Source organism: Peptococcus simiae, assembly GCF_046097595.1.
Lineage (GTDB): Bacteria > Bacillota > Peptococcia > Peptococcales > Peptococcaceae > Peptococcus > Peptococcus simiae.
This window is the reverse complement of the sequence record NZ_JBJUVG010000006.1, coordinates 1-56837: the sequence shown is the minus strand read 5'-3', so window position 1 is coordinate 56837 and position 56837 is coordinate 1. Positions and strand designations below refer to the sequence as shown.

54 protein-coding genes, 1 tRNA gene, 1 other RNA gene and 1 other annotated feature (1 of these 57 running past the window's edge) are annotated in these 56837 nt (G+C 53.6%); of the genes, 40 read left to right on the top strand and 16 right to left on the bottom strand.

Annotation, left to right across the window (positions count from 1 at the left end; all coding sequences use genetic code 11):
• The 8 genes in view from xseB to recN are tightly spaced (at most 25 nt apart) and all read left to right on the top strand, a layout consistent with a single transcriptional unit that may run on beyond the window.
• Nucleotides 1-9, top strand: the 3' portion of a protein-coding gene (gene xseB / locus ACKQTC_RS05410; protein ID WP_408977412.1) for an exodeoxyribonuclease VII small subunit. Its footprint begins 237 nt before the window's first position; the window shows 9 of its 246 coding nt (coding positions 238-246); its start codon lies beyond the left edge, outside the window; it ends in the stop codon at nt 7-9.
• Nucleotides 2-880: a polyprenyl synthetase family protein gene (locus ACKQTC_RS05405; protein WP_408977411.1), complete on the top strand. Its 879-nt coding sequence runs from the start codon at nt 2-4 to the stop codon at nt 878-880. The genes xseB and ACKQTC_RS05405 overlap by 8 nt, the downstream gene beginning before the upstream one ends.
• A gap of 10 nt (nt 881-890) precedes the next feature.
• Nucleotides 891-2774: a 1-deoxy-D-xylulose-5-phosphate synthase gene (dxs, locus tag ACKQTC_RS05400; protein ID WP_408977410.1), complete on the top strand. Its 1884-nt coding sequence runs from the start codon at nt 891-893 to the stop codon at nt 2772-2774.
• Nucleotides 2767-3564, top strand: a complete 798-nt coding sequence (locus ACKQTC_RS05395; protein ID WP_408977409.1) for a TlyA family RNA methyltransferase — start codon at nt 2767-2769, stop codon at nt 3562-3564. Before dxs ends, ACKQTC_RS05395 begins: the two co-directional genes overlap by 8 nt.
• Nucleotides 3561-4067 (top strand): hypothetical protein, encoded by a 507-nt coding sequence (locus ACKQTC_RS05390; protein WP_408977408.1) that lies wholly within the window; start codon nt 3561-3563, stop codon nt 4065-4067. Before ACKQTC_RS05395 ends, ACKQTC_RS05390 begins: the two co-directional genes overlap by 4 nt.
• A gap of 10 nt (nt 4068-4077) precedes the next feature.
• A complete protein-coding gene (locus ACKQTC_RS05385; RefSeq protein WP_408977407.1) occupies nt 4078-4962 on the top strand; it encodes an NAD(+)/NADH kinase in 885 nt (294 codons plus the stop codon).
• The gene (gene argR / locus ACKQTC_RS05380) at nt 4955-5401 is read left to right on the top strand and encodes an arginine repressor (RefSeq protein WP_408977406.1); all 447 of its coding nucleotides are present in this window, start codon (nt 4955-4957) and stop codon (nt 5399-5401) included. The genes ACKQTC_RS05385 and argR overlap by 8 nt, the downstream gene beginning before the upstream one ends.
• Nucleotides 5402-5426: 25 nt before the next feature.
• A complete protein-coding gene (gene recN, locus ACKQTC_RS05375) occupies nt 5427-7088 on the top strand; it encodes a DNA repair protein RecN (RefSeq protein ID WP_408977405.1) in 1662 nt (553 codons plus the stop codon).
• 34 nt (nt 7089-7122) lie between these two features.
• Here recN and hslO read toward each other — a convergent pair whose 3' ends face one another.
• Complete coding sequence (gene hslO / locus ACKQTC_RS05370) at nt 7123-8028, bottom strand: Hsp33 family molecular chaperone HslO (protein ID WP_408977404.1); 906 nt, start codon at nt 8026-8028, stop codon at nt 7123-7125.
• A 62-nt stretch (nt 8029-8090) separates the two neighbouring features.
• Here hslO and ymfI point away from each other — a divergent pair, with 62 nt between their 5' ends.
• Nucleotides 8091-8828 carry an elongation factor P 5-aminopentanone reductase gene (ymfI, locus tag ACKQTC_RS05365; protein WP_408977403.1) on the top strand — a complete coding sequence of 246 codons (738 nt, stop codon included), beginning with the start codon at nt 8091-8093 and terminating at the stop codon, nt 8826-8828.
• 64 nt (nt 8829-8892) lie between these two features.
• Here the strand turns inward: ymfI and tyrS are convergent, their stop codons facing one another.
• The 3 genes from tyrS to ACKQTC_RS05350 are packed head-to-tail and all read right to left on the bottom strand — an operon-like array spanning nt 8893 to nt 11963.
• On the bottom strand, nt 8893-10131 hold the full coding sequence (tyrS, locus tag ACKQTC_RS05360) for a tyrosine--tRNA ligase (RefSeq protein ID WP_408977402.1): 1239 nt from the start codon (nt 10129-10131) through the stop codon (nt 8893-8895).
• 28 nt (nt 10132-10159) lie between these two features.
• Nucleotides 10160-10729 carry a methylated-DNA--[protein]-cysteine S-methyltransferase gene (locus ACKQTC_RS05355; protein WP_408977401.1) on the bottom strand — a complete coding sequence of 190 codons (570 nt, stop codon included), beginning with the start codon at nt 10727-10729 and terminating at the stop codon, nt 10160-10162.
• A gap of 49 nt (nt 10730-10778) precedes the next feature.
• Nucleotides 10779-11963 carry an FprA family A-type flavoprotein gene (locus ACKQTC_RS05350; protein WP_408977400.1) on the bottom strand — a complete coding sequence of 395 codons (1185 nt, stop codon included), beginning with the start codon at nt 11961-11963 and terminating at the stop codon, nt 10779-10781.
• A gap of 347 nt (nt 11964-12310) precedes the next feature.
• Between ACKQTC_RS05350 and ACKQTC_RS05345 the strand changes: the two genes are divergently transcribed.
• The 18 genes from ACKQTC_RS05345 (at nt 12311) to thrC (ending at nt 33708) form a co-directional block, all read left to right on the top strand.
• Nucleotides 12311-12967 carry a redox-sensing transcriptional repressor Rex gene (locus tag ACKQTC_RS05345; RefSeq protein ID WP_408977399.1) on the top strand — a complete coding sequence of 219 codons (657 nt, stop codon included), beginning with the start codon at nt 12311-12313 and terminating at the stop codon, nt 12965-12967.
• On the top strand, nt 12964-13548 hold the full coding sequence (locus ACKQTC_RS05340) for a Maf family protein (protein WP_408977398.1): 585 nt from the start codon (nt 12964-12966) through the stop codon (nt 13546-13548). The genes ACKQTC_RS05345 and ACKQTC_RS05340 overlap by 4 nt, the downstream gene beginning before the upstream one ends.
• Nucleotides 13541-14245, top strand: a complete 705-nt coding sequence (gene radC, locus ACKQTC_RS05335) for a RadC family protein (RefSeq protein ID WP_408977397.1) — start codon at nt 13541-13543, stop codon at nt 14243-14245. The genes ACKQTC_RS05340 and radC overlap by 8 nt, the downstream gene beginning before the upstream one ends.
• Before the next feature lie 17 nt (nt 14246-14262).
• Nucleotides 14263-14928, top strand: a complete 666-nt coding sequence (locus tag ACKQTC_RS05330) for a response regulator transcription factor (protein ID WP_408977396.1) — start codon at nt 14263-14265, stop codon at nt 14926-14928.
• Nucleotides 14928-16376 (top strand): sensor histidine kinase, encoded by a 1449-nt coding sequence (locus ACKQTC_RS05325; protein WP_408977395.1) that lies wholly within the window; start codon nt 14928-14930, stop codon nt 16374-16376. The genes ACKQTC_RS05330 and ACKQTC_RS05325 overlap by 1 nt, the downstream gene beginning before the upstream one ends.
• Nucleotides 16377-16524: 148 nt before the next feature.
• Nucleotides 16525-19959, top strand: coding sequence for a pyruvate carboxylase (locus tag ACKQTC_RS05320; protein ID WP_408977394.1), 3435 nt, complete (start codon nt 16525-16527; stop codon nt 19957-19959).
• A gap of 121 nt (nt 19960-20080) precedes the next feature.
• A complete protein-coding gene (locus tag ACKQTC_RS05315; RefSeq protein WP_408977393.1) occupies nt 20081-20392 on the top strand; it encodes a hypothetical protein in 312 nt (103 codons plus the stop codon).
• A gap of 26 nt (nt 20393-20418) precedes the next feature.
• Nucleotides 20419-23973 carry a single-stranded-DNA-specific exonuclease RecJ gene (gene recJ, locus ACKQTC_RS05310; RefSeq protein WP_408977392.1) on the top strand — a complete coding sequence of 1185 codons (3555 nt, stop codon included), beginning with the start codon at nt 20419-20421 and terminating at the stop codon, nt 23971-23973.
• Nucleotides 23966-26185 carry a RelA/SpoT family protein gene (locus ACKQTC_RS05305; RefSeq protein WP_408977391.1) on the top strand — a complete coding sequence of 740 codons (2220 nt, stop codon included), beginning with the start codon at nt 23966-23968 and terminating at the stop codon, nt 26183-26185. Before recJ ends, ACKQTC_RS05305 begins: the two co-directional genes overlap by 8 nt.
• 1 nt (nt 26186) lies before the next feature.
• Entirely contained in the window at nt 26187-26654 is a 468-nt protein-coding gene (gene dtd / locus ACKQTC_RS05300; RefSeq protein WP_408977390.1) for a D-aminoacyl-tRNA deacylase, read from the top strand.
• A complete protein-coding gene (locus tag ACKQTC_RS05295) occupies nt 26651-27274 on the top strand; it encodes an MBL fold metallo-hydrolase (protein WP_408977389.1) in 624 nt (207 codons plus the stop codon). Before dtd ends, ACKQTC_RS05295 begins: the two co-directional genes overlap by 4 nt.
• Nucleotides 27275-27396: 122 nt before the next feature.
• Nucleotides 27397-28686, top strand: coding sequence for a histidine--tRNA ligase (gene hisS, locus ACKQTC_RS05290; protein ID WP_408977388.1), 1290 nt, complete (start codon nt 27397-27399; stop codon nt 28684-28686).
• Nucleotides 28661-30454 carry an aspartate--tRNA ligase gene (aspS, locus tag ACKQTC_RS05285; protein ID WP_408977387.1) on the top strand — a complete coding sequence of 598 codons (1794 nt, stop codon included), beginning with the start codon at nt 28661-28663 and terminating at the stop codon, nt 30452-30454. The genes hisS and aspS overlap by 26 nt, the downstream gene beginning before the upstream one ends.
• 42 nt (nt 30455-30496) lie before the next feature.
• Nucleotides 30497-30672, top strand: a non-coding RNA gene (gene ssrS / locus ACKQTC_RS05280) — 6S RNA.
• 56 nt (nt 30673-30728) lie between these two features.
• On the top strand, nt 30729-31283 hold the full coding sequence (locus tag ACKQTC_RS05275; RefSeq protein ID WP_408977386.1) for a chromate transporter: 555 nt from the start codon (nt 30729-30731) through the stop codon (nt 31281-31283).
• The gene (locus tag ACKQTC_RS05270; RefSeq protein WP_408977385.1) at nt 31280-31831 is read left to right on the top strand and encodes a chromate transporter; all 552 of its coding nucleotides are present in this window, start codon (nt 31280-31282) and stop codon (nt 31829-31831) included. Before ACKQTC_RS05275 ends, ACKQTC_RS05270 begins: the two co-directional genes overlap by 4 nt.
• A gap of 71 nt (nt 31832-31902) precedes the next feature.
• On the top strand, nt 31903-32214 hold the full coding sequence (locus ACKQTC_RS05265) for a YerC/YecD family TrpR-related protein (protein WP_408977384.1): 312 nt from the start codon (nt 31903-31905) through the stop codon (nt 32212-32214).
• Nucleotides 32215-32226: 12 nt separating this feature from the next.
• Nucleotides 32227-33708 carry a threonine synthase gene (thrC, locus tag ACKQTC_RS05260; protein ID WP_408977383.1) on the top strand — a complete coding sequence of 494 codons (1482 nt, stop codon included), beginning with the start codon at nt 32227-32229 and terminating at the stop codon, nt 33706-33708.
• A gap of 81 nt (nt 33709-33789) precedes the next feature.
• Here thrC and ACKQTC_RS05255 read toward each other — a convergent pair whose 3' ends face one another.
• Genes ACKQTC_RS05255 through nadA form a run of 4 tightly spaced genes read right to left on the bottom strand, consistent with a single transcriptional unit; the run spans nt 33790 to nt 36890 of the window.
• On the bottom strand, nt 33790-34593 hold the full coding sequence (locus tag ACKQTC_RS05255; protein ID WP_408977382.1) for an aspartate dehydrogenase domain-containing protein: 804 nt from the start codon (nt 34591-34593) through the stop codon (nt 33790-33792).
• 16 nt (nt 34594-34609) lie between these two features.
• Nucleotides 34610-35125 carry a transcription repressor NadR gene (locus tag ACKQTC_RS05250; protein ID WP_408977381.1) on the bottom strand — a complete coding sequence of 172 codons (516 nt, stop codon included), beginning with the start codon at nt 35123-35125 and terminating at the stop codon, nt 34610-34612.
• Nucleotides 35112-35969, bottom strand: coding sequence for a carboxylating nicotinate-nucleotide diphosphorylase (gene nadC / locus ACKQTC_RS05245; RefSeq protein WP_408977380.1), 858 nt, complete (start codon nt 35967-35969; stop codon nt 35112-35114). The genes ACKQTC_RS05250 and nadC overlap by 14 nt, the downstream gene beginning before the upstream one ends.
• Nucleotides 35970-35993: 24 nt before the next feature.
• Nucleotides 35994-36890: a quinolinate synthase NadA gene (gene nadA, locus ACKQTC_RS05240; RefSeq protein ID WP_408977379.1), complete on the bottom strand. Its 897-nt coding sequence runs from the start codon at nt 36888-36890 to the stop codon at nt 35994-35996.
• Between the two features lie 324 nt (nt 36891-37214).
• On the opposite strand from nadA, the gene ACKQTC_RS05235 reads away from it, so the two are divergent.
• Nucleotides 37215-37287: transfer RNA gene (locus ACKQTC_RS05235), tRNA-Ala, on the top strand.
• 190 nt (nt 37288-37477) lie between these two features.
• Here the strand turns inward: ACKQTC_RS05235 and ACKQTC_RS05230 are convergent.
• Nucleotides 37478-37768, bottom strand: coding sequence for a site-specific integrase (locus ACKQTC_RS05230; RefSeq protein ID WP_408977378.1), 291 nt, complete (start codon nt 37766-37768; stop codon nt 37478-37480).
• A gap of 108 nt (nt 37769-37876) precedes the next feature.
• A complete protein-coding gene (locus tag ACKQTC_RS05225; protein ID WP_408977377.1) occupies nt 37877-38050 on the bottom strand; it encodes a LexA family protein in 174 nt (57 codons plus the stop codon).
• 218 nt (nt 38051-38268) lie between these two features.
• On the opposite strand from ACKQTC_RS05225, the gene relB reads away from it, so the two are divergent.
• From relB to ACKQTC_RS05195, 6 genes are all read left to right on the top strand, one after another.
• Entirely contained in the window at nt 38269-38496 is a 228-nt protein-coding gene (gene relB, locus ACKQTC_RS05220; RefSeq protein ID WP_408977376.1) for a type II toxin-antitoxin system RelB family antitoxin, read from the top strand.
• Nucleotides 38486-38755: a type II toxin-antitoxin system RelE family toxin gene (locus tag ACKQTC_RS05215; RefSeq protein WP_408977375.1), complete on the top strand. Its 270-nt coding sequence runs from the start codon at nt 38486-38488 to the stop codon at nt 38753-38755. Before relB ends, ACKQTC_RS05215 begins: the two co-directional genes overlap by 11 nt.
• Before the next feature lie 183 nt (nt 38756-38938).
• On the top strand, nt 38939-39787 hold the full coding sequence (locus ACKQTC_RS05210; protein WP_408977374.1) for a phage minor capsid protein: 849 nt from the start codon (nt 38939-38941) through the stop codon (nt 39785-39787).
• The gene (locus tag ACKQTC_RS05205; protein WP_408977373.1) at nt 39774-40061 is read left to right on the top strand and encodes a hypothetical protein; all 288 of its coding nucleotides are present in this window, start codon (nt 39774-39776) and stop codon (nt 40059-40061) included. Before ACKQTC_RS05210 ends, ACKQTC_RS05205 begins: the two co-directional genes overlap by 14 nt.
• Before the next feature lie 6 nt (nt 40062-40067).
• Nucleotides 40068-40382 (top strand): YjcQ family protein, encoded by a 315-nt coding sequence (locus ACKQTC_RS05200; RefSeq protein WP_408977372.1) that lies wholly within the window; start codon nt 40068-40070, stop codon nt 40380-40382.
• Nucleotides 40383-40617: 235 nt separating this feature from the next.
• On the top strand, nt 40618-40947 hold the full coding sequence (locus tag ACKQTC_RS05195) for a hypothetical protein (RefSeq protein WP_408977371.1): 330 nt from the start codon (nt 40618-40620) through the stop codon (nt 40945-40947).
• A 112-nt stretch (nt 40948-41059) separates the two neighbouring features.
• Here ACKQTC_RS05195 and leuB read toward each other — a convergent pair whose 3' ends face one another.
• The 4 genes from leuB to ACKQTC_RS05175 are packed head-to-tail and all read right to left on the bottom strand — an operon-like array spanning nt 41060 to nt 45474.
• Nucleotides 41060-42130 carry a 3-isopropylmalate dehydrogenase gene (leuB, locus tag ACKQTC_RS05190; RefSeq protein WP_408977370.1) on the bottom strand — a complete coding sequence of 357 codons (1071 nt, stop codon included), beginning with the start codon at nt 42128-42130 and terminating at the stop codon, nt 41060-41062.
• Nucleotides 42131-42141: 11 nt separating this feature from the next.
• Nucleotides 42142-42633: a 3-isopropylmalate dehydratase small subunit gene (gene leuD / locus ACKQTC_RS05185; RefSeq protein ID WP_408977369.1), complete on the bottom strand. Its 492-nt coding sequence runs from the start codon at nt 42631-42633 to the stop codon at nt 42142-42144.
• Between the two features lie 13 nt (nt 42634-42646).
• On the bottom strand, nt 42647-43924 hold the full coding sequence (leuC, locus tag ACKQTC_RS05180) for a 3-isopropylmalate dehydratase large subunit (protein WP_408977368.1): 1278 nt from the start codon (nt 43922-43924) through the stop codon (nt 42647-42649).
• Between the two features lie 20 nt (nt 43925-43944).
• Nucleotides 43945-45474, bottom strand: a complete 1530-nt coding sequence (locus tag ACKQTC_RS05175) for a 2-isopropylmalate synthase (RefSeq protein ID WP_408977367.1) — start codon at nt 45472-45474, stop codon at nt 43945-43947.
• 91 nt (nt 45475-45565) lie between these two features.
• Nucleotides 45566-45809: a binding site (T-box leader), on the bottom strand.
• 237 nt (nt 45810-46046) lie between these two features.
• On the opposite strand from ACKQTC_RS05175, the gene ACKQTC_RS05170 reads away from it, so the two are divergent.
• The 3 genes from ACKQTC_RS05170 to coaD are packed head-to-tail and all read left to right on the top strand — an operon-like array spanning nt 46047 to nt 50559.
• Nucleotides 46047-49538, top strand: a complete 3492-nt coding sequence (locus ACKQTC_RS05170; protein WP_408977366.1) for a DNA polymerase III subunit alpha — start codon at nt 46047-46049, stop codon at nt 49536-49538.
• On the top strand, nt 49538-50020 hold the full coding sequence (locus ACKQTC_RS05165; RefSeq protein WP_408977365.1) for a phosphatidylglycerophosphatase A family protein: 483 nt from the start codon (nt 49538-49540) through the stop codon (nt 50018-50020). The genes ACKQTC_RS05170 and ACKQTC_RS05165 overlap by 1 nt, the downstream gene beginning before the upstream one ends.
• An 8-nt stretch (nt 50021-50028) precedes the next feature.
• Complete coding sequence (gene coaD, locus ACKQTC_RS05160; protein WP_408977364.1) at nt 50029-50559, top strand: pantetheine-phosphate adenylyltransferase; 531 nt, start codon at nt 50029-50031, stop codon at nt 50557-50559.
• 139 nt (nt 50560-50698) lie between these two features.
• Here coaD and hpf read toward each other — a convergent pair whose 3' ends face one another.
• Nucleotides 50699-51271, bottom strand: coding sequence for a ribosome hibernation-promoting factor, HPF/YfiA family (gene hpf, locus ACKQTC_RS05155; RefSeq protein ID WP_408977363.1), 573 nt, complete (start codon nt 51269-51271; stop codon nt 50699-50701).
• A gap of 110 nt (nt 51272-51381) precedes the next feature.
• Nucleotides 51382-51723, bottom strand: coding sequence for an ArsR/SmtB family transcription factor (locus tag ACKQTC_RS05150; RefSeq protein ID WP_408977362.1), 342 nt, complete (start codon nt 51721-51723; stop codon nt 51382-51384).
• Nucleotides 51724-51997: 274 nt separating this feature from the next.
• On the opposite strand from ACKQTC_RS05150, the gene secA reads away from it, so the two are divergent.
• From secA to ACKQTC_RS05135, 3 genes are all read left to right on the top strand, one after another.
• Nucleotides 51998-54532, top strand: coding sequence for a preprotein translocase subunit SecA (gene secA / locus ACKQTC_RS05145; protein WP_408977361.1), 2535 nt, complete (start codon nt 51998-52000; stop codon nt 54530-54532).
• Between the two features lie 48 nt (nt 54533-54580).
• A protein-coding gene (prfB, locus tag ACKQTC_RS05140; protein ID WP_408977360.1) for a peptide chain release factor 2 occupies nt 54581-55706 on the top strand; the annotation gives its coding sequence in 2 pieces (ribosomal slippage) (nt 54581-54649 and nt 54651-55706; 1125 coding nt in all).
• Between the two features lie 589 nt (nt 55707-56295).
• Complete coding sequence (locus ACKQTC_RS05135) at nt 56296-56802, top strand: hypothetical protein (protein WP_408977359.1); 507 nt, start codon at nt 56296-56298, stop codon at nt 56800-56802.
• The last annotated feature ends 35 nt before the right edge of the window (nt 56803-56837 follow it).

The window sequence follows — 56837 nt, the reverse complement described above, 5'->3', positions numbered from 1 at the left end:
CATGAGTAAAGCAGCCTTGGCCGAAAAAACGGCCCTCATTAGCAATCATTTAGAAGGTTTATTTCAGCCGACAGATGCCTTCAATGACCGCCTGTATGAGGCTATGCGCTACAGCCTCCTGGCCGGCGGCAAACGCCTGCGGCCGGTCCTGGTCCTGGCGGCCTGCGAGGCCGTCGGCGGGCACCTTGACGAAAAAGCCCTGGACGTTGCAGCAGCCATTGAATGCATCCATACCTATTCCCTCATCCATGATGACCTACCGGGGATGGATGATGACGACCTGCGCCGGGGCAAGCCGACCAACCACGTGGTTTATGGTGTGGGCATGGCCATCTTGGCTGGGGACGGCTTACTGACTGAAGCCTTTTCCCTTATTGCCAAAGCCTGCGGGGATACTCCCCTCGCTGCAGCGGTGATGCGGGAGCTGGCTGAAGGGGCCGGCATTCGCGGGATGGTTGCCGGCCAGGGCCAAGACTTGCTCAGTGAAGGCAAGCGGATTGACCTGGACCACATGCAGTGGATCCACCGGCATAAAACCGGGGCCCTTATCTTGGCGGCCTGCCGGATGGGCGGCCTTTTAGGCGGGGCTGACGAGAAGAGTATGGCAGCCCTTACCGGCTATGGCCAGGCCCTGGGCTTGGCCTTCCAAATCACCGATGACATTTTAGATGTCGTTGGCGATGAGGCCCTGATGGGGAAACATACCGGGTCTGATGCCAAAAGCGAAAAGGCCACCTACCCGACCCTCTTGGGCCTAGACCAAAGTCGCGCCCTGGCGGAAGAGGCCGTTAACGATGCCCTGGCTGCCCTTGGCGATTTACAAGGCGATGGGAGCCTACTCATGTATATTGCTTCCAGAATTTTAGCACGACAGAGTTAGGAGGGGTGTAATGCTCTTAGATTCTATTCAGGAACCGAAGGATTTACGCAAGCTGTCGGCCGACCAGCTGAACCAGCTTGCCGGTGAAATTCGTGAACGGATTATCCGGGTGACTTCGGTGAATGGGGGGCATCTGGCACCGAACCTGGGTGCAGTAGAGCTGACACTGGCCTTGCACAGCACCTTCCATGCGCCGGATGATAAAATTATTTGGGACGTTGGCCACCAGGCCTACATCCATAAGTTACTCACAGGCCGTAACGATGCCTTTTTTGATACCCTGCGGACCTACCAGGGGATGAGCGGCTTTCCCAAACGGACCGAAAGCCCCTATGATGTTTTCGGCACCGGCCATGCCTCCACTTCGATTTCCGCTGCCACCGGCTTTGCCCTGGCCCGGGACCTGCGGCAGGAAAATAACGAAGTGGTGGCGGTCATCGGGGACGGGGCCCTTACCGGGGGAGAAGTCTTTGAGGCCATGAACTATGCTGGCCACATGAACTTGAATATGAAAGTCATTTTAAATGACAATGATATGTCGATTGATGCCAATGTCGGCGGTTTGTCCGACTACTTGACCCGGCTCCGGTCAGACCCGGGCTACCAGCGGGCCAAGGAAGACCTGGATGCCCTCCTGAAAAAGATTCCCACCGTCGGTCCCCGGATGGCCGACCTCGCCGACCGGCTCAAGGACGGGATGAAGTCCATGCTGGTGGCTGGGAGCTTTTTTGAAGAATTGGGTTTTAAGTACTTTGGCCCCATCAATGGTCACGATATCCAGGCCATGCGTCAGGTCTTTGAAAATGCTAAGGGCCTTCACCGGCCGGTCCTGATTCACGTGATTACCAAGAAGGGGAAGGGCTACCTGCCTGCTGAGTTAAACCCGGATAAATTCCACGGGACCGGCCCCTTTGATGTTGAAACCGGTCAGGCCAAGAAAGGCAAAAAAGCGGCCAGCTATACGGATGTCTTTGCTAAAACCCTCATCAAGTTAGGGAAAGAAAACGATAAAATCTGCGCCATTACGGCCGCCATGGGGTCAGGGACCGGGGTGGCCAAGTTTAAGGCGGCCTTTCCAAACCGGGCCTTTGATGTGGGGATTGCAGAAGGGCATGCTACCACCATGGCTACCGCCCTGGCCCTGGATGGGATGCAGCCGGTCCTGGCCCTTTACTCCAGCTTTATGCAGCGGGGCTTTGACCAGCTCATCCATGACTGTGCTCTCCAGGAAGCGCCGGTGGTCTTTGCCCTGGACCGGGCCGGTCTGGTCGGCGAGGATGGGCCCACCCACCATGGGGCTTTTGACCTGTCCTACCTGCGGCTGGTGCCTAATATGACCGTTATGGCCCCCAAGGATGAACGGGAACTCCAGAATATGCTCTATTCAGCCCTGGCCTACCAAAAACCGACGGCTATCCGTTACCCCCGGGGTCAGGGGGTTGGCGTAGAAACCCTGGATACCTTTGATTATATCGCGCCGGGCACCGGGGAAGTTCTGGCCCAGGGTAAGGACGCCTGCCTGGTGGCCATCGGCAGCATGGTTTATCCGGCAGCCCAGGCAGCAGAAGCGCTCCGGGAACGGGGTTATGACATCGGGCTGGTGAATGCCCGCTTTGCCAAGCCTCTAGATGAGGCCCTCTTGGCCCAGGTCTTTGCCGAGACCGACCTGGTCGTGACCCTGGAAGAAAATGCTTTGACCGGCGGCTTCGGGGCGGCTGTAGCAGAATGGGCGGCCGATACCGGACTGACCAACCCCCTCTTGCGAATCGGCCTGCCGGACCATTTTGTAGAAGCCGGTAATGTCAGCCAGCTGAAAAAGGACCTCCAGCTAGACCCGGACGGGATTTTTGACCAGGTGGCCACCACCCTAAAAGGACGGCAGGCCCATGGCTAAAAAAGAAAGACTGGACCTGGTCCTGGTCCAGCAGGGCTTTTTTGACAGCCGCCAGGCCGCTCAAAAGCGGATTATGGCCGGGGAAGTCCTGGTGGATGAGCAAAAAATTGACAAGGCCGGGACCCAGGTGTCTCCGACAGCTAAAATTCGCCTCCTGGGCAAGGACCTCCCCTATGTCAGCCGGGGGGGCTTGAAATTAAAAAAAGCCATTGATGTTTTCAACCTGGACTTCCAGGACCGGGTGGTCTGTGACCTGGGGGCCTCGACCGGCGGCTTTGTGGACTGCGCCCTGCAAAGCGGCGCCCGGAAGGTCTATGCTATTGATGTCGGCACCAACCAACTGGCCTGGTCCTTGCGGACCCACCCCCAAGTGGACTGCCGGGAGCAGACCAATGCCCGCTACCTGACGGCGGAGGACTTTCCGGAGCAGATGGATTGGGTCACGACAGATGTGTCCTTTATTTCCCTCTCCAAAATATTTCCGGCGGCAGCGGCCATCTTAAAAGATGAGGGGGAAATGGTGGCCCTCATTAAGCCCCAGTTCGAGGCCGGGCGGGACCATGTCGGCAAGCACGGGGTTGTCAAAGACCCGGCCGTCCACCGGATGGTTATCGGCGAGGTTATTGCCGCCGCTGAAGGGGTTGGCCTCTATCCCCGGGCCCTGACCCCCTCGCCCGTCCGTGGCCCGGCCGGCAACGTGGAGTATCTGCTCTGGCTCAGCAAAAACCAAACCCTGGCCCAGGACCTGGACATTCCGGCGGCAGTTGAAGCAGGTATGGCCATCCAATGATGACCGAAATGGACTGGGTCCTTCTGGCCCTCCTCTGCAGCCTCGGGGTCTTTATCCTCGGCTACCGGGCCTGGCAGCGTTTTCAAGGCAAACGCCGACGGGCCCGGGGAAAAAAGAAGGAAATCCAGGCAGAAAAGCTCCTCAAAGAGGCCGGTTACCGGATCCTTTCCCGGCAAAAGAAGGGCCATGTGGCCTATTATATTGACGGCCAACGGAAGGAACAGGTGGTTCATGCCGACTACTGGGTGGGCAAGGGCTGGCACCATTATGTTGTCGAAGTGAAAAGCGGCCGCCAGGCCAACCCCCAGCTGGCAGCGGTCCGCCGGCAATTACTAGAATACAAGGCCGTTTTTCGTCCCCATGGCATTCTCTTTGTAGACATGGAGAAAAAGAAGATTCGGCGTGTTGATTTTGAAGGCCAAGCGAGAAGCTTCATTCCCTGGCTTGCCGGCAGCCTTTTAGGGGTCATCGTGGCCTTGGCGATACAGTTAATCATAAGGTAGGTGATGGGCTTTGAGTATTACAAATGTGGGCTTATATGCCAATTTTGAACGGGAAGGCGTAGAAGACCTTTGCGATGAGATCATAGCTGAATTGGTCCGGCGGAATGTCCGGGTGTATGCGACCACGGACAGTGCCTTTGCCAATCCGGACCTGGAGCTTTTATCCCGCCGTAGCTTACTGAAAACCATTGAACTCATGCTGGTTATCGGTGGGGATGGGACCTTTTTGAGGGCAGCGACAGACCTGGACGGGGCCCCTATCCCCATGTTGGGGATCAATAAGGGCCACCTGGGCTTTTTATCCGAGCTGGAAGTGGAAGACTTCTTCCCTATGTTGGACCGGATTCTGGCCGGCGACTTTTCTATTGAGCACCGGATGAAGATTGCGGCCACCCTTATCCGGGAGGGGGAAATCCTGGCGGAAATCACCGGTCTCAATGACGTCGTTATCAACCGGAACCCCCTGGACAATACCATTGCCCTGGATGTCTACATGGGCGATGCCATGGTGGACCACTACCGGGGAGATGGGCTAATCGTTGCCACGCCCACAGGGTCAACGGGCTATTCCTTTTCTGCAGGCGGCCCCCTGATTTACCCAGGGACAGACTGCTTAATTGTGAACCCTATTTGTGCCCACCTGATGGGGGTTCGGTCTATCATTATCCCTGCCGATGAATCCATTGATATCTTCCTGGGCCGGGGGCGGTCCGGGGCCTACCTAGTGGCCGATGGGGTTAACCCCATGCTCATGGAATTGGGCGACCATCTCCATGTCGAGCGGGCCCCGGGAACAGTCCAGTTGGTCCACCTGCGCGAGCACCCCTTCTTCCAAGCCGTACATACAAAGATGTTGAATACCAGTGAACGGAGGTCTAGAGACCAGTATGAATAAAAGGCAGCGGCGGATCTTAGAATTAGTCCTGGAAAAGCAAATTTCCACCCAAAAAGAGCTGGCCGAACTCCTCCGGGAGGAAGGCTACCAAATTACCCAGGCCACCGTCTCCCGGGATATTAAGGAACTGCAACTGGTCAAGGTCCCCATTGGCGGGGACCAGTACAAGTATGGCCGGTCTCAGGACAGTGTCCCCGGGGAATCCAAGTTGCGGATGCTCTTCCGGGAATTTGTCTTGTCTTACGACAGCAGCGAGAACCTGGTGATTATCAACACTCCACCAGGCAATGCCAATACCATTGCCTATTTTATTGACCGGCTGGGCTGGCCCGAGGTCATCGGGACCATCGCCGGTGACGATACCATTATGCTTATTTGCAAGCCGAAAGAGGCGGTGCCCGTCGTTATTGGCTATATCGAGCACTATATTAATAATTAAGTGAATGACTGAAAGGAGGCCTATGATGCTGGAGGAGTTGACCGTACAGAACTTTGCCTTATTAAAAGAGCTACAGTTGACCTTTGATCATGGGCTGAATGTGCTCACCGGTGAAACCGGGGCAGGGAAGTCTATTGTTGTAGATGCCATGGGCCTTCTTTTAGGGGAAAGGGCAAACTTGCGGGATATTCGCTATGGCTGTGACAGTGCCCTGGTTGAAGGGGTTTTCTCTGTTCAGCCGGAGAGCCGGACAGCAGCCTTGGCGGAAGACCAGGGCTTTACCACAAGCCCCCTGATCCTTTCCCGGGAGGTCCGGCAAAATGGCCATAATACCTGCCGAATCAATGGCCGGCAGGTCACCCTGACCCAGTACCGGGCCCTGGCCCATGGTCTGGTGAGTATCTACGGTCAGCATGACTACCTCTATTGGTTGGCCCCGGACCACCAGTTGATCCTGTTGGATTCCCTGGGGGACCAGGCCCACCAGGCCCTCCTGGCAGACGTGGCCAGGGCCCATCAGGGGACCCGTCAGGCAGCCCGGAACTTAAAAAAAGCCATGAAGGACCGGGAGGCCGACGAAAAGGCCCGCCAGCAGGCCAGGGAAAACCTGGAAGACCTCCGGCCTCTGAAACTGAAGGTCGGGGAAGAAGCAGAGGTTAGCGCCAGGCATGGGCAATTGGCCAAGCGGATGGAAATCCAGACCGTCCTGGAGGAGGCCTATGCCATGCTCTACGGCGATGATACCAGTGCCCAGTCTCTCTTAACGCTGGCCTTGGACCGGTTGACAGAGGCAGCCCGGTTGGATACCGGGCTAGTCGAGACGGTTAAAGACCTGAAGAGTGCCCTGATTTCTGTTCGAGAAGGGGCCCAAACAGTGGCTGATGAAATCAGCCGGGGGGGGTCGCCGGCAGAGCTTGAAGCCCTATCCGACCGCCTGGCCACCTACTACCGCTTACGCCAGCAGTATGGCCTGGATCCCGATGACCTCATCAATCAGATGAAGGCCTGGGAGGCCCTGCTGGACCGGGAAGCCGACGATGAAGCCGATTTTGAAGACCTGCAGGCAGCTTATGCCGCGGCCCGGAGCCACTACATCCAGTTGGCTAAGGCCCTGAGCGAGAGTCGCCACCAGGTGGCCGGGCTTTTGAAAGACCACCTGGAAAAGGAGCTGGCAGACCTGGCCATGCCCCATGCCCGCTTTGAAGTGGCCTTCAGTCAGGGGCGGGCCGGCAGCAGCGGTACGGACCAGGTTTTATTTATGCTCCAGGCCAATCCGGGCTCGCCAGCCCTTCCCCTGCACGAAACCGCATCCGGTGGGGAAATGAGCCGGCTTATGCTGGCCTTTAAGACCCTCTTGACCAGTCAGGAGGATACAGAGACCCTGATTTTTGACGAGATTGATACAGGTATCGGCGGCCTGACCCTGGCCGAAGTGGCTAAAAAATTAGCAACGGTTTCCCGGCAGGCCCAAGTCATTTGCGTCACCCATGCCCCGGCGATTGCCGCCTATGCAGACGGCCACCACCTCATTGAAAAGCATACGGATGGGACCAGTACCCATACCACCGTCCACACCCTCAGCGAGGGGGAGACGGTGGAAGAAATCGCCCGGATGCTCGGTGGGCAGGCCGACTGGCAACTGGCACATGCCAGCGAAATGCGGGCGGCCGCAAAAAAACGCCACTAACCGGTTCGGTTGGTGGCGTTGGCTTTTTGTTTTTTTACGCTTGGTCGCTAGGGGTTTCCAGGCGCTGGATGAGGGCCTGTAAGTCCTCAGCTGAAAAATGATAGCTTTCGGTGCAGAAGTGGCATTTGACATCGGCCTTGCCATCTTCGACGAGAATTTCTTCTAAGTCTTTAGGCCCTAAGGAAATCAGGGCTTTTTCCGTTTTGTCCCGGCTGCAATGGCAGACCCAGCTCAAGGGGGTCTTGTCTAAAATCTGGTAGCCGACTTGGCCGAAAAGCTGGTCAGCAATATCTTCCGGTGTATTGCCTGCTTCCAGGGCATCTGTCATAGCCCCTAGGGCCTGGAGCTGGTCTTCCAGGTAGCTGATGGTGGCCTCAGAGGCATTGGGCAGGAGCTGGATGATGAGGCCGCCGGATTGGCGGATACTGTAGTCTACATCGACCAGGACCCCCAGGGCGACAGCGGAAGGGATTTGTTCCGACTGGGCGAAGTAGTAGGTGAAGTCTTCGGCGATTTCCCCGCTGCGCAAGGCCACGGTGCTGTTGTAGGGTTCACCGGCACCCATGTCCTTGCTGACCGTCAGGCGCCCCTGGCCGATGATGCCGCCGACATTGAGCTTACCATCCGGCCGTTTGGGCATATCGGCCTGGGGGTTGCCAACGTACCCCTTGACATGGCCATGACGGTCAGCGGTGGCAATGAGGCCACCGGCCGGCCCATCGGCCCGGATGCTGGCCGTAATCATGTCCTTGTCATCCTTGAGCATGGTTCCCATCATGACGGTAGCCGTCATGAGTCGGCCCAGGGCGGCACTCATGACCGGGCTGGTTTGATGGATCCGGGCGGCCTGGTTGACGGTATGCCGGCTCGTGGCAATAAAGGCCCGGAGTTGGCCGTCGGCAGCGGTGATCCGGAGCTGGTAGTCCTGTTGTGGAGTCATTATTCCAATCCTTTCATAAACCGCAGGCCTGGCCTGGCGGTAGGTTTAAATCGGGAGGTTGTATGCAGAATAAAAAATCAGTGGTAGTCAGTGGGGCCACCGGTGGCATTGGAGCGGCCATTGTTCGTGACTTGGCCCAGGCAGGCTGGCAGGTCTTTGCCGGTTACCGGCAAAACCTGGCCAAGGCCCAGGCCCTGGCCGCAGCGTTTCCGGACCAGGTCATCCCCATTCAAGTCGATGTCCGCCAGGAGGCATCCGTGGACCGGCTCTTTCAGGTCATTGATGAGGTCCTGGCCCACGAGCCCCTAGAGGCCCTGGTCAATGCAGCCGGCATCGACCACTATGGCCTGCTCCAGGACCTGGACATGGCCCATTGGGAAGATATCCTGGCGACCAATGTAACCGGCAGCTTTCTCATGGCCCGGGCGGCCCTGCCCCAGCTGATCCAGGCCAAGCATGGGAGCATCTTAAATATTTCCTCTATTTGGGGGGCCCGGGGGGCAGCCTGTGAGGTGGCCTATTCGACCTCCAAGGGGGCCGTAGACGCCTTTACCAAGGCCCTGGCCCAGGAGCTGGCCCCGAGCCAAATCCGGGTCAATGCCCTGGCGCCCGGGGTGGTGGCTACAGCCATGTTTGACCACTTGAGCCCGGACGACCAGGCCTTTACCCTGGCGGAAATCCCCTTCGGCCGACCGGCCACTGCCGATGAAATTGCCAAGTATGCCCGCTTCTTACTCTCAGATGAGGCCGCCTATATGACGGGGCAGGTCATCACTGTAGCCGGTGGTTTTGTCATCTAGGGCCCCGGCTTTCTAGGCAAAAAAACCGGCCCTCCGGCATATCAAACCGGAGCGCCGGGGCGATTTAGTCTTCCAACTGAATCAGGTGGTAGGTCTTTTTCCCTTTTCGGATTTTCAGGCGGCCATCAGCATCAAAATCATTTTCCGTCACCTGGTACTTGCTATCGGTGACTTTTTCGTCTTGGAGGCTAATACCCCCCTGGTCGACCAGACGTCGGCCCTGGCTGACAGAATCAACAAGGTCGGTATCCTTTAATAACTGTAAGAGCCCGTAGCCTTCTACAAAGGCTGACCGGGCCATTTTTGTTTCCGGCAGGGCACCGGCCTGGGCGCCACCTGCAAAGAGGGCCTTGGCAGCGGTCTGAGCCTCTTGAGCATCGGCTTCGCTGTGGACCAGCTTGGTGATCTCATAGGCCAGGCGGTCTTTGGCAGCATTCATCTCTGCCCCTTCAACGGCGGTGATTTGGTCGATCTCTTCAATGGGCAGGAAGGTCAGGAGCCGGAAGCACTTGTTGACATCGGCATCATCGACATTCCGCCAATACTGGTAAAAGTCATAGGGGGACATTTTATCCCGGTCCAGCCAGACAGCGCCGCCGGCGGTTTTACCCATCTTGGTGCCATCACTTTTGGTCAAGAGGTTCATGGTGAGCCCGTAGACGCTTTCCCCTTCAGACCGGCGGACCAATTCAACCCCACCGATGATATTGGACCATTGGTCATTGCCGCCAAGCTGGAGCCGGCAGCCATAGGTGCGGAATTGGTGTAAAAAGTCATAGCTCTGCATGACCATGTAGTTTAATTCGGTGAAGGTAAGCCCTTCTTCCAGCCGGGTCTTGTAACATTCGGCGGAGAGCATCCGGTTAATGGAAAAGTGGTAGCCAACATCCCGCAGGAATTCAATATAGTTTAATTCGCGGAGCCAGTGGGCGTTGTTGAGGCAGAGGCCCTTGTCACCGTCAAAGTCGATGAACTTTTCCGCTTGTTTCTTGAAATTGGCGCAGTTTTGGTCAATTTCCTCAATGGTCATGACCCGGCGCATATCGCTCCGGCCGGAGGGGTCCCCAACCATACCGGTGCCGCCCCCGAGGAGAACAATGGGCCGGTGGCCCAAGAGCTGCAAGTGGCGCATAACCATAAACATAATAAAGTGGCCGACATGAAGGCTGGACGCCGTCGGATCGAAGCCACAATAATAAGTCACCCGCTCTTTATCAAATAGCTCGCGCAGCTCGACGGGATGGGTGGCTTGCGCAATGTAACCGCGCTCCTGCAATACATCATATGCATTTCTTTTGTCCATATTTTCCTCCTATGTCGTTTGATGGTGATTAGGCTTTATCATACCCTTTTTCAGAGGGCTTTGCAAGAGACCCCTCCAGCCCGGCCTGCTCCAAGTCCAGTAAATATTTTTTTTGCGCCAGGCCGCCACCGTACCCGCCCAGACTTCCATCTGCCCGGATAACCCGGTGACAGGGGATGATAATAGACAGGGGGTTGTGGTGGTTGGCCCCGCCAATAGCCCGGCAGGCTTGGGGCCGGCCGATGGCCCGGGCAATGGCCTGGTAGCTGGCTGTCTGCCCATAGGGAATTTCCCTTAGGGCCTGCCAGACCAGGCGCTGAAAGGGGGTGCCTAAGGCCTGAATAGGGAGGGAAAAGTCTTTTGTCTGGCCGGTAAAATAAGCCGCCAGTGCCCGGCTGAGCGGGGCGGCCAGGGGCCCTTCACCCGGTTGCAGGGCTAGATGATGGCGGCTTGCAAAGGTCCGGGCATCTTCCACCCGATAGCCCAGGTAGTAAATCACCCGGTCGGAGGCGAGGGCAGGGAGGTCCCCCAGGGGGGTCTTCACCTTGAAAAAATATACCTGGATAGGCATTTTGCAGCCATCCTTTCTTTGACACATCTTTGTACATAAAAGCGCCTCCTGCTGAGAGCATGAGGCGCTTTTTATATTAAGCTAAGGCAGCGGCAAGGTCATCTGCCAGGCGGTCTAATTCTTTGTAGGTATCATCTGTCGGGGTGAAGCGGTGCTTGACGCTTTCACCGGCCTGTTTCATCTTTATCCCGGTTAAGCGGTCATTTAATTGGTCACAGGCTTCCCCGGTCCAGCCATAGTCCCCGATGGTGGCAAAGGGTTTGCCCTTGGCATTGACTGCATCAATGGAAGAAATCAGGTCCCATACCGGCTTTAAGGCAGCCCGGTTGATGGTTGGAGACCCGAAGACGAGGGCATCGGCGGATAAGTGGGGGAGGAGGGCGGCTTCATCGTGCTTGATGATGTCTGCAATGAAGACATCCAGGCCCTTTTCTTCCAACTTTTTAGCCAGGTAGTCGCTCATTTGGCGGGTGAAGCCATAGGCGGATACATAGAAAATGGATACGGATTTTTTGCGGTCCGCCTTGGGTTCAGCACTCCATTCGCGGTACTTGTCCTTGGCTTCGGTTAAGTAGGGTTCGCTGAAAGTGGGCCCGTGGGAGGGGCAAACCACATCAACGTCCAGACTGTCGACATAGGCCAGGGCATTCCGGACAGCAGCCGGGAAGGGGCCCATAATGCTCCAGTAGTAGTTGGCGAATTCAATGTCATAGAGTTCTTTCTTCCGGCAGGTTTCCAGCCGCTCCGTCGGTTCACAGAAGTGGGCCCCTAAAAAGTCGCAGGGGAAGAGGGCCTTCAGTTCCGGGCAGTAGGTGATCATGGTATCCGGCCAGTGAACGTTGGGGCTGGTTTTGAAAACTAAGGACCGGCCACCTAAATCCAGGCTATCTTCACCCTTGACCACCTGGGACTGGAAGTCCTTATTGGTGATGGCCTTCAGGTTATTGATGGCTGCCACACTACCGATAACGGTTACGTTCGGATTTTTTTCTAAAAAGGCAGCTACAGCAAAGGAGTGGTCCGGCTCTGTATGGTTAATGACCAGGTAATCAATAGAATCCAGCGGGGTGACTTCTTCGATGTTGTTGAACCAAATTTCTTCGAAACCACTGTGAGAGCCTTCAATGAGGGCCTTCTTGTCGTCACCCATCACCAAATAGGAACCATAGGTCGTCCCATACTTGGTGGCCATAATAATGTCAAAAACGCGCAGGGTCGGGTTTTGCACCCCAACGGAGTAGAGATGCTCTTTTATTTTCATCAATATCTTACCTTTCTTCGTGAAATCTTGAACGGGTAGTTAGCTGGTTGTATCATCTTTTGCCTAAGCGTATATACCCAAGCGGTTCCTTTTTAAACAAGGGTAACCGCCCACCGCCTAAATTATAGCGGTAAAAAGTTACCTTTACAAGGAAGATAGCCTATTATATAGGATAAAATTCCTCTATGCTCTGTAAGGCCCCGGTTTTTGCGGCCCTGGCTGGTTAGCCCTCTACCGGCCGGCTAAAGGTAAAAAGTCAACAAAGAGGTCGAGAAATATTGCACAATCTATTTTTATTGGGTATTATTGATGTAAGAGGAAGCTGTATGGTGAAAGAAGGTGCAAACTTGAAAACGCAAAAAATACCAGAGGCGACGATTACCCGCTTATCGGTGTATTCGCGCTTCCTATCCGTCGTGGAGGCTTCAGGTATCAACAGCATTTCTTCAGGGGAAATTGCTGAAGGCACGGGGGGAACACCGGCTCAGGTCAGGAAGGACCTGGCTTATTTTGGCGACTTTGGGACCCGGGGCGTCGGCTACAATGTGCCCAGCCTCAATGAGGCCATTAAAGAAATCCTGGGGGTAGACAAGCCCTGGCGGATGGTGCTGGTGGGAGCGGGTAACCTGGGCTCGGCCCTGGCCCATTATTCAGGCTTTCGCAACCGGGGCTTTGAGATTATGGCGGCCTTTGATAATGATATCCGCAAAGTCGGGATGACTCTGTCCGGTCTCCCTATTTTACCCATCGGTGACATGGCGGCCTACATTGCCGAGCATGACATTCAAATTGCGATTATTACGGTCCCCGGGCCGGCTGCGCAAGATATTGGCGATGAATTAGCGGATACAGGCATATCCGGTATTTTGAACTTTTCGCCGACCACCCTCAGCATGCCTGACCGGGTGTCGGTGCGCAATATTGACCTGACCGTCAACCTGGAAGTCTTAAGTTTTATTATTACCAATCGGGACTTCTTGGCCGGTGGCGATTTAGTCGAATGAGCGCCCTGGTCCTGGTGTCCACGTCAGCCCAAAGGCGGGCCCTCCTTGCGCAATTGGGCTTGTCTTTTACGGTGGCAGCGCCTAAACTGGAAGAAGAAACCCTCAAGGCTGAGTGGGGCCTGGATGAGGCCCTGGCGGACCTGGCCCTGCGGAAGGCCCAGACGGTCCGGGTAGACTATCCTGACGCCCTCCTCCTTGGCTGTGATACGATGGTGGTGGCCGATGGGCAGCCCCTCGGTAAGTCGGCCGATTTGCCGGCTGCCCGGCAGATGCTGCAGGCCCTTTCCGGCCGGGTCCACCAGGTCAAGAGTGGCCTGGCCCTCCTTTTACCGGATGGTCGGTCTTTTCAAGAGACCGTCACCACCCAGGTCCAGATGAAAAATTTAACGGAAGGCCTTATTGAGGCCTATTTGGCGACCCATGAAAGCAAAAACCGGGCTGGCAGCTATGCCATCCAGGGGCGGGGGGTTGCCTTAACAGCAGGTATCCAGGGGTCTTATACGAATGTCGTCGGCATGCCCCTGGAAGTGCTCTGCCAGTGGCTGGCTGAAATTGGAGAGGAGCCGTTCGGTTATGAGTGATGAACGTTTAGGCGTCAAGTCTTTACCGCCGGAGCTGCGGCCCCGGGAGCGGCTGCAGCGGTATGGGGCCCGGGCCCTATCGGATGCGGAGCTCCTGGCTATTCTCCTGGGCAGTGGGACGACCAAGCACAATGTCATCGACCTGGCCCAGCTGATCCTGCAGCATGCCGGCGGCCTGGGCCAGCTCACCCAGCTCAGCTATGAACAAATCACCCAGCTGGATGGGATTGGCCCCAGCCGGGCCTGTACCGTCTTGAGCCTTAGTGAACTGGCCCGGAGGCTGAGCCTTTTACAGGCCGGGGGTCTGGTCGAAAAAATTGGCGGCAGTGCAGATGCCGGCCGCTACTTTAATGACCTGGCCTCCAGGCGGGGGCAGGAATGCTTTATGGTCCTCTACCTGGACAGCAAGCACCGGGTCTTGGAGAAGAAGGTGGTCTCGGTCGGGACCCTAAATGAGGCCCCGGTCCATCCTCGTGATGTTTTTCACTATGCAGTCCACCACAACGCCTGCTGCATCATCTGTGGTCACAACCACCCGAGCAATGACCTCACACCCAGCCGGGCTGATGACCGGTTAACGGAACGGCTACAGGCTGCAGCGGACTTGCTGGGCATTGATTTATTAGATCATATTATTGTGGGCCATGAAGGGTTGGCCTATTATTCTTATCGGGAACACGGACGGATTATTCAATAAAAGTGAGGAGGGGGACCATGGCACGGATTACTGTCGTAGAAGATGAAACCGCTATTCGTGAACTCATTCGCCTGAACCTGGAACTGGCCGGCTATGAGGTCCAAGAAGCCAAAGATGGGCTGGAGGCCCTGAATCTAATCCGCAATGACAGGCCGGACCTCGTCTTGTTAGATATTATGATGCCGAAAATGGACGGCTACACCCTCTTGGAAGAACTGAAAAAAGACCAGGTGGCGGTGATTTGCCTCACAGCCAAGGATTCGGTCCAGGACAAGGTCAAGGGCCTTGAAATGGGGGCTGATGACTATATCACCAAGCCCTTTGACAGCATGGAACTCCTGGCCCGGGTCAAGGCGGTCCTCCGACGGACCGGGACCGAAGATGACCAGCTGGTGGCTAAGTCCGTCAGCTACCGGGATATCATCCTGGACCCTGAGCAACATCGGGTATCCAAGAATGGGGAAGAGGTCCCCCTGACTTTAAAGGAGTTTGAGCTCCTGGCCTATCTCATTGAACACAAGGGGAATGTCTTAACCCGGGAGCAACTCCTGAGCCAAATTTGGGGCTATGACTATGAAGGCAATACCCGGACGGTAGACATGCACGTCCAGCGGCTCCGGACCAAGCTCGACCTGGATACCATCAAGACGGTCTATAAAGTCGGCTACAGACTGGAGGAATAATGCGCTTTTCAGTCAAACTGGTGCTTATATGCGAGGGCATTTTTATTGCCCTGACTATCCTCATTGCAGCGACCATTGGGACCATGGCCTATGAAGAAACCCGTCAAGGGGTCATTGAAGGCTATATCTATGAGGCCGGGAATATCCTGAATAATATCAACCTCTACCTGTCTGAGCAAAAGCCGGTGGTGGATGTCGCTGCCAGTGTTGTGGATATCTTCAGCAAGGACGGTCTGGCCATTGAAGTCTATGATAAGGACCTCAACCGCTTGGCCGGGAATACGGATGGGCTCCAAAAAATGCACCGGCCCGAATTATCTGCTGCTCTCACCAATAGCGGGCGGCAGACCTTTGTATCCCGCCATGACGACCAAGGCCGCTACCTGGCTTTTTTTACGCAAAAATTAGACCGGGGCGATGACAGTTTGCTGGTGGCCATTGTTAAAGATATCTCCGACCTGGATGCCCAGCGGCGGGCCACCTATCTCGTCGCTGCCCAGGCCCTGGTGGTGGGCTGTATTATTGTCGCCATCCTTATCTGGCTGGTGACCAGTTACCTGACCCGGCCCATCCGGAACCTAAACCGGGCCTCCCGGCGGATTGCCCTGGGCGACTACCGGGAGCGGGTACCGGTGACCACCCAAGATGAATTCGGTGAACTGGCCCAGAGCTTTAATATGATGGCGGCCGCCGTCGAGGATAATATCGCCGAGCTGGAAGAGCGGAATGAAGCCCAAACTCGGATGATGGACAACCTGACCCATGAGCTCCGGACCCCTCTGACCTCTATTATCGGCTATGCAGACCTCCTCCAGCGGATGCCCTATGATGAAGCGACCCTGGCCAAGGGCCTCGGCTATATTTACAGCGAAGGCCAGCGGATGCTCAACTTAAATAAAACCCTAGTTGATTTGACCTATACCCGGCATGAACCCATCGACTTTGAACGGGCCGACTGGTTGCCGGTGGCCAAGGATGTCTGCGGGCTCATTAATCTCCGGGCCAAGGAAAAGGGGGTTGCGGTCTTTGTCTGCGAAGAATCCCTTGAACTGGATATGGCGCCGGACCTGATGCGGAGCCTTCTGACCAACCTCCTGGACAACGCTCTGAAGGCCACCCCTGCCGGCGGCCGGATCAGCCTCTATGCCAGGGAAGAAGCCGGTTGGGTTCATATCGTCGTGGCCGATACCGGTAAGGGGATGACCGCTGACCAGCTCAGCAAGATTACAGAACCCTTCTACCAGGTGGAAAGGTCCCGGAACCGGGGGGATGATCCCTTTGCCGGCCTGGGCCTAGGCCTGGCCATTGTGAAGCAAATTGTCGATAAACACCAAGGGCATATCAACTTTTCCAGTATACCCGGGCAGGGCACCGAGGCCTGCGTGGTCCTGCCACAAGTCCAGGCAGCTGGGGAAGGGGCCGGCGAATCCTCTGAACCGGCCGGCTGAAAAGACACTTGTGCCCCATAAAGAGATAAATAATGGTAATAAGAGGGTAAATGCAGAAAAATGTACTGCAAAATTGTCGAAAGAGTGCTATTATTAAACCAGTCTATAAAGTTTTTTATAAGCTTATAAATTGGAGGAGGGAGTGCGAATGAAAAATATTAAATCCGTATTAGTCGCCAACCGCGGCGAAATAGCGATTCGCGTTTTCCGAGCTTGTAAGGAGCTTGGCATTCGGTCGATTGCCATTTACTCTGAAGAAGATAAAAATTCACTTTATCGTACCCTGGCAGATGAGTCCTATCAAATTGGTAAGGGCAAGCTGCCGGTAGATGCTTACTTGGATATTGCAGAAATCATCGCCCTGGCTAAGGCCAAGGGGGTTGATGCCATCCATCCGGGTTATGGCTTTTTAGCTGAAAATGCCGAGTTCGCCGAATACTGCGAACGGTCCGGGATTATCTTTATCGGGCCGACCCATGAGATGCTCAATGCCCTCGGGGATAAGATTCAATCTAAAATTGTTGCCAAGTCGGTGAATGTGCCCACTATTCCCGGTGTTGAAAAACCGGCCCTTAATCTGGAAGAAGCCCGGGAATACGCAGATGTTTGCGGATACCCGGTCATCTTAAAGGCAGCTGCCGGCGGCGGCGGCCGCGGGATGCGGGTGGTTTATAAAGAAGCCGACCTGGAAAATGAATACCTGAGCGCCTGTAACGAAGCCAAAAAAGCCTTCGGTATTGGCGATGTCTTCGTGGAAAAATTCATCGCTGAACCCAAGCACATCGAAGTCCAGGTCTTAGGGGACAACTATGGCAACCTGGTCCACCTTTATGAGCGGGACTGCTCCATCCAGCGGCGCCACCAGAAGGTCATCGAATTTGCCCCGTCCCTGGTCCTGACCGATGCTCAGCGCGAGGCCATCTGCCAAGATGCCCTGAAGATTGCCGGCGCGGTCAACTACCGTAATGCCGGGACGGTGGAGTTCTTAGTCGACCATACCGGTCAGCACTATTTCATTGAAATGAACCCCCGGATCCAGGTTGAACACTGCGTCACGGAAATCATTACCGGGGTCGATATCGTCCAAGCCCAAATCCGGGTGGCAGACGGCTACCGGTTGGATTCTGAAGAAGTCGGCATCCCCAACCAGGAAAGCATCCAGGTTCGGGGCCACGCCATCCAGTGCCGGGTGACCACAGAAGACCCCATCAACCACTTTGCCCCGGACACCGGGACCATCAGCGTCTACCGGTCCAGCTCCGGTAACGGGATCCGCCTGGACAGCGGGAACGCTTATGCAGGGGCCTATATCAGCCCCTTCTACGATAGCCTCCTGGTTAAGGTCATTGCCTACAGCAATACCTTTGGCAGTACCATCGACAAGGCCATCCGGTGTTTGCGGGAAATGAAGATTAAGGGCGTTAAAACCAATATCGCCTTCTTGATCAACGTCTTAAATACAGAAGAATTTAGAAAAGGCCAGTGTGATACGGGCTTTATCGCTCGGACGCCGGAACTCTTTGATATCAGAAAGAGCAACGACAAGGAATTAAAAGTCCTGACCTATCTGGCCAATAAGGTGGTCAACGAAACCAAGGGGAGCAAGCCTTCCTTTGATGTACCGGTTGTACCCAAGTTCGAAAAACCGGAAAACCCCCTGTACGGGACCAAGCAGCTCTTAGATGAAAAAGGGCCAGAAGGTTTGTGCAAGTGGGTCTTAGATCAAAAGAAACTCCTCATTACCGATACCACCATGCGGGATGCCCACCAGAGCCTGGTGGCCACCCGGATGCGGACGACGGATATGCTGAACATTGCCCCGGCCCTGTCTGTCCTGGGTAAGGACCTCTTCAGTCTGGAAATGTGGGGCGGGGCCACCTTTGACACCGCTTACCGCTTCTTAAAAGAAGATCCCTGGGACCGGTTGACCAAGCTCCGGGAAGCCATCCCGAATATCTTATTCCAAATGCTTTTCCGCGGGGCCAATGCCGTTGGCTACAAGAGCTACCCGGATAATGTTATCCGTCAGTTTGTCCAGGAATGTGCCAAGGGCGGCATCGATGTATTCCGGATTTTTGACTCCTTAAACTGGGTCGAAAGCATGAAGGTTTCCATTGACGAAGCCCTGAAAACCGACCGCCTGGTTGAAGGTTGCCTCTGCTACACCGGGGACATTATGGATAAGTCCCGGACAAAGTATGACCTGGACTACTTTGTCACCAAGGCCAAGGAATTAGAAGGCCTGGGCTGCCACATGATCGGCATTAAAGACATGAGTGCTCTCTTGAAGCCGCAAGCGGCCTTTGAACTGGTCACCGCCTTAAAAGAAAACGTTAAAATTCCTGTTCACCTCCACACCCACGATACCACCGGTAACGGGGTAGCGAGCCTCCTGATGGCCGCCCAGGCCGGGGTGGATATTGTCGACTGCGCCTTTAACGCCATGGCGGGCCTTACCAGCCAACCGGCCCTCAACTCCCTGGCTGCAGCCCTCATCAATACCGAACGGGACACCGGCTTAGATACGGATGACATGCAAAAAATCTCCGACTACTGGCAGGATGTCCGCCCGGTATATGCCCAGTTTGAATCCGGTTTAAAGGCCGGGTCCGCTGAAATTTACAAGTATGAAATCCCCGGCGGCCAATACTCCAACTTAAAAGCCCAGGTCGAAAGCTTCGGTCTCGGCCACCAGTTGGAAGAAGTGAAGGACATGTATGCGGAAGTCAACCAGATGCTGGGTGATATCGTCAAGGTAACGCCTTCATCCAAAGCCGTTGGCGACATGGCCATCTTCATGGTCCAAAATGGCCTGGATGCGGAAAATATCTATGAAAAAGGGAAAAACCTGGACTTCCCGGATTCCATTGTTTCTTACTTTGAAGGGATGATGGGGCAGCCGGAAGGGGGCTTCCCGCCGAAACTGCAAAAGATTGTCTTAAAAGACCGGGAACCGATTACCTGCCGGCCCGGTGAGCTCCTAGAGCCGGAAGACTTTGAAGCAGATAAGGCCCATATTAAGGAAGAACTGGGCATTGAGGCAGACATGCGTCAAGCCGTCAGCTATGCCCTTTATCCTAAAGTGTATGAAGACTACTGGAAGAGCCTGGAAAAGGATGGGGACCTCTCCTATGTATCCAGCGATATCTTCTTCCATGGCCTGGTAGAAGGCGAGAGTGGGGACGTGGCCCTTGAAGAAGGGAAGGTCCTGGCTGTCAAGCTCATTGAGGTGAAAGACCCGGATGAAGAAGGGAACTCCCATGTGACCTTTGAGGTCAACGGGGCCCGCCGGGTGGTTAGCGTCCTCAATGAAGTGGCCACCAAGAGCCTGGAAATTGTCCGCAAACCAATTGCCGACCAGGATAACCCCTCCCATGTCGGCGCTAATATCCCCGGGACAGTCATTAAGATTAATGTCAAAGAAGGGGACGAAATCAAGGAAAACCAGCCGCTGATGGTTTTGGAAGCCATGAAAATGGAAACGAATGTCTTGGCACCGCGCGACGGGGTCATCCATCGGATCTTTGTTCAGGAAGGCAACCAAGTTGAGGCAGGGGAACTCATTGCCGAGCTGGAAGATTAAGCAAATAAAAGACGTCGGATGGCAATCCGGCGTCTTTTTTATTATAGATGACTTATCAAGTGATGTTGCCTGTGGTAAAATAGATACAATATGGGTAATATTAGGCAAAGGAGGTCTGCAAATGCCTAAGCGAGACTATGGAAAATATGTGTTTTATTTTGGCATGGCCCTGTGGCTCCTGGCAGCTGTCTTAAAGCTGGTTGACCAGAGCACCCTCCTGGGCTTAGCCGGCCTGCTGGTCTTATTTGTAGCGGTCCGCAACAGCTGGGGCCTTTATGTTTATGCTTCAACAGGCCAGCCTCGAGCCAAACTCCAGGGTCTCTTTGACCAAATGGACGAGCGGCGCGGACTGATCTTTTATGCAGTATTTTTTGTAGGTCTGCTTTGGCTGGCCGGGGGCCTGATGGCCTTTTACGGCCTCATTCTGGCCTAGTCATATAGAGAAAAGGAGGTAGGCGGATGCGAAAGGTGTGGCAACTCGTAGGCAAATCGGATCAAGCGGCGGCGACCTATGCCCAAAAGGCTGGCGTTTCTCCAACCTTAGCCCGCCTGCTTCTCAATAGGGATATTCCGGCGGACCAGGCCCAGGACTTCTTAGAGGCGGACTATGCCGGCATCTCTGACCCTTCAGCCTTGTATAACCTGGATGTCGCAGTAGAGCGGATCATCCAGGCCATGGAAGATAGCCGGCCAATCGTGGTTTACGGGGATTACGATGTCGACGGGATGAGCGCCGCCACCCTCCTGTCGGATGCCCTCAGGACCCTTGGTGCCCGGGTATCCGTTTATATTCCCTCCCGCCTGGAAGAGGGCTATGGCATTCACACCGCGGCCTTAAGTGACCTCAAGGCCGATAACCCCCTGCTGATTACAGTGGATACGGGGATTGCCGCTGCAGAAGTCCTGAACCCCTTTATCCAAGAGGGGCTGGACGTCGTTGTGACAGACCACCACGTCCCGCCGGCAGACCTGCCGGACTGTCCGGTGGTGAATCCCAAGCTTCACCCGGAAACGACCCCCTTTGGCCACTTGTGCGGGGCCGGGGTGGCCTTTATGCTGGTGCGGGGCGTCTACCGGGCCCTGGGTCGGTCGGCGGCAGAGCTGGCGCCTTATGTGGCCCTGGCTGCCCTGGCAACGGTGGCGGACATTGTCCCTCTGGTAGGGGACAACCGCCGGATTGTGAAGGCCGGCTTGGCCGTTTTGAATAAAAACCCTCAACCAGGGATTGCGGCCCTTATGACCGAGGCCAACCTGGCCCCTGGTAAGTTACGGGCAGAGCATATTGCCTTTCAACTGGCCCCCCGGCTCAACGCCGCCGGCCGCTTGGACCAAACCAGCCTGGCCCTGGACTTACTGACGGCGAAAGACCAGGTCAGCGCCCAGCAAGCGGCAGCGGCCTTAAACCAACTGAATATCGAACGGAAAAGTATGGAAGAGGAGGCCTTCCAAGAGGCTGTGGCCCAAGTGACCGAGACCCGGCCCAAGGCCGTCCTGGTGGTTGGCGACAGCTGGCACCCGGGCATTATAGGGATTGTCGCCTCCCGGCTTATGGAGCGGTATGCGGTACCGGCCCTGGTCCTGACCGCCAAGGTCAGTGACCCCGGCGTCCTGACCGGGTCCGGTCGGGCCCCGGAAGGCTTTAACCTCTATGACCACTTGCAGGCCACGGCCGACGAATTGGTCCAGTATGGCGGCCATGCCAAGGCAGCCGGGTTGAGCCTTTTACGGGAAAAATTACCGGCCTTCCGGGCCGCCTTCATCAGAGAATGTGAGGAGAGCGCTGACCAGTGGTATGGTAAGGACCCCCTGAAAGTGGATGGTCTACTCAAACCGGCTGATATTGATGAGGACCTCTGGGCAGACCTGGACCGGCTGGAACCGACCGGTTGCGGTAACCCCATGCCCACCTTTGCCCTTATGGCTGCGCCCTCCCTCAAGGCTCGGGCCTGTGGCAAGGACGATGCTCACCTACAGATTTCTGTCCTGGCCCCCCAAGGGGACATCCGGGGTATTGCCTTTAGACGGGGCAAGGACCTCCAGCAAACGACCAGGGGCCCTCAAGATATCCTCTTTACCGTCAATAAGTCTACCTTCCGCGGACAGGACCGGCTGGAAATGATGGTCAAGGATATCCGCCCGGCCTATATGGCCGATGGCCCCCTTGATGACCAGCTGTACCTCTACGGCAAGGACCAGCTCCAAGAAAGGCCCTATGCCGATATCGGTGAAGCGGATACCTTTTATACCAAGGTGGCCGGGGTTAGCTTTGAGCGGCGGCAGAGCCTTTTAGCTAAGATTCAGGCGCCCACCCCGGTGGACCTGGTGGCCGAACCGGATAACCCCCATGACCCCAATGCCCTGGCTGTGGTTACCGAGTGGGGGAAGATTGGCTACCTAAACCGGGACCTGGCCGCTGCCCTGGCCCCCCTGATCCAAGCTGGCCGGCGGTATGAGGCCCTCCTGACGACCATTACCGGGTCAGGGGATACCCTCCGTGGCGCTAACCTTAAGATTAGCCGGGTCAAACAGATGGAAGGCCGGCAGCCGGCCCGCCAAGTTGACCGGCCCCAGGGCCTGGCCCCAGCGGCTATCGCTGACCGCCTCCTCAAGGGGGGCCAGCTCCATGCCAAGCAGGCAGAGGCCCTAGAGGCCCTGGCCGCAGGCAAGGATGTGGCCCTCATCATGGGGACGGGCCGCGGCAAGTCCCTGGTCTACCAGGTCCAGGCTGCGGCCAAGGCCCTGAATGACGGGCAAATGACGGTGGTCTTTTTCCCCTTAAAGGCCCTGCTCAAGGACCAGTTCCGCTACCTCCAGCCGGCCATGGCGGCCTTGGGCTTGGCTGTTTATGAGGCCTATGGCGACCTTTCCGGCCGCCGGCGGGTCGACCTTTTTGGGGCCCTGGCCGATGGCCGGGCGGACATTGTCCTGGCAACGCCGGAATTTTTCTTTGGCAATGAGACCGTCTTCCGGCATGGCGGAAAAACAATCGGTTTCTGGGTTCTGGACGAAGCCCACCACCTGGCTGACCGCCGGGCCGGCTACCGCCAGCTCAGAGAGGCCCTACCCCAGCTGGGCGGCCAATGTCTGGCCATGACAGCCACTATGTCCGACCATGCGGCAGAAGCCTGCCAAGCGGCCCGGTCCGGTATCACCTTTATAGCCGATGCCAGTAAACGGGAAAACTTACAGGTCATAGACAAGCGGGGTCTGGAAAAGAAAAACCAATACCTCTTCCGCCTAGCCTTATCTGGGGAAAAGACCATCTGCTATGTCAATAGCCGGAAACAGGCCTTAGATATCGCTAAAAAACTCCGCTTTTACCTGCCCTACCAACTGCGACAAACCGTGGGCTATTACCACGGGGGCCTCAATAAAAAGGCTCGGGCTTGGCTTCAGGAGGCCTTCCAAAGGGGCCAGATCCGTCTTTTGATTGCGACCACCGCCTTTGGTGAAGGCATCCACCTACCGGATGTTCGCCATGTAGTGGTCTACCACCTTTGTTTTTCAGAGGAGGCCTTTAACCAGCTGGCCGGGCGGGCCGGCAGAGATGGGGCCCCGGCCTATGTCCACCTGCTTTATGGCGAGCGGGACCAGGCCTTAAATGAATTGATTCTATCCCGGGCCTGCCCGGACCGGCAGGTCCTGGGCCGGCTTTACCAACTGATCCGCCGGCGGTTAAAAGAGGGGCCGGACCCCCTCCGCAAGGACCTTTTGGCAGGCCTGGGCGGCGAAAAAATCCCCTATGAGACCCTCCGTCTGGCCAAACGCATCTTTACGGAACTGGGCTTTCTCAACCGGCGGGAGGCAGATGGCCGTTATGCCCTGGTTACCAATGCCGGTAAGAAGGCCCTGGACCAATCGCCAACCTATCAGGAAATTGCCCATGAACGGGCTGATTATACCCAGTACTTAGACCTTGCCTTTCACCGTGATGCGGCTGTCATCACCGCCCAGGTGCAGGCACCGATTCTACCGCATCCAGCCTATTTTGAAGGAGGTGGTCCTGATGACTGAATCCGTACGATTTAAGGACTTAGTAGATGCTGTTTATAAAACCAACCCGGATGCAGACTTTGCTTTCTTACAAGATGCCTACTGGTTTGCCGAAGAATTTCATCAGGGACAATACCGGAAATCCGGTGAACCTTATATTACGCACCCACTTCACGTGGCTATCCTGCTTGCTGAACTGGGGCTAGATGACCGCGCCATTGCGGCCGGTTTGCTGCATGATGTGGTGGAAGATACCGGCTGTACCACCCGGGGGCTGATCGACCATTTCGGTGAAGACGTGGCCTTCTTAGTTGAGGGGGTCACCAAACTGGACCAGCTCTCCTGTGTATCCAGAGAGGAACGCCAGTTGGAAAGTTACCGGAAAATGTTCGTGGCCATGGCCCAGGATATCCGGGTGATCATCATAAAGCTGGCTGACCGGTTACATAATATGCGGACCATGGACTTCCAGGCCCCTGAAAAGCAGGCCCGGATTGCCCGGGAAACCCTGGAAATTTATGCCCCCATTGCAGACCGCCTAGGGATTATCACCCTGAAGTGGGAACTGGAAGACCTCTCCCTGCGCTATCTGGAGCCGGAGGTCTACTACGACTTAGTGGACCGGATTTCCATGAAGCGGGAAGAGCGGGAAGAGTATATCGATGAAGTCATTGATGACATTTCCGATGAACTGAAAAAAAGGGACCTCTACTTTGAAATTGCCGGGCGGCCCAAACACTTTTACAGCATTTACCGGAAAATGAAAAAGAAACACAAGGACCTGGATGAAATTTATGACCTCATTGCCATCCGGGTTCTGGTCAATACCGTCCAGGATTGCTATGTGGTTTTAGGGGTGGTCCATTCCCTATGGAAGCCGGTCCCCCTCCGTTTTAAGGACTACATTGCCATGCCCAAGCCCAACATGTACCAGTCCCTGCATACCACTGTTATTGGCCCCCGGGGTGAGCGGTTTGAAATCCAAATCCGCACCTTTGAAATGCACCAGGTGGCTGAATACGGGGTTGCTGCCCACTGGCTTTACAAGCAAAGCGGAGGCAGCGAAAAGACCAATGACGTTAACCAGCTGGACTGGATTAAGCACCTAAAAGAGCTCCAAGACGATGCCGATGACAGCAAGGAAATGCTGGAAAACATCAAGCTCCAGCTCTTCTCCGATGCCGTCTTCGTCTTCTCCCCCCAGGGGGAGGTCTATGAGCTCCCCCAAGGGTCCACCCCTATCGACTTTGCCTACCGGGTCCATACGGAAATCGGGAACCAGTGCGTAGGCGCCAAGGTCAATAACCGGATAGTTCCCTTCGACTATCAGCTGAAAAACGGCGACAGCGTAGAAATTCTCCGGTCCAAGAACAGCAAGGGACCCAGCCGAAACTGGCTCAACATTGTCAAAAGCCCCCAAGCCAAAAATAAAATCCGCCAATGGCTCAAAAAGAATAAGCGGGAAGAAAATATCGAGCGGGGCGAGGACCTCTATAAAAAGGCCCTTAAGTACCTGGATTTGGACGAGAATATTTTCGGCAAGGAAGAAAATATCAACCGGATATCCGGGAAGATGGGCTACAATACCGCTGATGATGTCTTCTGCGCCCTGGGCATTGGTGGCTTATCCACCAACCAGGTCATTAACCGGCTGCGGGAAGAATTTAAAGATGAATTAAAATCCCAGCGCGAAGAGGCGCCGGCTCAGGAAACCGAATTAAAGACGACCTCCAGCTCAACGCCCAAGACCCACATTGAAGAATCCGGTAAGAGCTTCGGTGGCGTGGCCATTTCCGGTACCGCTGATGTGAGCGTCCGTTTTGCCAACTGCTGCAAGCCCGTCCCCGGTGACCCGATTGTGGGCTACATCACCCGCGGCCATGGGGTCACCGTCCACCACGCCGACTGTGCCAATATCTTGAAGCTGCCTGAGAAAGAGCGGGACCGGCTGACCGAGGTCAAATGGCAGGGTTACGAGGACTCTCTCTTCAAGGTGGAACTCTCGGTCGAAGCCTTTGACCGGCCCAAGATTACCCCGGAAGTCATGGCCCTGATCAATGACGCAGATGTCCATATCCTGTCCATCACCTCCCGGGTTCACAACTATATGGCCGTCATGGATATTACCCTGGAGGTTGGGGATATCCATGAGCTCCAGGTGGTTATGGATAAGATAACTAGCATTCCTGATGTTTTTCAAGTTCGGCGGCAGTTTTCCCGGAAGGAGTCTTAATATGCGTGCCCTTGTTCAGCGGGTGAGCCAGGCTAAGGTTGAGGTAGAAGACCAAACCATTGGCCAGATTGCTGACGGCCTCCTGGTCTTTGTCGGCGTCACCCATGAAGATGATCCGGCCAAATGCCGGTGGCTGGCCGATAAGGTGGCCAACCTACGGATTTTTGAAGATGAGGCCGGCAAAATGAACCGGTCGGTCTTAGACCAGGGCGGGGCTATTTTAGCCGTCTCTCAATTTACCCTCTACGGGGACACCCGGCGGGGCCGGCGGCCTTCTTTTACAGAGGCAGCGCCCCCTGAGGCGGCCAATGCCCTCTACGAGCTTTTTTGTGACCAGCTCCGGGAGACCGGCCTGACCGTTGAAACCGGCCAATTTCAGGCAGACATGGCTGTCAGCCTGACCAATAACGGCCCGGTCACCCTACTTATAGAAACGCCCCAGCTTAGAAATAAAGGAGAGGACTTATGAGAGTTGAACCCTTAGTTGTTGGGCCCATTGAGGCCAATTGCTACCTGGTCTATGCGGAAGACAGTAAAGAAGCCGCCATTATTGACCCGGGTGCAGATGGCCGGCGGATTATTGCGGAAATCGACAGACTGGGCCTTAGCCCTAAAATGGTGATCAATACCCATGGCCACTATGACCATGTGGGTGCCAATGATGACGTTGCCGGTCACTTTGACATCCCCGTCTATATTTACCGGGACGATGCCGGCATGCTGGGCAGCCAACAAGACTTTTTCGGCATGCAGGTCCATACCCGGGCCGCTGACCGGGAAATGACTGATGGGGACAAGATTCCCTTGGCCGGCCAGGAAATAACCGTCATCCATACCCCGGGCCATACCCGGGGCGGCTGTGTCCTTTACCTGGAAAAGGAAGGGATTGCCTTTACCGGGGACACCGTCTTTAAAGGCACCGTCGGCCGGACCGACCTGGATGGCGGCAGCTTTGAAGAAATCGTCGCCTCTGTCCAAAAGCGGTTGGCTGACCTGCCCGATGATACGGTCCTTTATCCCGGTCACGGGCCAAAGACCACCCTGGCCTTTGAGCGGCAGCATAATCCTTACTTCCGCTGGGAGGCTTGACCCGTTGACAAAAATAGCTTAAATGACTACAATTTAATGTAGTTTAGCGGAAATGTTTAAGAACGCCTCTGCCCCGTGGACGAGGCGTTTTTTATTGTAATACCTACTTGGAGGGGATCTTTTTGCTGACCACCAGGCCTCGCGGCATTAATGATATACTGCCCGGCGATGTGGAGGGCTGGCAAGCCTTGGAAGCCCACATTCGTCACTTGTTCTCCCTGTACCACTATGAAGAAATACGCACCCCGATTTTTGAACATACCGAGCTCTTTTTGCGCAGTGTCGGGGAGACCAGCGATATTGTCGAAAAAGAAATGTACTCCTTTGAAGATAAGGGGCTCAGGCACATTACCCTCAGGCCGGAAGGGACGGCCGGAGTGGTCCGGGCTTATATTGAAAATAAGCTCTTCGCCGGCCCGGCCCCCCAAAAGCTTTACTACATTGGGCCTATGTTTCGCTATGACCAGCCCCAGGCCGGTCGGTACCGCCAATTCCACCAGTTCGGCTGTGAGGTCTTAGGCAGCGATGCCCCGGTTGTTGATGCTGAGGTCATCACCTTTGCCGTGGACCTCTTCAGCCGCCTTGGGCTGCAAGACTTGAAGGTATCCTTAAATACGGTGGGCTGTCCGGACTGTCGGCCGGCCTATGAAAAGGCCCTGGTGGATTATTTTGCCGGGCATGAAGAAGACCTCTGTGATACCTGTAAAGACCGGCTCCACCGGAATCCGCTGCGGATTTTAGACTGCAAGGAAGAGGGCTGCAAGGCCCTGGCCGCCCAGGCACCGACCACCCTGGACTATGCCTGCGACCACTGTAAGGACCACTTTGCAGCGGTGCGGGGCTACCTTGATGAAGTGGGCATTGCCTATGAGTTGGATTCCACCCTGGTGCGGGGCCTGGACTACTATACCCAAACGGCTTTTGAAGTCATCATGACCCAAAAAAGCGGGGCTCAAAATGCCATCTGCGGTGGCGGTCGCTACAATAAGCTGGTCTATAATTGTGGCGGTCAGGATACCCCGGGGGTTGGCTTTGCTGCCGGGATGGAGCGGCTGCTCCTGATCCTGGAAAGCCAGGGCCTAGCCATTGGCCAGCGGCGGACGCCGGCAGTCTACCTGGCCCCCATGGATGCCGAGGCTTCGAAAATGGCCTTTGCCCTGGCCAAGGCACTTCGGGCTAAGGACATCGCTGTCGAAATGGATAGCATGGGCAAGAGCCTTAAGGCACAAATGAAGAATGCCGACCGTCTGCAGGTGGCCTATACCGTCCTCATTGGCGAAAATGAGCGGCTGGGCGGCTTTGCAACTGTGCGGCAGATGGCTACCGGTGAACAAACAGAAATCGATTTAGATAAACTCGTCACTTACTTGGAAAAGGGGATCAAGCATGTTGCCACTAAAAAAAACACATGAATGTGCAGCCTTAACAGAGGGACACATTGGAGAAGAAGTTATTTTAACCGGCTGGGTACAAAAACGCCGGGACCATGGTGGGGTTATTTTTATTGACTTCCGCGACCGGAGCGGGATTGTTCAGGTGACGGCTAACCCGGAAATCTGCTCAGCAGAAACCTTTGCCCTGGCTGAAGAAATCCGGAGCGAATTTGTCCTCGGCGTTCGCGGGACCGTCAAAAAACGCCCGGAAGGCATGGAAAACGACCACCTGTCTACCGGGACCATCGATGTCGTGGCCAGTGAAATCGTTATTTATAACCGGTCTAAAACACCACCTTTTTACCTGACTGACGATGTGGATGTTGACGAAAATAAGCGGCTCAAATTCCGCTACCTGGATCTCCGCCGGCCGGAAATGCGCGACAACCTGCGGATGCGCCATGTGGCCATGACCGCTATGCGGCGCAGCCTGGATGACCAGGGCTTCTGGGAAATTGATACCCCCATCCTGATGAAGAGTACCCCTGAAGGGGCCCGGGACTTCTTGGTCCCCAGCCGGGTTAACCCCGGGAAGTTCTATGCCCTGCCCCAGTCGCCCCAGCAGTACAAGCAGCTCCTGATGGTTTCCGGGGTGGAAAAATACTACCAGGTGGCCCGCTGCTTCCGGGATGAAGACCTCCGGGCTGACCGTCAGCCGGAATTCACCCAGCTGGATCTGGAAATGTCCTTCGTTGATGAAGAGGACGTCATCGCCACCACTGAAGCCCTGATTAAGGATGTCTTTAAAGCGACTTTAGACCAAGACGTGCCGACCCCCTTCCCCCAAATGACCTGGCAGGAAGCCATGGACCGGTTTGGCAGTGATAAGCCGGATACCCGGTTTGGCTACGAACTGGTTGATCTTTCTGACCTGGTCAAGGACTGCGGTTTTAAGGTCTTCAGCGGGGCCGTTGCCTCCGGTGGGGTGGTCAAGGCCATCAATGCCAAGGGCTGTGCAGACCTCAGCCGCCGGACCCTGGATGAACTGGGTAAATTTGTATCCATCTATGGGGCCAAGGGCCTGGCCTATATTGTCGTTGAAGAGGGGAACCTTAAGTCCCCCATTACCAAGTTCCTGGATGAAAGCCTCGTCCAAGCCATCCTCGACCGGATGGGGGCTGAAGTTGGTGATATTATCTTCTTCGGTGCCGACTCCTTCAAGGTGGTTTCCGATAGCCTGGGCCACCTGCGGTTAAAACTTGGTGAAATGCGGGGGCTGATTGATGAATCCGCCTTTAACTTCCTCTGGGTCCGGGAATTCCCCCTCCTCGAGTATGATGATGAAGAAGGCCGGTTCACCGCCGTCCACCACCCCTTTACAGCGCCAATCGCTGAAGACCTGGATACCTTTGCCGACGAACCGGGTAAAATTCGTTCTCGGGCCTATGACGTGGTCTTAAATGGGGTCGAACTCGGTGGGGGCAGTATCCGTATCCATGACCGGGCCCTCCAGGAGCGGGTTTTTGACCTGCTGGGTCTGGCCCCGGAAGTCTATGAAGACCAATTCAGCACCCTCCTGGAAGCCTTTGAATACGGGGCCCCGCCTCATGGGGGCTTGGCCATCGGCTTAGACCGGATGCTCATGCTCATCGGCGGCCGGAAAACCATCCGGGACGTTATCCCCTTCCCGAAAACCCAGAGCGCTGTGGACCTCATGGTAGACGCCCCCTCGGCTGTTGACCGCAAGCAATTACGGGACCTGCACCTAAAACTGGACGTGAAAGAAGAGGTCCAAGACAAGCAGTAGCCTTGAAAGGCGGTCTCGTCTATGCTAAAATATATTTAAATAAATTTCCTGCTACGTTTGTATGTACGTGGTCAGTTTTGTTCCAACACACTTTTATAGGGAGCCTGACCTCGGGCGGTGGATATGCGGCTTAATTGCTACATAGAAGGCGTCTGGGAGGCACCCACCTGCTTGAGCAGGTTCAAAACACTGCGTGCATACGGCGATGTGGGAAATATTTGTCTACAAACGATTGGATACCTGTCCAATCGTTTTTATTGTTAAGGGGGTAGTCATGAAAGTAAGCGGACGACTTCTTGGCGAATTATTCCTGGTTTTTCTGAAAATTGGTGCCTTTACCTTTGGTGGTGGCTATGCCATGCTGCCCATCATTTACGAGGATATCTGCGAAAGGCATAAGTGGATCGATGAAAAGGAAATGGACAAGATCATCCTGATTTCCCAATCCCTGCCCGGGGTCATGGCGGTCAACTGTGCGACCCAGGTGGGCTACCGGCTGCAGGGGATCCTAGGCGCCCTAATCTGCACCCTGGGGGTTATCTTACCTTCTTTATTAATCATTATGATTCTAGCCAATTTAATTATGAAATACCGCAATAATCCGCATGTGGCCAGCATGTTCTTTATGATTCGGGCCGCTGTTTCCGGCCTGGTCTTTGGCGCAGCCGTCAAAATGGGTAAGCAAAGCCTCAAGACGGTTTTTGGCTGGAGCCTGATTATCCTATCTGCCGTCTTTACCTACCTATCGTTGTTTAATCCCATCTTCCTTATCTTGGCTGGGGCCCTAGCCGGCTATATTTATACCCGGGCCGGAAGGGAGGCCGCATGATTTACTGGCAGCTATTTTCTATTTTTTTCATGATTGGTGTCTTTTGCTTTGGGGGTGGCTATGCCATTGTTCCCTTTATTCAGGACTCGGTCGTGGAGCGGGGCTGGATTACCATTGCTGAATTTGCGGATATTATTGCCGTATCTGAAAGCACCCCGGGGCCGATTTCCATCAATACGGCCACCTTTGTGGGCTATAAGCTGGCCGGGGTACCGGGGGCAGTGGTGGCGACCCTGTCCCTATGCCTACCGGCCTTTATCCTGGTCATGACGGTGGTCCGCCTCTTATATACCAAGCGGGGGGCCAGGTTTATGGACCGAATCTTAATTGGCATCCGGCCGGTGGTGGTCGGGATGATCTTCTTTGCGGCCTGGAGTGTTGGCCAGACGGCCTTTTTTACCAGGATTCCCGGCTTGCCCGTCTTTAGCAATGCCTTGGCTGTCGCAGTGGCTGTCCTGGCCGTGGTGGCCACGCTGAAGTACCACATCAGCCCAATCAAAATCATCGCCGGGTCAGCGGCGCTAGGCATCCTAATCAGCTTTTTATAATATTGACACCATCCGGACCTTGCGGTATGATAGCCATAATTTAGTGCGTTAAACCCGCAAAGGAGCGCAATATGTACGAATCAAAACTAGCTAATCCATCTCTAGACCGCCTTTTTCAGGCCATTTCCGTCCTGGAAAGCCAGGAAGAATACTATCGCTTTTTTGAAGATATTTGCACCATCTCTGAACTACATGCCATTGCCCAGCGGTTAGATGTGGCGGTCATGCTTTCCGGTGATGAAACCTACACCCGGATTGCCGAAACAACCGGGGCTAGTACAGCTACGATTAGCCGGGTCAAAAAATGTTTGAATTACGGTGCCAATGGCTATCGGATTGCCTTGGCCCGTCTGGACTTAACTGACGGCACGGAACCAGAATAGAAAGGGTAAACTATGTTTATTAGTACAAGAGGAAATAGTAAAGCGGTTCACGCATCTGAAGCCATTATGCGGGGGATGGTCCCTGAAGGCGGCCTCTACCTGCCGGAGCAGTTTCCAACCATTGCCCTGGCTGACTTTGAAAGCCACCTGGATGATAGCTACCAGGACCTGGCCAAGTGGATTCTGGGCCTCCTTTTAGATGACTTCACTGAAGAAGAGGTCGCGGCATGTGTTGAAGCCGCATACAATGAGGAAAACTTTGAACATCCGTCTGTGACCCCTCTGGTCAAACTGACGGAAGGCAGCTATGTTTTAGAATTGTGGCATGGGCCGACAGCCGCCTTTAAAGACCTGGCTCTCCAGATTATGCCCCACCTCTTGGTGACCGCTTTACGCAAGAATAACTGCCAAAAGGATGTGGTCATCCTGGTGGCCACCTCCGGGGATACCGGTAAGGCCGCTCTGGAAGGCTTCAAGAATGTTCCCGGCACCCAGGTGGTTGTCTTTTACCCTGACCAGGGCGTGAGCCCCATGCAGGAATTGCAAATGACAACAACCGAGGGTAATAATACCCATGTAGTGGCCGTTAAGGGCAATTTTGACGACTGCCAAAGTGCAGTGAAAGAGCTTTTCGCTGACCAGGACATGATCCAAAAGCTGGACCAGGCCGGCTACCAGTTTTCCTCAGCCAATTCCATTAACTGGGGCCGCTTATCGCCCCAGGTGGTCTATTATGTGGCCGCTTACCTGAACCTGGTCCGGCGCGAGCAGATTCAACTCGGCGACCCTGTTGATTTTTCTGTGCCCACAGGGAACTTTGGGAACATCCTGGCTGCCTACATGGCGAAAGAAATGGGCCTGCCCATTGGCCGTCTCATTTGCGCCTCTAATGAAAACAATGTCCTGACAGACTTCTTTAACACCGGGACCTATAACGCCAACCGTCCTTTCTACCGGACCATCAGCCCCTCTATGGACATCCTGATTTCCAGTAACCTGGAACGCTACCTCTACCTTAAAACCGGCGGCGATGGGGAGCAAATCAGCCAGTGGATGCAGGACTTGAAAGCCACTGGGACCTTTACCATTCCCCAGGCTCTGCAGGAAGCCATGGCCGAAGATATCCTCGCAGCCGATGCAGATGCTGAGACCGCTAAAGAGGTCATTGCCCGGGTCTTTGAGGACAGCCGCTACCTCCTGGACCCCCATACTGCAGTGGCCGTATCAGCTGCTGCCAAGGCTGACCACCTGGTGGTGGTCGATGCGACGGCCAACCCCTTTAAGTTCGTTCAAGCAGTCAGTGAAGCCCTGGCTCCGGATAAGGATGTTTCCGAGGCCAATGTTTTGGACCTGATGAAGGAATTATCTGAAGTGACCAATACCCCGGTCCACCGGGCCCTGGCCAAGCTCTCTCAAAGCGGAGAACGGCCCCACCCGGTTATAGAGATTGCAGAGATCCGCGATACCCTTATGGACCTGCTGCCCAAGGCCTAAGGGCCCTTGATAAATAATCCCATGATGAAAAGCCCCCAAGGGCCGGTGAAAATCCAGACCTTGGGGGCTTTTTGTATGGTATTAAAAGAATTGGATAGGGGAGGCCAAGTTCTGCAAGAGGGCTAGGACGCTCCAGGCTGCAGTGACACTGGACTTGGGGTTCTTGGGATCGACCTTCGAACTGATTTCGATGGTCGCCTTAGCCGAAGGGTTCTCGACGGTGACCCGGTGGGTATTGCCTGATTTTTCCGGGTCACTGACCAGGCGGACCCGGGTTTGGTCGGCACCACAGGTGACCAGGCCGGCGGCCACGCTGACATTGGTGTTCTTGGGAAAACCGGCGATGGCTGCCTTGGCATTGCCTTCAAAGGCGGTGACCTTTTCGTCTGTGGGCAGGTCCTTGCCGGCTAGGTAGGGGGCCCCGTTCAGGCTCTTGGGGGCCTTGGTACTTTGGACTTCAGTGGTCGCCCCGCCCATGAGGTAGAGGGTCCGCATGATGTCAAAGCCGCCAAGGGCCCCACTGGTGATATGGATCTTCTGCCCGCTGGCCTTGGCCATCTCGACCAGTTGGGCCAAGAGGGCTTCGTCAGCGAGAGACCCTACAGAGGTAATGACCAGGTCCTTGTGGGCTCTTAGAATCTCCTCCCCATAGGCCTTGACCGCACCAACGCCGGCGATTTCCACCACCAGGTCAGCGGGGCTCTGGATGAGAGCTTCAAAGCTGGGAAAGAGGGGGACGGTCTCCCCATCGACCTGGAGGGAGTCGCCCTCCAGCACCTGGTCGTAGATACCGACCAGCCGGTAGTCCGCCTTGAGGCGGTCTAAGAGGGCCGATACTAAAATCTTTCCCAAGGCACCATAACCAATCACTGCTAATTCTTTCATCTTTTTCCTCCCGGACTTATTCTTTAACTAGAAAACCTTCTTTTTCCAGCATAGCTTCCACTTCGTCCAAGGTCTTTTCATCATCAGCAGAGACGGTGTGGAAATGGTAGCCATCGGTGATATTCTTCAAGGGGGTGCTGACGCTGGTGTAGATGTTATTCATGAAGTTTTGCACGTCCTTGCGGGACTTTACATCCATCCTGGCATTGATTTTGCCATAAATGCGGTGTTCAACAAAGACATCCTCACAGCTGGCCCCCAGGTCCACGATGAGGTTGAGCTCATCTGTAATCTGGTCATCTCGGTGCCGGCACTTAAAGACCCGCTGGTGGCCGTTGGCCACTTCGATATAGTAGCCCCGGCTGGTGGCGATAACGGGCACCGCCTTGGCCCTTAGGAGGCCAATATCCTGGACGATGACCTGGCGCGAGACATCAAAGGCCTTGGCCAGCTCATCGCCGGGCAGGGGGGTGTCGGTCCCCTTTAACCGCTTTTCTAAGGCCGTCAGCCGGTCTTTTTTACTCAGGGTCATGGGATAACTCCTTCATGGATAGGTCCAGGACCGGGGCCGAGTGGGTCAGGGACCCACTGGAAATTAGGTCGGCGCCTAGGTCCTTGTACTGGTGGAGGTTGGCCAGGTTAATATTGCCGGAAAGCTCAACCAGAGCCCGGCCTTGGATTAGGCCCACCGCCTCCTTAATGGTGTCAGGGCCCATATTATCCAGCATGATGATATCGGCCCGGGCGTCAAGGGCCTCCTGGACCTGGTCCAGGCTCTCGACCTCTACTTCAATTTTGCGGACAAAGGAGGCATAGGCTCGGGCCTTGTCTATAGCGGCCTGGATGCTGCCCGCCGCCTCAAGGTGGTTATCCTTGAGGAGGACCCCATCTGTGAGGTTATAGCGGTGGTTGGCCCCACCGCCGACGGTAACCGCATACTTGGCAAAGAGGCGAAAGTTAGGGGTGGTTTTTCTGGTATCCACAATCTTGGTTTTTGACCCGGCCAGGATATCGGCCATCTTGCGGGTATAGCTGGCAATGCCGCTCATCCGTTGCAAGAAGTTCAGGGCCACCCGTTCACCGGTCAGGAGGGTGCGGATTTTCCCGTAAACGATGGCTATCACTTCGTCCGGTTGCACCCGGTCCCCGTCTGCCTTCTGGAAGGATACACGGCTTTCTGCATCCAGTAAGGTGAAGACCCTTTCAAAAACCGCCAGGCCGGCTAAGATGCCCTCCTCTTTGGCGAGGAGCTTGACCCGGCCCCGGGCCTGGGCATCAATGACCGCATTGGTGGAAATATCTTCTTCATTGATGTCTTCCTTGAGGGCAGCCAGGATATAGTCATCGATTAAAAAATGGTGTAACTGATTGGTCATACAGGCTCCTTTCTGCAGCTTGTTTTAGCCACAAATCGCCAGCATCCGGGTTAGGGGGAGTTTGGCCCGTTCTGCCAGGCTGGGATCGACATGGACTTCATTTTTCCCTGTTTTTAAAATATCAATGATATCATCGAGTTGGACCTGCTTCATTCCCTTACAGACTAAGTCCGGGAAGATAAAGGTCCGGTCCGGGTAGGTCTTTTCCAATTCGTAGCGGATTCCTTCTTCAGTGATGATGATATTGACCTCCCGGTCCAAGTCTTTGACAGCGTTGATGATCCCCTTGGTGGACCCCTTGTAGTCTACCAAGTCAAGGACCTCCGGTTTACATTCCGGATGGGCTAGGATAACCGCATCAGGGTAGGCTTCCTTCAGGGACTTGATCATGTCAGGGGTCACCTGGTCATGGATGGGGCAGCAGCCCTTGTTGTTGATGAAGTGCTTGTCCGGGAAGAGGGGCTCAATATTTCGGCCCAGGTTGCCGTCAGGAATAAAGAAGATGTTTTGACTTTCAATCGCCCCGACCACCTTGGCGGCGTTAGAGGAGGTGCAGCAATAGTCCGACTTGGCCTTGATTTCTGCCGTTGAGTTGACATAGCAGACCACCGCCAAGTCCGGGTATTTTTCCCGCATGGCGTCGATTTGCTCAACCGTGACCATGTGGGCCATGGGGCAATCGGCAGTGGGGTCCGGCAGGTAGACCTGCTTGTCCGGGTTTAAAATCTTGACCGTTTCGCCCATGAATTCAACCCCGGCCATGATAATGTGGTTGGCATCAATGGTTGTAGCCAGCTTGGCTAAGGTGAAGGAATCGCCAACATAGTCGGCAGCGGCTTGGACCTCCCCATTGACATAGTAGTGGGCAAGGATGACCGCATTCTTTTCTTTTTTTAATTTTTCCAGTGTGTTCTGATCCATAACTATCTCCAATCCTCTTGTTTATTGTAAAAGTTTTGTGAAATCGCATTTACCAGATTCCATGATACCATAAACCAGGAAAAGGACAAGACAAGTGTCTTGTCAGTAGTATATTTTTTCGAATAGCTGGTTTTTACAGATTGAAGGGACCATCTTTTTAAAGCGAGTCCGACAAAAGTGAAAAAGGCCTGTTTATCTTGGTAGGGCTAAGGTTTTTTCTATATTTAAACCGGCTTCCGCCACCTTTGTCAGTCATTTATAATAAAAGATAAAAAAACACTTGCTTTTTACTTAGAATTGAGGTATTATAATTCTCGTAGCTTCGGGGATATGGCGCAGTTGGGAGCGCGTCTGAATGGCATTCAGAAGGTCAGGGGTTCGAATCCCCTTATCTCCATAAGTGATAATACTGTCGTGGACAGTAAGAGAAGAACCGCTCTATAGAGCGGTTCTTTTTTTATGCTATGGGACTGAAAGGATCTGTTTTAAACTCAGCTCTAAAGCTATTATCTAAACCTAAGCAAAACGATTCCAGGTATTTTGCAAAGCGGGTGGCTGTTTTTTTGCTTTTTGGCGATACAACTCTATTAGGGTGGTGGCGGTGGCTGTATTGATGGGCATGGGGCGGACAGACTTTTTATTTTTGGGGTTGCCGGGATGGTTTTTCCTTGGTCGTCTGTGGTGGGGACTTGTTTTATTTCGATGGCTTGACTATCAAGGTCAACGTTTTCCAGGGTAGGGCTAGGGATTTCCCCTATGCGCATGTCTGTAAAGGCCGGCAGGCGGAAGAAGGGATAGAGGATAGGCCTGGCGTCTTCTTTGCAGGCGTCAGGGAGGGCATTGAGCTCTTCTTTCTCCCAAATATGGCAGAATTTCAATCTTTTTAGAGCAAATAATATAAAATCTTACTTCACGTCACTTTGAAAGGTGATGGCTTTACTTAAGATGCGGAGTTGATCTAGTTCGATTCCTGCATAGATTAAAGATCAGCAGGCTGCGTTTACGGTGCGCAGCTCAATGGCGTTGAAGTCTTTATGGTAGTAGACTGGCTTTAAGGTAGCTTTGTCATCTATTATAACGGCGGCTATTTCGCCTTCTTCAACGGTGGACTGATTACGCATGAACACCATGTCGCCGTCACGAATGAAGGTGCCAATCACGCTGTCGCCTTTGGCGCCTAGGGCGAAATCGGCTCGGGTGGTATGGTCAAGTGGTTGACTTAATCCTGGGATTTATCCGGGACTAAAATGCCGGTTTAGTGTGATACTATGTAAGTGTAAAAAGTTGTCTTTTCTCCTTTTCAGCATCCCTCGTGGATGCGTTTTTATTGCAAATTAAGTCTTTTTGATATACAATGTATGACAAGGAGGCGATGACCATGAGCGTGGTATCTTTGCGGTTAAATGAGTCGGAGGAAGAACTTTTTAAAAGCTATGCAGCCCACACCGGACGGCCCTTGTCGGAGCTTTTCAAAAGGGCTTTAGCTGAGCAGATAGAAGATGAGTTAGACTATAAAACCGGCATCCTGGCCTTGGCTGAGCACCAAAAGAACCCGCGTGAGGTTGGGATTGATGATCTTATAGAGGAGCTGGAAAGTGGGCTATAGGTTAATCATTAGCGACCGGGTTCACAAGCAAATCAAGAAGATGGATAAGCATGTCGGTCTAATGCTGGCGAAAGACTTGAAGAAGCAGCTGGACGGCCTTGCGGACCCCCGGTCCAAGGGCAAAGCCTTGGCTGGTGAATACCAGGGCTTGTGGCGGTACAGGATTGGCCGCTACCGGGTTATATGCGATATTAGAGATGGAGATCTTGTTATTTTGGCCTTGGCTATAGGGCACAGGAAAGATATTTATACAAAATAAGACACCTACCCGGGTGTCTTTTTTGATGCAAAAGAAAGGTGGTGTCTTTGTTGGATAGAAGGTGTCGATTGAAAGCAGGGGGCACGTGCCGGAATTAGAGCTGGTGGCGGTCGGCGTGAATGATCGACAGTGGTTTTTTGTGGATGAATACCTAAAGGACCTCAATGCGACGCAGGCTGTTACGTGGAAGTCTCTGCCCACATAGGCGCCCGGCCCAGCCATGCTGACTGGCAGGAAGGCGTTTATTACTGGGCAGAGAAAGACAAGACCGGAGACGGCAACCAAGCCGGCCTACCGGATTTTATTGAGGCGACAGAATACGGCAGCGGGCCCGGTCTTTGTGGCTGGAACTGCCGGCATTCCTTTTTCCCTTATTTCCCCGGCCTATCTGAACGGACCTATAGCAAAAAGGACCTGGAGCATATAGACCCTCCCCCTTTTGAATATGAAGGGCGGACCTATACCGCCTATGAAGCCAGCCAACGGCAGAGACAGCTGGAGCGGAACATGCGTAAGACCCGGCGGACCATTATCGGCTACCAGGCAGCCGGAGCCCCGGATGTCAAGGTCGCTGAACAAGTCATCCGCTTGCGTCGGCAAAGAGAGGCCTACAGGAAATTCTCCAGGGCCGCTAACCTCCGGCCTAAGCTTGAGCGAACAGCAGTTGGCGGGTATAATAGAAGTATAAGCAGCAAGGCCGTATGGAGCCATAGGCGGGCGCAGGACATTTATTTAAAAGAACCCTTTATACAAAGACGGCTGGATTTTATAGATAAATGGACTGGGGAAAAAAGCTTCATCCCATCCGGGGCGAAAATCGGTTACGCTAAAACCATTGCTCAAGGTGAAGAAATTCGTATTGTTCAGCGATTAGTTGATCAATATGGCGGAAAACCTGATGATTGGGCAAAAAAAGTAGGGCGGATTGATTCTAAAAAATATTATCATGATGTCCATTGGTATGAGCATCAAGGGAAGCAATATGAGGCAAAAGTAAAGGACAGGAGAAGGTGGAAAAATGCAGACAGTTGAGGTATATCAATGTGAATTAGATAAATCTATCCCACTAGAATACATCGGTACGGTTAAATATTCCGGTGCCAGTTTTGGTGTTGAAGGCTTAACGTCCGGAAAAGAGTATGTCATTGTCAAAAATAGAAGTGGATTGTTAGCGGTTGTCGATGACAGCGAGGAAGATTACCTTTATGATTTATCAAATCCGCGTCCAGCAGATGGTACGTCTCCCGGCGGAAAGTTCAAGATTGTCGATGATCCACTAGGTATTTTAGCGGGATTAGTTGAGTAAGGTATCATGAATAACTTCACCATCATCTACCGTATCCTAAAGGTCCTTAACACTGCCCTAGACTGCCCAGAACCGGACATGACCCGGATTTCCGCTGAACAACTTGGGATTAGTCCCGTAAAAAGGGATAATATCTTAAGGTTAATGCAGGAAGAAGGCCTCATTAGGGGGCTGGGCATAACGGACTATTTTGATGGCGTCCATTATGTGGACGACAGCCAGGTTCATATTACTTTTGCAGGTATGCAATACTTGCAGGAGAATAGCATGATGCAAAAGGCCGCTAACCTTGCCAAGGGTATAGCGGACACAATCTTATAGCCAACCACCTGGAAGGGTGGTTTTTTCATGCCAATCATCAGCAAAGGGGGGTGAGGCGGATGGGACACAAGTCAATGGTTCTGAAGCTCTAGGAGGTGGTCCATTATCTCCCACGCTGGGTGACGCGAAGCGACCTGGACACGTCGTTAAAAGGTCTATTTTCTATGCCCAAAACGCTTATGGCATAAAACTGTGACGGATGTCGTCTTACAGGACGTTAACAAGGAGGTAACCAATGCCGGAAGATAAAACCACGCCTGCCGCAGAAGAACAGGCAGACCAGGCGGCAGAAACAAAAACCGAAGCCCCAGAGGACCAGGCGCCGCGGGACGAAGAGAAGCGCTTTACCCAAGCTGAAGTAGATGCCATTGTGCAAAAGCGCCTCCAACGGGAAAGGAACAAGGAGAAAGACCAGCAAGCAGACCAGGCTGAAGACGCAGAAACCAAACAGACGTTAGCAAATTTACAGGAAGATATGCGAGCCATGCAGGTGGAGAACTACGCCTTAAAGAAGGGCGTCGGCGAAAACCACATCGGCTATAGAGCCCTTTTGTATAATTATTAGATAGACTTTTTATCTCCAGATAAGAAAAAGTCGTCGCGATGTGAACTGACCCCCTAAAGTCGGATTTCTTGGTCCAACTTTAGGGGGTCAGTTCAAAAGAGCGGCTTTTTTATTAAATGGCTTGGGCGATATAGTCACCGATGGCGCTGCAGCTGAGCTCCTGCATGCCGGGGGTGAGGGTATCTGCACTCCGGTAGCCTTGGTCTAAGAATTGGTCGACGACTTTTTCAATGGCCCTGGCTTCTTTGGAAAGGCCCAGGGAGTAGTCCAGCATCATGGCGGTGGAGAGGATGGTCCCGATGGGGTTGGCAATGTTTTGGCCGGCAATATCCGGGGCAGACCCGTGGATGGGTTCGTAAAGGCCAAAGCTGCCCTCTGCCATGGAGGCAGAGGGGATCATGCCGATGGAGCCGGTGATCATGCTGGCAACGTCGGATAAAATATCCCCAAACATATTTTCAGTGACGATGGTGTCAAACTGGCCCGGGTTCCCGACAATCTGCATGGCGGCGTTATCGACATACATGTAGTTGACGTCTACATCGGGGTAGTCTGAGGCCATGGTCTGGCAAATTTTTCGCCAGAGCTTGGAAGAGTCGAGGACATTGGCCTTATCTACCAGGCAGAGCTTTTTATTCCGCTTTTGGGCGGTGGTAAAGGCAACGGTTAGGATCCGGCGGATTTCTGCTTCAGAATAGCGCAGGTTATCCTCGGCATAGGTTTGGCCATCTTCCTCGAAGGTCTGGTGGTTGCCGAAGTAGATACCGCCAGTCAGTTCTCTGACGATGACAAAGTCAAAGCCCTGTTCGCTAATGTCTGCCCGTAAAGGAGAGGCGGCTTTTAGCTGGGAAAAGAGCCGGGAGGGGCGCAAGTTGGCATAGAGGCCAAGACGCTTGCGGAGGGCCAGGAGGCCCTTCTCCGGGCGGATTTCCTTGGGCACGTCATCCCACTTGGGACCGCCAACGGCCCCCATGAGGACGGCATCGGCTGCTTGGCAGGCGGCCAGGGTTTCGTCCGGCAAGGGCTGGCCGTGGCGGTCGATGGCAGCGCCGCCAAAGGCGTACTCCTGGATGTGAAAGCTGTGTTGGTACTTGTCGGCGACGGCCTGGAGGACCTTAACGGCTTGTTGGATGATCTCTGGGCCAATGCCATCGCCGGGTAAGACTGCAATTGTTTTTTCCATAAGGCTCCTTTCTAGGCTTGGACCTTGCCTTTTTGAATATAGTTAATCCAGCCGCCATCTTGAATGATTTCCTGGATAAAGGCCGGGAAAGGTGGGGCCTGGTAACTTTCATTTTTGGTGATGTTCTTGATTTCGCCGGTTTGCAAGTTGACCTGGACTTCATCGCCGGCCTCGATCCGGTCGACGGCTTCATCGCATTCGATGATGGCCAGGCCGATGTTGATGGCGTTGCGGTAGAAAATCCGGGCAAAGGTGCGGGCGATGACGCAGGAAATGCCGCTGGCCTTGATGGCAATCGGGGCGTGTTCCCGGGAAGACCCACAGCCAAAGTTCTGGCCGGCCACGATGATATCGCCTTCCTTGACGGTATCGGCAAAGTCGGCGTCAATATCGACCATACAGTGCTTGGCCAATTCATCCGGATTGGATGTGGTTAAATAGCGGGCCGGAATGATAACATCCGTGTCCACATTGTCTGCATATTTATATACTTTTCCGCTCATGGTGCAGCCTCCTTTAGTTTAATTCCGCCGGTGAGGTGATTTTACCTGTAATGGCGCTGGCGGCCGCCACGGCCGGGGATGCCAGGTAAACTTCGGAGGAGGGATGACCCATCCGGCCGACAAAGTTCCGGTTGGTGGTGGCTACACAGCGTTCATTTTCGGCCAGGATCCCCATATGGCCGCCTAAGCAGGGGCCACAGGTCGGGGTGGAAAAGACGGCGCCGGCTTCTACAAAGGCCTGGGCATAGCCTTTTTCCACCGCTTCCAGGTAGATCTTCTGGGTGGCCGGGATGACAATCATCCGGACCCCATCCGCAACCTGCTTGCCCTTAATCAGCTCAGCGGCAATGGCTAAGTCAGAGAGCTTGCCATTGGTGCAGGAACCGATGACCACCTGGTGGATGGGAATATCCTCTTTAATCTCGTTAAAGGTGCGGGTATTGGAGGGTAGGTGGGGGAAGGCGACGGTGACTTCCAGGCTGGAGAGGTCAATCTCAATAACCTGGCTGTATTCAGCCTCCTCATCAGGCTGGTAGACGGTGTAGGGAACGTCGGTGCGGTCGGAAACATAGGCTTCTGCTGCTTCATCGATGGCAAAGATCCCATTTTTAGCACCGGCTTCAATGGCCATGTTGGCCATGGAGAAGCGGTCATCAACGCTCAGGGAGGAGACCCCGGGGCCGGTGAACTCCATAGACTTGTACCGGGCACCGTCTACGCCGATTTTACCGATAATGTAAAGGATAATGTCCTTGCCGGAGACCCAGGGCTGCAATTCACCCTTTAATTCAAAGCGGATGGCTTCAGGCACCCGCAACCAGGCCTTACCGGTCCGCCAGGCGGCGGCAACGTCCGTTGACCCAACTCCGGTACTAAAGGCGCCAATGGCCCCATAGGTGCAAGTGTGGGAATCGGCCCCGATGACAATCATGCCTGGCCGCACCATACCTCGTTCAGGGAGGAGGGCGTGCTCAATGCCCATCCGGCCGGCGTCAAAGAATTGTTTGATGGCATGCTTTTTACAAAATTCGCGGGTCCGTTTGGCCTGCTGGGCAGATTGGATGTCTTTATTGGGGACAAAATGGTCCATGACCATGGTGATTTTATCCGGGTCAAAAACCTGGTCAAAACCGGCTTTTTCAAAGACATCAATACTGACCGGGGAGGTAATATCGTTACTTAATACCAAGTCCACGTCCGCCAGGATGAGTTCACCTGGACGGACATAGGGGACATGGGCATGGGCAGCTAATATTTTTTCGGTCATCGTCATGGGACGTTGGTTGGACATGGTCAGGCTTCCTTTCGCAGTTAGATTTGTTCGCTTTTATTGCGACTAATGATTTGGTTGACCCCATTGATATAGGCCATTAAGCTGGCGTCAATAATATTGGTGCTGGTGGCGCGGCCGGTGTAGTACTTGCCTTCGCAGGAGAGTTTAATCAAGGCCTCACCCTGGGCATCGACCCCTTCGGAAATAGAGTTGATTTGATAGCTTTCCAACTGGGCATCTACCCCAATAATATTGTTAATGGCGGAATAGGCGGCATCGATGGGGCCGTCGCCCTTGGCCACTTGTTCAATGATGGATTTGTCTTCGTCACGGTTCAATTGGACACAGGCCATGGCAGAAACCAGGGACCCGACATTGGCATTGAAGGCCTTTAAGCTGTAGTAGGGGGTGATTTGGCTGCTCTGTTGGCCCATGATAACGGATTCAATATCCCGGTCGCTGATGTCCTTCTTCTTGTCGGCCAAGTCTTTGAAGCGGTGGAAGGCGTCGTTCAGCTCTTCTTCCGTTAAGTGGTAGCCCATATTTGCCACTTCGGCCTTAAAGGCATGGCGGCCGGAGTGTTTCCCTAAGACCATCCGTTGTTCCGGATAGCCGATGTCTTTTCTGGACATGATTTCATAGGTAGACTTGTTGGACAAGACCCCATGCTGGTGGATGCCGGACTCATGGGCGAAGACGTTTTTCCCGACAATGGGCTTGGTCGGTGCGACAGGGACCCCGATAATAGCGGACAGCATCCGGCTGGTCCGGTAGATTTGCTTGGTATCAATCCGGCAGCTGGCCTGGTAATAGTCCTGGCGGGTCTTCAAGATCATGGCCACTTCTTCAAGGGCACAGTTGCCGGCCCGTTCACCAATGCCGTTAACGGTGCATTCCACCTGGCGGGCGCCGGCTTCGATGGCGGCCAAGGAGTTGGCCAGGGCCAGGCCCAGGTCATTGTGGCAGTGGGTGGAAATGATGACATCGTCAATGCCCTTGACATGGTCTTTTACGCCCTTGATCATGACGGTCATTTCAGCCGGGGTGGCATAGCCGACGGTATCCGGCAGGTTGACGACACTGGCGCCGGCGTCAACGGCTCGCTGGCATACTTCCCAGAGGAATTCCGGCCGGGTCCGGCTGGCATCTTCAGCAGAGAATTCAACCTGGTCGCACTTGGACTTGGCATAGGAGACGGCTTCGGTGACCTTGTCCAAAACCTGGTCAGGGGTCATCTTCAGCTTGTATTCCATGTGGATATCGCTGGTGGCAATGAAGGTATGAATCATGGGCTTGGCAGCGTGTTGGACCGCTTCATAGGCCTTGTCAATGTCGCTTTTTAAGGCCCGGGCCAAGGAGACAACGTAGGCATTTTTTACGGACTTGGCAATTTCAGTGACAGACCGGAAGTCTTCCGGCGAGGAGGCAGCGAAGCCTGCTTCAATGCAGTCAACGCCTAATTCATCTATTTGGGCGGCCAATTGCAGCTTTTCCTTTAAGTTCATGCTGCAGCCGGGGGATTGCTCACCGTCACGCAAGGTAGTATCGAAAATACGAATTTGTTTCATGGTGGGTTCCTCACTTTCTTTGCTTTTCTATGTCATAGGAATTTTGCTAGGCGTTGTGGGTGGTAGGCGTAAAAAAGACCTCGTCTCTACATGTAGAGACGAGGTCTTGGGCTCGCGGTACCACTCTATTTGAAGATAATCATCTTCCCCTTTATCACATCGGCCGTAGCGAATGTGTTCTCAAGATAACGGTAGAGAGGCCGTCCTTCCTACTTAGCTGGGCTGTTCAGTTGGCTGCTCAGAGGGGAGTCTCCCTATCCGCCTTGTCGTTTTTCACCGGCCAACGACTCTCTGTAAAGGCTTTCCTAGAGATAAGTCCTCATCAACGCTTTTGTTATATAATACATATCTTAATGGTTTCTCTGTATCATGTCAAGGGCTTTATTAGAAAAAGTTAAATAAATCTGTTCAAGCTGAATTGATGGCTCCGATCAACCTGCTTGGACTAACTTAAGGCCGGCGTCCAGACCGATGATTGAATTGGGCCTAGCCCTTTGATATAATCACAGGTAATGATAACTTGTGATTTTGTAGTGAAGTACTGATGAAGGCCTGTCAAAGAAAGGACGCATATGAAGCCCTTTGTTCATTTACACAATCATACCGCTTTTAGCCTGCTGGATGGCGCCGGGCGCGTAGAAGATGAGGTGAAGCGAGCAGCGGAGCTGGGTATGCCGGCGCTGGCCATCACCGATCATGGGGTGATGTACGGCGCCGTTCAATTTTATAAAAGCTGCCAGGCCCATGGGATAAAGCCCATTATTGGCTGCGAGGTCTATGTGGCCCGGCGGTCCCGCTTTCAAAAAGAAAGCGGCCGGGATGAAAAGCCCTATCACTTAATCCTGCTCGTTGAAAATGAAAAGGGCTACCACAACCTCTGCCAGCTGGTGACCCAGTCCTACCTGGAAGGCTTTTATTACAAGCCCAGGATTGATCGCGACCTCTTGGCCAAGCACCATGAGGGGCTCATTTGCCTATCGGCCTGCTTGGGCGGCGAACTCCCCCAGATGATTATGGACGGGAATGAAGCAGCGGCCCGGGAAGCGGCCCTTTGGTACAAGGAAACCTTCGGCCGGGATAACTTTTATCTGGAGCTGCAAAACCATGGCCTGCCCGAACAGCAGGTCGTTAACGATGCCTTGATCCGCCTGGGCAAGGAGTTGGACCTTGACCTGGTATGCACCAATGATAACCACTACATGAAGCGGGAAGATGCGGAAGTCCAGGATGTCATGCTCTGTATCCAAACCGGCAAGACCCTGGATGAGCCGGACCGGATGCGGTTTGATAATAATGAATTTTATTTAAAAAGTTACGACGACATGTTGGCGGCCTTTCCCAACCAGGAAGCCGCCCTGGACCGGACCGTTGCCATTGCAGACCGGTGCCAGTTTGACTTTACCTTTGGCTGCAACCACATGCCCTACTTTGATGTACCGGAGGGCTATACCATTCCCGACTACCTCAAAAAGTTGTGCCTGGATGGCCTGGCTGACCACTATGAGACCGTCGATACCCCCCTCTTAGAGCGGCTGGATAAGGAGCTTTCCGTCATTGGCCGGATGGGCTATGAGGCCTACTTCCTCATCGTATGGGACTTTGTGGACTATGCCAAGCGGAACGGTATTTATGTAGGGCCGGGCCGGGGGTCAGCAGCCGGGAGCCTGGTGGCCTATGCCCTGGGCATTACAGCGGTAGACCCCATCAAGTATAACCTCCTCTTCGAGCGGTTCCTGAACCCGGAACGGGTCAATATGCCCGATATTGATATCGATTTTTGCTATGAGCGGCGGGGAGAGGTCATTGACTATGTGACTCAGAAATACGGGGCCGACCATGTATCGCAGATTATTACCTTTGGGACCATGGCCGCCCGGGGGGCCGTCCGGGATGTCGGCCGGGTGATGAATGTCCCCCTCTCAACCGTTAACCGGGTTTGTAAGCTCATCCCCTTAGAGCTGGGGATGACCATCGACAAGGCCCTCAGTGCCGCCCCGGACCTCCGCCAGGCCATGGCTGACGATGACCAGATTGATAAGATGATCCGGATGGCCCAGCGGCTGGAGGGCCTGCCCCGCCATGCCGGGACTCACGCTGCCGGGGTGGTGATCAGCCGGGAGCCTATGACCCACTATCTGCCCCTCCAGACCGGCGGGGATGATGGGTCGGTGATTACCCAATTTTCCAAGGACGAGGTCGAGGAGATCGGCCTCTTGAAGATGGACTTCCTCGGCCTACGGACCCTGACCGTGGTCAATAAAACCATCGAGCTCATTGAAGAAAGACACGGCCGGACCATTGACTTTCAGACCATCGACGAAAATGACCCACCCACCTATGACATGCTCTCCAGGGGGGATTCCCTGGGGGTCTTCCAGCTTGAAGGCAGTGGCCTCCGGGTGGTGCTCAAGGATTTAAAGCCCAACTCCCTGGAAGATATCATCGCCCTGGTGGCCCTTTATCGGCCCGGCCCCTTGGGCAGCGGCATGGTCGATGACTTTATCGCCCGGAAGCATGGCGAAAAGGAAATTGAATACCCCCATATGCTTCTGGAGGATATATTGCAGCCCACATATGGGGTTATCCTCTACCAGGAGCAGGTCATGCAGATCGCCAGCCGCCTGTCGGGCTTCTCCCTGGGCGAGGCAGATATGCTGCGTCGGGCCATGGGGAAGAAAAAACCGGAAATTATCGAAGGCTTCCGGACCCAATTTATAGAGGGGGCCCTTAAAAATGGGGTCAGCCGTGAGCAAGCGGCCCATATCTTTTCCCTGATCGAATACTTTGCCGGCTACGGCTTTAATAAGAGCCATAGCGCCGCCTATGGGGTCCTGGCCTTCCAAACGGCCTGGCTCAAGTGCCATTATCCGGCTGAATTCATGGCGGAGCTCTTAAACTCCTTTGTCGATAATGCCGACAAGGTGACCTTCTACATTAAAGAATGCGTGGACCTGGGCATCCCGGTCCTGCCGCCGGATATCAATGAAAGCGGTAAGGGCTTTACGGTGACCGCCGAAGGGATCCGCTTTGGCTTAAAGGCCATCCGAGGCGTCGGTGACGGCCCGGTCGAGGCCATTACAGAGGCCAGGGAAACCGGCGGGCCCTTCCAGTCCCTCCAGGACTTCTGCCAACGGGTGGACCTGTCCCAGGGGGTCAATAAGCGGGTCTTAGAGAGCCTGATTCGTGGCGGCGCCTTCCAGGAAATTACGCCCAATAAGCGGGCCCTGCTGGCGATTTTAAATGACTGTGTCCTTGAGGCCCAGGCCCTGCAAAAGGCCACCCATTCCAACCAGGTTTCCCTCTTTGATGTGGCGGATATTGACCCGGCGGCGCAATTGGCGGCCATTCCCCTACCGGATATTCCGGACTATGACAAGGCCGACCAGCTCCGGATGGAAAAGGAACTTCTAGGCATTTATGTCAGCGGCCACCCTCTGGACGACTACCGGCAAACCCTCCGGGCCCATCGGTCCGGGACGGTCAGCGACTTAAATGACCAAATGGACGGCCAGTACATTACCCTGGGCGGGATTTTAAGCGGGGTCCGCTTTCAAACCACCAAAAAAGGTGACCTGATGGCCTATGCTGAGCTGGAAGATGAGACCGGCAGCCTGAACCTCCTGGTCTTTCCCCGGTCACTCGGGGCCGTAAGGCGGTACCTGGAAGACGGTGAAATTGTCCTGGTCAGCGGCAAGTACCAGGCGGAAGAAGATGAGAAGAAGTGCTTCGTGAATGATATCCGCCCCCTAAGCGAGCTGGGCCCGGCGGCCAAAAAAGAGGCCCCGACGTCTTCGCCTGCGCCCCAGACGACAGGAGAGGCAGATAATAAGCCCCTGGCCCTTTTTGTCAAGGTCCACAGCCGGAACCAGGAAGGGGACTTATTGGCAGTGCTTAAGGGCCATCCGGGCCAGCGCCCGGTTTACTTTTACTATCCCGGTGACAAGAAGCTGGTGCGCTTGGATCCGGCCTATAACGTAGACGCTTCAGAATCGGTCCTGAAGGAACTACGCCTATACCTACCATATGATGATGTCACATTTACCGAACACCGGGGAGGTGCCTAATGGCCGAAGAACGTCTTAACCTGCGGCAGGCAGCTGTCGCCAAATTGCAGGCGCGGGGGATTGATTGTGAGGATATCGCTGCCCTCGTCTATGATTTACAAAACAAATATTTTCCCCACCTGACCCTGGCCGATTGTACTGTAGCGGTAGAAGCGGTTTTAAACAAGCAGGATGTCCAGTTTGCCATCTTGACCGGCCTCTTCTTAGATGAGTGTTGTGAGCAGGGGCTCATGCCGGAAGGGCTTCAGGAGGCCGTTAAAAACGATGAGGGCCTCTTTGGCATTGATGAGGCCCTGGCCATGTCCATTGCCAATATTTACGGCACCATCGGGGTTACCAACTTTGGCTATTTGGACAAGCAAAAACCGGGCATCATCGGCCGTTTAGATGGCCATCCTACCCATGTGCATACCTTTTCTGATGACTTGATTGGTGCAGTGGCCGCCGCGGCAGCCGCCCGCATCGCACATAACAGTAAATGAGGTGACTTATGAAGATTGCAGTTTACTCCGGCACCTTTGACCCGGTAACCAATGGCCATTTATCTGTTTTAGAGCGGGGGGCCCGCCTATTTGAACATGTCTATGTAGCCGTGGCCCGGCAGAACTATAAAAATACCCTCTTCACCACCGAAGAGCGGCTGATCCTCCTGGAGGATGCCGTCCGCTGTATCCCCAATGTTACGGTCGAAGCCTTTGACGGTCTTTTGGTGGACTTTGCCAAAGAGAAGGGGGCAGTCGGTATTTTGCGGGGCCTGCGGGTCATTACGGACTTTGAATACGAAATGCAGATGGCCTCTTTTAACAAGTACCTTTGTCCCAGTATTGATACGGTGTACCTGACGGCAGCGCCGGAATTTTCATTTGTCAGTTCCAGTATGATTCGTAATATTGCTGAACTGGATGGGGATGTTTCCGCCTTTGTGCCCTGCGGGGTGGCAGAAGCCCTGCGGGAAAAATACGGTTTTTCCGATGGTAGGGGCCGGCTTTGTCCCGATGGAATAGAGAAGACCTGTTTTTAGTCAAAGGCCTTTCGGCCCTGTGCCCTGAGCCTAAAAAGTTGGATGAGCAGATGGCCAGCTTTTTAGGCTCAGGGCATTATTTTGTATAGGCGTCTGGGCAAGAAAAAAGCAGCCTTTCGGCTGCTTAATTTGGTTAAAACTATTTCATGAGCGGTTGCAAGAGGCCATAGGTGCCGCCTTTGCGGCGGTAGACCACATCGATGGCGTCGCTTTCAGCATTTAAGAAGATGAAGAAGTCGTGGTCGAGGAGTTCCATCTGCATGATGGCTTCTTCCGGGTCCATCATCCGGACATGGAATTGTTTGACCTTGGAGATTTTATCGGCGATATCCTCCTGGTCCGCTTCAGCCTGGTCAGCTTGTGCTGCCTTCAGGTCTGCTTCTTCTTGGCGCATTAACTCGCCAATGTTAATCTCCGTTTGTTTGGCCTTACGGTTGATCCGCGTTTTATACTTGCGGACCTGGCGCTCGATTTTATCAACCACTTGATCAATAGACGCATACATATCTGCGCTGGACTCCTCAGCGCGCAAAATAAAGCGATTGATGGGAATGGTGGCTTCCGCCCGTTGATCGCCTTTTTCTACGAGCAAGGTGACGTGCCCCTCTAATTCATTGGAAAAGTATTTTTCCAACTTACTGAAGCGCTTTTCTACGTAGCTGCGTAGGGCGTCGGTTACTTCAACGTTCCGGCCTTTAATTGTGAGTCGCATACATCCTCATCCTTTCTTGGGTGGATCTCAGTCAAAGTTGACAGATCCTTTTCATATCCTATACCCGCCAAAAGGTCCCCGGCAAACATTAAATAATTAGAAAACTTTAATTAATTGTCGGCCTGGTTAAAAGATTCGAGGGCATGGAATAAGTCACTAACACGGTCGTTACAAATAAAGTAAGTGGCCCGCTGCCCCTGCTTTTCAAAGTCCACAAACTTATAGGCTCGGAGCAGGGCAAGGTGCTGGGAGAGGGAGGATTGGGACAAATTGGTGTGTTCGTTAATCAATTGGTGGATGGTTGTAACCGATTGAGGAGACTGGGCCAGGATGTTCAATATCATTAGACGGTTGGCATTGCCCAGTAATCTTAATACATCCGCCATTTGCCGGAAGGGCAGGTCGCCCTCAGTGGCCGGGAGAGGATGTCTAACAGCTTGTGGTTGGCGCATATTAATCTCCTCCTATTCAAGATAAACCTTGGCAGGTTATAGCAGACTGTTTTATGAATAGGGATATTATACCATTTTTCAGAATACAATAAAAGAATGAATTGCGAATTATTCGAACTATTTGTTTATTTTTAAATTAAGTGGACTTTTACCTATGAAATATTAAGGAAAAACGCCATTTACAGGGGTCATCTTGTGAAGGTTAGGATTTCATAGTATAATGAACCAGTTGTTTCAGTACAATTCAGCTATTCATTAAGAAAGTAGTGAAGGAATGGGAATAGATACCTTAATCCGTCGACTCGTCGATGATAATAAACGGGATGTTAAAAAATTAACCCGCAGAGCTGCGGAAGTGGGACAATATGAAGATACCTACAAGGCCTTAAGTGATGAGGACCTGGCGGCTAAGACACCGGAATTTAAAGACCGGCTCAAGGCCGGGGAATCCTTAGATGATATTTTACCGGAAGCCTTTGCTGTGGTACGGGAAGCCTCAGCTCGGATCTTAGGCATGCGGCACTTTGACGTCCAGCTCATGGGTGGGATGGTTTTACACCAGGGCCGGATTGCCGAAATGAAGACCGGGGAAGGTAAAACCCTGGTAGCGACCCTGCCGGCTTACCTGAATGCCCTGGAAGGCAAGGGCGTTCATGTTATTACGGTCAACGATTATCTGGCCAGCCGTGACGCCGAACAGCTGAGACCCCTGTACGAATTTTTAGGCCTCAGTGTCGGGCTCATCGTTCATGGCCTTTCCTATGAAGAACGCCGGGACGCTTACGCTTGTGACATCACCTATGGGACCAATAATGAATTCGGCTTTGACTACCTGCGTGACAATATGGTCATGCACGTGGAAAATATGGTTCAGCGCCCCTTAAACTATGCCATCGTCGACGAAGTAGACTCCATCTTAGTCGACGAAGCCCGGACCCCTCTTATTATCAGCGGCCCGGTGGCCAAGGCCAAGGACCTCTACACCCCCATGGCTCAAGTGGTCCGGCGATTAAAAGAAGAAGACTACACCTTTGATGAAAAACTGAAAACCGTGGCCCTGACGGAAGAAGGGGCTGAGCACGTGGAAAAAATCCTGGGCCTTGACGAGCCCTTGACCGCAGAGAGCAATATGGAAGTTGCCCACCACGTGAACCAGGCCCTGAAGGCTCAAGTCCTCATGAAACGGGACCGGGACTATGTAGTCAATGATGGCGAAGTCATCATCGTTGATGAATTCACCGGCCGGCTCATGTATGGCCGCCGCTATAGTGAAGGTCTGCACCAGGCCATTGAAGCCAAAGAAGGGGTGCAGATTGAAAAAGAAAGCCAAACCCTGGCCACCATCACCTTCCAGAACTACTTCCGGATGTATAAAAAGCTGGCCGGCATGACCGGGACAGCTAAGACCGAAGAAGACGAATTCCGGTCTATTTACGGGATGGACGTTGTCATTATCCCGACCAATAAGCCCATGATTCGGGAAGACAAGCCGGATATTATATACCGGACTGAGGACGGCAAGTTTGAAGCCGTAGCGGATAAGGTTGAAGCCCTTTATAAAAAGGGTGAGCCGGTCTTGGTCGGGACCGTTTCCATTGAAAAATCTGAAAAACTCTCGGATATTTTGAAACGGCGCGGCGTTCCTCACCAGGTCTTAAACGCCAAGTTCCACGAACAAGAAGCAGATATCGTTGCCCAGGCCGGGCAAAAGAAGACCGTTACCATCGCCACCAACATGGCCGGCCGTGGGACCGACATTGTCCTCGGTGAAGGCGTTGATGAACTGGACGGGCTCTATATTATCGGCACTGAACGGCATGAAGCCCGCCGGATTGACAACCAGCTCCGTGGTCGTGCCGGCCGTCAAGGGGACCCCGGGGTAACCCAATTTTATATTTCCCTGGAAGATGACCTGGTCCGCCGGTTCGGAGCAGAAAGCCTGCCCGGTCTCATGGATAAGGTCGGCATGGATGATACCATCCCCATTGAAAACCGGATGGTGTCCCGGGTTATTGAAGGGTCTCAAAAACGGGTCGAAAGTCGGAACTTTGAAGTCCGTAAAAATATCCTGGAATATGATGATGTCATGAACAAGCAGCGTGAAATCATCTACGCCCAGCGCCGGCAGGTTCTGGAAGGCGAAAACATGAAAGAATCCATCCGGGCCATGATTGAACGGATTGCCGAAAGCCTGGTGGCTGAAGCCGCCCAAGGGGAAGAGTACCCCGAAAGCTGGAACCTGGATAAGTTTGCTGACCGGATCAACGAAGTCTTTGGTCTAACCGATGTGGTCGATAAAGACCGCTTTGTTGAAATGGACCGGCAGGAAGTCGAAGACCTCTTAAAAGACCGGGTCATTGCCCGCTATGAAGAGAAAGAAGCCGAAATCGGCGAAGACCTCTTCCACCAGATTGAACGCAATGTCCTCCTGCAAACGGTCGACTCCAGCTGGATGGACCACCTGGACGCCATGGACCAAATGCGGGCCGGGATTGGCTTACGGGCCTATGGTCAGCACAAGCCCATCAATGAATATAAAAATGAAGCCTTTGACATGTTTAACGACATGATCTATAACATTCAATACGAAACCGTCCGTCTCATGTACCATGTGTCTGTTTCCAGACCGGAAGAAACCGTCCAGGAAACAACCCCTGAAGAACGGACCGACATCTTAAATGCCCGCCACGGGGACGAAGAACCGGCTAAAAAACAGCCCATCGTCAAAGACCAGAAAATCGGTCGGAATGACCCCTGCCCCTGCGGCAGCGGCAAGAAATACAAACACTGCCACGGGCGGAATGCCTAAGCCAAGCGCCCAGGCATCAGATTTAAATTATACAAAGGGATGTGACTTATGGACTACGAAGTACACAAGCTATTTCAACTGTCTCAGACACGTCTCAGAGATTTGAGTGAATCTCTTTGACCTGCCTCACTTAAAAGACCAACTTGCAAAACTGGAGGCCCAAACCTTAGAACCGGACTTTTGGCAGGACTCTGAGGCGGCCCAGGGCGTCATGCAAAAGAAAAAGAGCATGGAAGGCAAGCTCCGCCGGTATGAAGGCCTGGCTGAAGCCCTGGATGATGTAGAAGTGGCCTTTGAACTCTACAAGGAAGAGGCCGACCCCGGCCTTGAAAAAGAAATTGAAGCCGCCTTAAAAAAGGTGGATGCCGGCTTAGACCAGTTTGAGCTGGAAACCATCCTAAACGGCGACTACGATGCCAACAATGCCATTGTGACCATCCACCCGGGGGCCGGCGGCACCGAAAGCCAGGACTGGGCTGAAATGCTCTACCGGATGTACGTCCGTTGGGCCGAGCGGCACGGCTTTAAGGTGACCATCCTCGACTACCTGGATGGCGATGAAGCCGGGCTCAAGAGTGCCACCATCCTCGTGACTGGCGAAAACGCCTACGGCTACCTCAAGGCAGAAAAGGGCGTCCACCGGATGGTTCGGATTTCCCCCTTTGACTCATCCGGCCGGCGGCATACCTCTTTTTCTGCCGTTGAAGTCATGCCGGAAGTTGAAACAGACACCGATATTGACATTGATCCCAAAGACCTGTCTGTAGACACCTACCGGTCCACCGGGGCCGGTGGCCAGCACGTCAACAAGACAGAAAGTGCCGTCCGGATTACCCACCTGCCGACAGGCATTGTCGTCCAATGTCAGAGCGAACGGTCTCAAATTCAAAACCGGGCCACAGCCATGAAAATGCTGACCAGCCGCCTGGTTGAAGAAAAAATCAAGGCCCAGGAAGCAGAAATCGCCAAATTACACGGCGACCAACAGGAAATTGGCTGGGGGTCTCAGATCCGGTCCTACGTTTTCCACCCCTACACCATGGTGAAAGACCACCGGACCAATACCGAAAAGGGTAACGTCCAGGCTGTCATGGATGGCGACATTGATGACTTCATCAACGCCTGGCTGAAAAATGAAGCCGCCAAACGGGCCAACCGCCAACAAGCTGAATAAAGCAATCCCCCTTCACTGGATGCGTGAAGGGGGATTTTACTTGGTTGGCGAGGATTGAAGGATTGGACGTTTGAGCGTATTGCTAATACAGTTGACTTATGTTATTATTAATAACATCAATGTAGGCTTCTCGCCTGCTTTCGTGCTGTAATTTTAAATTATGAAATGTAGAGTTGAGAAAACAGGGATAAAATGGAGCTGAAGGATTCACTTAAAAAGTGAGAGGAAAATTAATCTGATAAGTTTAAATTTGATATAGTAAAAAGAATTCGAAATGGCTACTTTTATCCAAAGGAGTTGTATATAAAGTGAGATTGTTACTTGATGTGCTATTGACTATTGCTACGGGTGGCTTATGGTTGGTTTGGTTATTGATTAAGTTCTTAAGAAAGAACAGTTAGGTGAAACTTTAGTGACGATAAGATTTTAGCAATCGCCATTCTAAGTAAGTCCTATAAGAAAATTAGATCGCCTAACGTGGTCTTTATCCTAGACCGCCTTTTGAGTACTTCATCAGCTTTCAAGATTTGTGTTCGAATATCTTTATCGTGACTTTTAGCAGACCACATGTATATTGTAGAGGTATATTATGATTGACTCCCTAAAAGTAAAAAATATCGTACAAAAAATTGACCCCAATACGGCTAAAAAAATTGTTCAGAGTACGATAACTGCTGCGGCTATTATTAATTCAAGGTTGGAAAAAGTTTCGGATTTAAAGAGAGAAACTGAAGTTAAAGTCCCGGATTTATATAAAAAGGGATTTCCTATTACCATAGATGATGCAGAAAAACGGTTGAAGCAATGTGGGCTAGGCATCTGTAAAATCCCCTTGACGGTACAAGAGGCGAAAGCTAAGTATAGAAATTGTCGCATGGATGAGGTGATTTCCTCTAATAAAAAACAAGGCGCCCAGGCCCTTATTGGTGAAACTATAGATGTCCGCTATGTACCAGAAGAAGTCATCAGGGAAAGCCAAAGAATATTTGAAGCGGCAGAGTTGAAAAAACAGACAGATAAAGAACGTGTCATAGAAGCGGCTAAACGAGGCGCTGATAAAGTATTGCCAAAGAAAAAATCATCAAAGACAGAATAAGTAGCTGTCACTATAAAAAAGGAGATGGGGCCTTT

Coding starts and splice junctions, on each gene's coding strand:
- ACKQTC_RS05330 (WP_408977396.1), top strand. CDS start 14,263: ATGGCACGGATTACTGTCGTAGAAGATGAAACCGCTATTCGTGAACTC.
- ACKQTC_RS05350 (WP_408977400.1), bottom strand. CDS start 11,963: ATGAAAATAAAAGAGCATCTCTACTCCGTTGGGGTGCAAAACCCGACC.
- aspS (WP_408977387.1), top strand. CDS start 28,661: ATGTTGCCACTAAAAAAAACACATGAATGTGCAGCCTTAACAGAGGGA.
- nadC (WP_408977380.1), bottom strand. CDS start 35,969: ATGACCAATCAGTTACACCATTTTTTAATCGATGACTATATCCTGGCT.
- ACKQTC_RS05265 (WP_408977384.1), top strand. CDS start 31,903: ATGTACGAATCAAAACTAGCTAATCCATCTCTAGACCGCCTTTTTCAG.
- tyrS (WP_408977402.1), bottom strand. CDS start 10,131: ATGGACAAAAGAAATGCATATGATGTATTGCAGGAGCGCGGTTACATT.
- ACKQTC_RS05405 (WP_408977411.1), top strand. CDS start 2: ATGAGTAAAGCAGCCTTGGCCGAAAAAACGGCCCTCATTAGCAATCAT.
- ACKQTC_RS05355 (WP_408977401.1), bottom strand. CDS start 10,729: ATGTGTCAAAGAAAGGATGGCTGCAAAATGCCTATCCAGGTATATTTT.
- ACKQTC_RS05325 (WP_408977395.1), top strand. CDS start 14,928: ATGCGCTTTTCAGTCAAACTGGTGCTTATATGCGAGGGCATTTTTATT.
- dxs (WP_408977410.1), top strand. CDS start 891: ATGCTCTTAGATTCTATTCAGGAACCGAAGGATTTACGCAAGCTGTCG.
- ACKQTC_RS05275 (WP_408977386.1), top strand. CDS start 30,729: ATGAAAGTAAGCGGACGACTTCTTGGCGAATTATTCCTGGTTTTTCTG.
- leuD (WP_408977369.1), bottom strand. CDS start 42,633: ATGAGCGGAAAAGTATATAAATATGCAGACAATGTGGACACGGATGTT.
- ACKQTC_RS05295 (WP_408977389.1), top strand. CDS start 26,651: ATGAGAGTTGAACCCTTAGTTGTTGGGCCCATTGAGGCCAATTGCTAC.
- secA (WP_408977361.1), top strand. CDS start 51,998: ATGGGAATAGATACCTTAATCCGTCGACTCGTCGATGATAATAAACGG.
- hslO (WP_408977404.1), bottom strand. CDS start 8,028: ATGACTCCACAACAGGACTACCAGCTCCGGATCACCGCTGCCGACGGC.
- ymfI (WP_408977403.1), top strand. CDS start 8,091: ATGCAGAATAAAAAATCAGTGGTAGTCAGTGGGGCCACCGGTGGCATT.
- ACKQTC_RS05200 (WP_408977372.1), top strand. CDS start 40,068: ATGAATAACTTCACCATCATCTACCGTATCCTAAAGGTCCTTAACACT.
- dtd (WP_408977390.1), top strand. CDS start 26,187: ATGCGTGCCCTTGTTCAGCGGGTGAGCCAGGCTAAGGTTGAGGTAGAA.
- hpf (WP_408977363.1), bottom strand. CDS start 51,271: ATGCGACTCACAATTAAAGGCCGGAACGTTGAAGTAACCGACGCCCTA.
- leuC (WP_408977368.1), bottom strand. CDS start 43,924: ATGTCCAACCAACGTCCCATGACGATGACCGAAAAAATATTAGCTGCC.
- nadA (WP_408977379.1), bottom strand. CDS start 36,890: ATGGATCAGAACACACTGGAAAAATTAAAAAAAGAAAAGAATGCGGTC.
- ACKQTC_RS05340 (WP_408977398.1), top strand. CDS start 12,964: ATGAGCGCCCTGGTCCTGGTGTCCACGTCAGCCCAAAGGCGGGCCCTC.
- ACKQTC_RS05305 (WP_408977391.1), top strand. CDS start 23,966: ATGACTGAATCCGTACGATTTAAGGACTTAGTAGATGCTGTTTATAAA.
- ACKQTC_RS05195 (WP_408977371.1), top strand. CDS start 40,618: ATGCCGGAAGATAAAACCACGCCTGCCGCAGAAGAACAGGCAGACCAG.
- radC (WP_408977397.1), top strand. CDS start 13,541: ATGAGTGATGAACGTTTAGGCGTCAAGTCTTTACCGCCGGAGCTGCGG.
- ACKQTC_RS05170 (WP_408977366.1), top strand. CDS start 46,047: ATGAAGCCCTTTGTTCATTTACACAATCATACCGCTTTTAGCCTGCTG.
- ACKQTC_RS05320 (WP_408977394.1), top strand. CDS start 16,525: ATGAAAAATATTAAATCCGTATTAGTCGCCAACCGCGGCGAAATAGCG.
- ACKQTC_RS05150 (WP_408977362.1), bottom strand. CDS start 51,723: ATGCGCCAACCACAAGCTGTTAGACATCCTCTCCCGGCCACTGAGGGC.
- ACKQTC_RS05270 (WP_408977385.1), top strand. CDS start 31,280: ATGATTTACTGGCAGCTATTTTCTATTTTTTTCATGATTGGTGTCTTT.
- relB (WP_408977376.1), top strand. CDS start 38,269: ATGAGCGTGGTATCTTTGCGGTTAAATGAGTCGGAGGAAGAACTTTTT.
- ACKQTC_RS05255 (WP_408977382.1), bottom strand. CDS start 34,593: ATGAAAGAATTAGCAGTGATTGGTTATGGTGCCTTGGGAAAGATTTTA.
- ACKQTC_RS05250 (WP_408977381.1), bottom strand. CDS start 35,125: ATGACCCTGAGTAAAAAAGACCGGCTGACGGCCTTAGAAAAGCGGTTA.
- recJ (WP_408977392.1), top strand. CDS start 20,419: ATGCGAAAGGTGTGGCAACTCGTAGGCAAATCGGATCAAGCGGCGGCG.
- ACKQTC_RS05390 (WP_408977408.1), top strand. CDS start 3,561: ATGATGACCGAAATGGACTGGGTCCTTCTGGCCCTCCTCTGCAGCCTC.
- ACKQTC_RS05315 (WP_408977393.1), top strand. CDS start 20,081: ATGCCTAAGCGAGACTATGGAAAATATGTGTTTTATTTTGGCATGGCC.
- thrC (WP_408977383.1), top strand. CDS start 32,227: ATGTTTATTAGTACAAGAGGAAATAGTAAAGCGGTTCACGCATCTGAA.
- ACKQTC_RS05395 (WP_408977409.1), top strand. CDS start 2,767: ATGGCTAAAAAAGAAAGACTGGACCTGGTCCTGGTCCAGCAGGGCTTT.
- argR (WP_408977406.1), top strand. CDS start 4,955: ATGAATAAAAGGCAGCGGCGGATCTTAGAATTAGTCCTGGAAAAGCAA.
- ACKQTC_RS05165 (WP_408977365.1), top strand. CDS start 49,538: ATGGCCGAAGAACGTCTTAACCTGCGGCAGGCAGCTGTCGCCAAATTG.
- leuB (WP_408977370.1), bottom strand. CDS start 42,130: ATGGAAAAAACAATTGCAGTCTTACCCGGCGATGGCATTGGCCCAGAG.
- recN (WP_408977405.1), top strand. CDS start 5,427: ATGCTGGAGGAGTTGACCGTACAGAACTTTGCCTTATTAAAAGAGCTA.
- ACKQTC_RS05205 (WP_408977373.1), top strand. CDS start 39,774: ATGCAGACAGTTGAGGTATATCAATGTGAATTAGATAAATCTATCCCA.
- coaD (WP_408977364.1), top strand. CDS start 50,029: ATGAAGATTGCAGTTTACTCCGGCACCTTTGACCCGGTAACCAATGGC.
- ACKQTC_RS05175 (WP_408977367.1), bottom strand. CDS start 45,474: ATGAAACAAATTCGTATTTTCGATACTACCTTGCGTGACGGTGAGCAA.
- ACKQTC_RS05135 (WP_408977359.1), top strand. CDS start 56,296: ATGATTGACTCCCTAAAAGTAAAAAATATCGTACAAAAAATTGACCCC.